Origin of the sequence: Glycomyces arizonensis DSM 44726 (genome assembly GCF_000482705.1) — a bacterium.
Taxonomy (GTDB): Bacteria; Actinomycetota; Actinomycetes; order Mycobacteriales; family Micromonosporaceae; genus Glycomyces; species Glycomyces arizonensis.
In genome coordinates this window covers 1-57,478 of sequence record NZ_AXWO01000027.1, presented here as the reverse complement: position 1 = coordinate 57,478, position 57,478 = coordinate 1, and the positions used below count along the sequence as shown (strand labels likewise).

The 57,478-nt window shown below is 70.4% G+C and carries 50 protein-coding genes, 1 rRNA gene and 2 pseudogenes (1 of these 53 cut by a window edge); 21 read left to right on the top strand and 32 right to left on the bottom strand.

What is annotated here, in order from left to right; genetic code table 11:
- A protein-coding gene (locus H613_RS0116785) for a hypothetical protein (RefSeq protein WP_156926085.1) crosses the window boundary here: on the bottom strand, positions 1-1,989 show its 5' portion. 288 nt of this gene lie to the left of the window's left edge; only the first 1,989 of its 2,277 coding nucleotides appear in the window; the start codon lies at positions 1,987-1,989; its stop codon lies off the left edge, out of view.
- 112 nt (positions 1,990-2,101) lie between these two features.
- Here H613_RS0116785 and H613_RS0116780 point away from each other — a divergent pair, with 112 nt between their 5' ends.
- The 5 genes and pseudogenes from H613_RS0116780 to arfB all read left to right on the top strand — a co-directional run.
- Positions 2,102-2,908 carry an exodeoxyribonuclease III gene (locus H613_RS0116780; protein ID WP_026924713.1) on the top strand — a complete coding sequence of 269 codons (807 nt, stop codon included), beginning with the start codon at positions 2,102-2,104 and terminating at the stop codon, positions 2,906-2,908.
- A 44-nt stretch (positions 2,909-2,952) separates the two neighbouring features.
- Positions 2,953-5,439, top strand: a complete 2,487-nt coding sequence (locus H613_RS0116775; RefSeq protein ID WP_026924712.1) for a DEAD/DEAH box helicase — start codon at positions 2,953-2,955, stop codon at positions 5,437-5,439.
- A gap of 44 nt (positions 5,440-5,483) precedes the next feature.
- Positions 5,484-6,668, top strand: coding sequence for a hypothetical protein (locus H613_RS0116770; protein ID WP_156926084.1), 1,185 nt, complete (start codon positions 5,484-5,486; stop codon positions 6,666-6,668).
- Positions 6,669-6,680: 12 nt separating this feature from the next.
- A complete protein-coding gene (locus H613_RS27220; protein ID WP_051393465.1) occupies positions 6,681-7,727 on the top strand; it encodes a protein kinase family protein in 1,047 nt (348 codons plus the stop codon).
- Positions 7,728-7,751: 24 nt separating this feature from the next.
- Positions 7,752-8,168 (top strand): annotated as a pseudogene (gene arfB / locus H613_RS31765) (alternative ribosome rescue aminoacyl-tRNA hydrolase ArfB); the annotation flags it as partial.
- Here the strand turns inward: arfB and H613_RS31760 are convergent.
- Genes H613_RS31760 through H613_RS0116745 form a run of 4 tightly spaced genes read right to left on the bottom strand, consistent with a single transcriptional unit; the run spans position 8,169 to position 10,828 of the window.
- Positions 8,169-9,131: a glycoside hydrolase family 43 protein gene (locus H613_RS31760; protein ID WP_211234859.1), complete on the bottom strand. Its 963-nt coding sequence runs from the start codon at positions 9,129-9,131 to the stop codon at positions 8,169-8,171.
- Positions 9,132-9,179: 48 nt separating this feature from the next.
- Positions 9,180-9,791 carry an IMPACT family protein gene (locus H613_RS32430; RefSeq protein ID WP_035738392.1) on the bottom strand — a complete coding sequence of 204 codons (612 nt, stop codon included), beginning with the start codon at positions 9,789-9,791 and terminating at the stop codon, positions 9,180-9,182.
- Positions 9,791-10,432 (bottom strand): response regulator, encoded by a 642-nt coding sequence (locus tag H613_RS0116750; RefSeq protein WP_026924709.1) that lies wholly within the window; start codon positions 10,430-10,432, stop codon positions 9,791-9,793. Before H613_RS0116750 ends, H613_RS32430 begins: the two co-directional genes overlap by 1 nt.
- Before the next feature lie 9 nt (positions 10,433-10,441).
- Positions 10,442-10,828, bottom strand: coding sequence for a CBU_0592 family membrane protein (locus tag H613_RS0116745; RefSeq protein ID WP_026924708.1), 387 nt, complete (start codon positions 10,826-10,828; stop codon positions 10,442-10,444).
- A 474-nt stretch (positions 10,829-11,302) separates the two neighbouring features.
- On the opposite strand from H613_RS0116745, the gene H613_RS0116740 reads away from it, so the two are divergent.
- The 4 genes and pseudogenes from H613_RS0116740 to H613_RS0116725 all read left to right on the top strand — a co-directional run bounded on the left by H613_RS0116740 (position 11,303) and on the right by H613_RS0116725 (position 15,039).
- Complete coding sequence (locus H613_RS0116740) at positions 11,303-12,244, top strand: LysR family transcriptional regulator (RefSeq protein ID WP_026924707.1); 942 nt, start codon at positions 11,303-11,305, stop codon at positions 12,242-12,244.
- 87 nt (positions 12,245-12,331) lie between these two features.
- A pseudogene (locus H613_RS27210) lies at positions 12,332-13,648 on the top strand (UDP-N-acetylglucosamine 1-carboxyvinyltransferase); the annotation flags it as partial.
- 29 nt (positions 13,649-13,677) lie between these two features.
- Positions 13,678-14,241 carry a hypothetical protein gene (locus H613_RS0116730; RefSeq protein WP_026924706.1) on the top strand — a complete coding sequence of 188 codons (564 nt, stop codon included), beginning with the start codon at positions 13,678-13,680 and terminating at the stop codon, positions 14,239-14,241.
- A gap of 234 nt (positions 14,242-14,475) precedes the next feature.
- Entirely contained in the window at positions 14,476-15,039 is a 564-nt protein-coding gene (locus H613_RS0116725; protein ID WP_026924705.1) for a PadR family transcriptional regulator, read from the top strand.
- 10 nt (positions 15,040-15,049) lie between these two features.
- Here the strand turns inward: H613_RS0116725 and H613_RS27205 are convergent, their stop codons facing one another.
- Positions 15,050-16,408, bottom strand: a complete 1,359-nt coding sequence (locus H613_RS27205; protein WP_051393463.1) for an Hsp70 family protein — start codon at positions 16,406-16,408, stop codon at positions 15,050-15,052.
- Between the two features lie 457 nt (positions 16,409-16,865).
- Here H613_RS27205 and H613_RS0116715 point away from each other — a divergent pair, with 457 nt between their 5' ends.
- Entirely contained in the window at positions 16,866-17,207 is a 342-nt protein-coding gene (locus H613_RS0116715; RefSeq protein ID WP_026924704.1) for an RNA polymerase-binding protein RbpA, read from the top strand.
- Between the two features lie 120 nt (positions 17,208-17,327).
- On the opposite strand, the gene H613_RS29410 is transcribed toward H613_RS0116715, so the two are convergent.
- From H613_RS29410 to H613_RS0116680, 7 genes are all read right to left on the bottom strand, one after another.
- Positions 17,328-17,834, bottom strand: a complete 507-nt coding sequence (locus H613_RS29410) for an FxsA family protein (protein WP_051393462.1) — start codon at positions 17,832-17,834, stop codon at positions 17,328-17,330.
- Positions 17,831-18,616 (bottom strand): polyprenol monophosphomannose synthase, encoded by a 786-nt coding sequence (locus H613_RS0116705; protein WP_026924703.1) that lies wholly within the window; start codon positions 18,614-18,616, stop codon positions 17,831-17,833. The genes H613_RS29410 and H613_RS0116705 overlap by 4 nt, the downstream gene beginning before the upstream one ends.
- Before the next feature lie 22 nt (positions 18,617-18,638).
- Positions 18,639-20,315, bottom strand: a complete 1,677-nt coding sequence (gene lnt / locus H613_RS0116700; protein ID WP_211234858.1) for an apolipoprotein N-acyltransferase — start codon at positions 20,313-20,315, stop codon at positions 18,639-18,641.
- Between the two features lie 556 nt (positions 20,316-20,871).
- Positions 20,872-22,437: an amidohydrolase gene (locus H613_RS0116695; RefSeq protein WP_051393461.1), complete on the bottom strand. Its 1,566-nt coding sequence runs from the start codon at positions 22,435-22,437 to the stop codon at positions 20,872-20,874.
- 19 nt (positions 22,438-22,456) lie between these two features.
- Positions 22,457-23,203 carry an amino acid ABC transporter ATP-binding protein gene (locus H613_RS0116690; protein WP_026924700.1) on the bottom strand — a complete coding sequence of 249 codons (747 nt, stop codon included), beginning with the start codon at positions 23,201-23,203 and terminating at the stop codon, positions 22,457-22,459.
- The gene (locus H613_RS0116685) at positions 23,200-23,982 is read right to left on the bottom strand and encodes an ABC transporter permease subunit (RefSeq protein WP_051393473.1); all 783 of its coding nucleotides are present in this window, start codon (positions 23,980-23,982) and stop codon (positions 23,200-23,202) included. The genes H613_RS0116690 and H613_RS0116685 overlap by 4 nt, the downstream gene beginning before the upstream one ends.
- A 23-nt stretch (positions 23,983-24,005) precedes the next feature.
- Positions 24,006-24,809 carry a transporter substrate-binding domain-containing protein gene (locus tag H613_RS0116680; protein ID WP_035738384.1) on the bottom strand — a complete coding sequence of 268 codons (804 nt, stop codon included), beginning with the start codon at positions 24,807-24,809 and terminating at the stop codon, positions 24,006-24,008.
- Positions 24,810-24,969: 160 nt separating this feature from the next.
- On the opposite strand from H613_RS0116680, the gene H613_RS0116675 reads away from it, so the two are divergent.
- Positions 24,970-25,878, top strand: a complete 909-nt coding sequence (locus tag H613_RS0116675) for a 5'-3' exonuclease (protein WP_051393472.1) — start codon at positions 24,970-24,972, stop codon at positions 25,876-25,878.
- Between the two features lie 37 nt (positions 25,879-25,915).
- Here the strand turns inward: H613_RS0116675 and H613_RS0116670 are convergent, their stop codons facing one another.
- Positions 25,916-28,645, bottom strand: a complete 2,730-nt coding sequence (locus H613_RS0116670; RefSeq protein ID WP_051393460.1) for a DEAD/DEAH box helicase — start codon at positions 28,643-28,645, stop codon at positions 25,916-25,918.
- Between the two features lie 122 nt (positions 28,646-28,767).
- On the opposite strand from H613_RS0116670, the gene H613_RS0116665 reads away from it, so the two are divergent.
- Positions 28,768-29,505 (top strand): HAD family hydrolase, encoded by a 738-nt coding sequence (locus tag H613_RS0116665; protein ID WP_211234857.1) that lies wholly within the window; start codon positions 28,768-28,770, stop codon positions 29,503-29,505.
- Positions 29,506-29,852: 347 nt separating this feature from the next.
- On the opposite strand, the gene tatC is transcribed toward H613_RS0116665, so the two are convergent.
- The 5 genes from tatC to H613_RS0116640 form a co-directional block, all read right to left on the bottom strand.
- On the bottom strand, positions 29,853-30,809 hold the full coding sequence (tatC, locus tag H613_RS0116660) for a twin-arginine translocase subunit TatC (RefSeq protein ID WP_026924694.1): 957 nt from the start codon (positions 30,807-30,809) through the stop codon (positions 29,853-29,855).
- Positions 30,810-30,831: 22 nt separating this feature from the next.
- Entirely contained in the window at positions 30,832-31,116 is a 285-nt protein-coding gene (gene tatA, locus H613_RS0116655) for a Sec-independent protein translocase subunit TatA (RefSeq protein WP_026924693.1), read from the bottom strand.
- A 239-nt stretch (positions 31,117-31,355) separates the two neighbouring features.
- Positions 31,356-31,565 (bottom strand): hypothetical protein, encoded by a 210-nt coding sequence (locus tag H613_RS0116650; RefSeq protein WP_026924692.1) that lies wholly within the window; start codon positions 31,563-31,565, stop codon positions 31,356-31,358.
- A gap of 9 nt (positions 31,566-31,574) precedes the next feature.
- Entirely contained in the window at positions 31,575-32,615 is a 1,041-nt protein-coding gene (locus H613_RS0116645; protein WP_439330250.1) for a helix-turn-helix transcriptional regulator, read from the bottom strand.
- Entirely contained in the window at positions 32,582-33,556 is a 975-nt protein-coding gene (locus tag H613_RS0116640; protein ID WP_026924690.1) for a helix-turn-helix transcriptional regulator, read from the bottom strand. The genes H613_RS0116645 and H613_RS0116640 overlap by 34 nt, the downstream gene beginning before the upstream one ends.
- Before the next feature lie 106 nt (positions 33,557-33,662).
- On the opposite strand from H613_RS0116640, the gene H613_RS0116635 reads away from it, so the two are divergent.
- Positions 33,663-34,766 carry a DUF3866 family protein gene (locus H613_RS0116635; RefSeq protein WP_026924689.1) on the top strand — a complete coding sequence of 368 codons (1,104 nt, stop codon included), beginning with the start codon at positions 33,663-33,665 and terminating at the stop codon, positions 34,764-34,766.
- Positions 34,767-34,769: 3 nt separating this feature from the next.
- On the opposite strand, the gene H613_RS27195 is transcribed toward H613_RS0116635, so the two are convergent.
- The 6 genes from H613_RS27195 to dop all read right to left on the bottom strand — a co-directional run bounded on the left by H613_RS27195 (position 34,770) and on the right by dop (position 40,561).
- Positions 34,770-34,988: a hypothetical protein gene (locus tag H613_RS27195; protein WP_035738382.1), complete on the bottom strand. Its 219-nt coding sequence runs from the start codon at positions 34,986-34,988 to the stop codon at positions 34,770-34,772.
- 7 nt (positions 34,989-34,995) lie between these two features.
- Entirely contained in the window at positions 34,996-36,354 is a 1,359-nt protein-coding gene (gene pafA, locus H613_RS0116625; RefSeq protein WP_026924688.1) for a Pup--protein ligase, read from the bottom strand.
- Between the two features lie 405 nt (positions 36,355-36,759).
- Positions 36,760-37,527: a proteasome subunit alpha gene (prcA, locus tag H613_RS0116620; protein ID WP_026924687.1), complete on the bottom strand. Its 768-nt coding sequence runs from the start codon at positions 37,525-37,527 to the stop codon at positions 36,760-36,762.
- 13 nt (positions 37,528-37,540) lie between these two features.
- Positions 37,541-38,335 (bottom strand): proteasome subunit beta, encoded by a 795-nt coding sequence (prcB, locus tag H613_RS0116615; protein WP_051393459.1) that lies wholly within the window; start codon positions 38,333-38,335, stop codon positions 37,541-37,543.
- Between the two features lie 213 nt (positions 38,336-38,548).
- Complete coding sequence (locus H613_RS0116610; RefSeq protein ID WP_026924685.1) at positions 38,549-38,764, bottom strand: ubiquitin-like protein Pup; 216 nt, start codon at positions 38,762-38,764, stop codon at positions 38,549-38,551.
- Positions 38,765-39,055: 291 nt separating this feature from the next.
- Positions 39,056-40,561, bottom strand: coding sequence for a depupylase/deamidase Dop (gene dop / locus H613_RS0116605; RefSeq protein ID WP_035738380.1), 1,506 nt, complete (start codon positions 40,559-40,561; stop codon positions 39,056-39,058).
- A 152-nt stretch (positions 40,562-40,713) separates the two neighbouring features.
- Between dop and H613_RS0116600 the strand changes: the two genes are divergently transcribed.
- Positions 40,714-41,880, top strand: coding sequence for a PP2C family protein-serine/threonine phosphatase (locus H613_RS0116600; protein ID WP_051393458.1), 1,167 nt, complete (start codon positions 40,714-40,716; stop codon positions 41,878-41,880).
- A gap of 496 nt (positions 41,881-42,376) precedes the next feature.
- Here H613_RS0116600 and arc read toward each other — a convergent pair whose 3' ends face one another.
- Entirely contained in the window at positions 42,377-44,158 is a 1,782-nt protein-coding gene (gene arc / locus H613_RS0116595) for a proteasome ATPase (RefSeq protein ID WP_026924682.1), read from the bottom strand.
- Between the two features lie 115 nt (positions 44,159-44,273).
- On the opposite strand from arc, the gene H613_RS0116590 reads away from it, so the two are divergent.
- Positions 44,274-44,558: a ferredoxin gene (locus tag H613_RS0116590; RefSeq protein ID WP_026924681.1), complete on the top strand. Its 285-nt coding sequence runs from the start codon at positions 44,274-44,276 to the stop codon at positions 44,556-44,558.
- 2 nt (positions 44,559-44,560) lie between these two features.
- Here H613_RS0116590 and H613_RS27190 read toward each other — a convergent pair whose 3' ends face one another.
- From H613_RS27190 to H613_RS0116575, 3 genes are all read right to left on the bottom strand, one after another.
- Complete coding sequence (locus H613_RS27190) at positions 44,561-45,445, bottom strand: tRNA (adenine-N1)-methyltransferase (RefSeq protein ID WP_035738378.1); 885 nt, start codon at positions 45,443-45,445, stop codon at positions 44,561-44,563.
- Between the two features lie 30 nt (positions 45,446-45,475).
- On the bottom strand, positions 45,476-46,585 hold the full coding sequence (locus H613_RS0116580) for a M50 family metallopeptidase (protein WP_026924680.1): 1,110 nt from the start codon (positions 46,583-46,585) through the stop codon (positions 45,476-45,478).
- Positions 46,586-46,706: 121 nt separating this feature from the next.
- Entirely contained in the window at positions 46,707-47,459 is a 753-nt protein-coding gene (locus H613_RS0116575; RefSeq protein ID WP_026924679.1) for a class I SAM-dependent methyltransferase, read from the bottom strand.
- Positions 47,460-47,537: 78 nt separating this feature from the next.
- Between H613_RS0116575 and H613_RS27185 the strand changes: the two genes are divergently transcribed.
- From H613_RS27185 to H613_RS0116550, 5 genes are all read left to right on the top strand, one after another.
- Positions 47,538-48,368 carry a RecB family exonuclease gene (locus H613_RS27185; protein ID WP_035738376.1) on the top strand — a complete coding sequence of 277 codons (831 nt, stop codon included), beginning with the start codon at positions 47,538-47,540 and terminating at the stop codon, positions 48,366-48,368.
- Positions 48,369-48,432: 64 nt separating this feature from the next.
- Positions 48,433-49,674 (top strand): sensor histidine kinase, encoded by a 1,242-nt coding sequence (locus tag H613_RS0116565; protein WP_026924678.1) that lies wholly within the window; start codon positions 48,433-48,435, stop codon positions 49,672-49,674.
- The gene (locus H613_RS0116560) at positions 49,671-50,342 is read left to right on the top strand and encodes a response regulator (protein WP_026924677.1); all 672 of its coding nucleotides are present in this window, start codon (positions 49,671-49,673) and stop codon (positions 50,340-50,342) included. The genes H613_RS0116565 and H613_RS0116560 overlap by 4 nt, the downstream gene beginning before the upstream one ends.
- Before the next feature lie 411 nt (positions 50,343-50,753).
- Positions 50,754-51,527: an ABC transporter ATP-binding protein gene (locus H613_RS0116555; protein ID WP_026924676.1), complete on the top strand. Its 774-nt coding sequence runs from the start codon at positions 50,754-50,756 to the stop codon at positions 51,525-51,527.
- 2 nt (positions 51,528-51,529) lie between these two features.
- Positions 51,530-54,070 carry an ABC transporter permease gene (locus H613_RS0116550; protein WP_026924675.1) on the top strand — a complete coding sequence of 847 codons (2,541 nt, stop codon included), beginning with the start codon at positions 51,530-51,532 and terminating at the stop codon, positions 54,068-54,070.
- Positions 54,071-54,126: 56 nt separating this feature from the next.
- On the opposite strand, the gene H613_RS0116545 is transcribed toward H613_RS0116550, so the two are convergent.
- Positions 54,127-55,581 carry a sugar porter family MFS transporter gene (locus H613_RS0116545; protein ID WP_026924674.1) on the bottom strand — a complete coding sequence of 485 codons (1,455 nt, stop codon included), beginning with the start codon at positions 55,579-55,581 and terminating at the stop codon, positions 54,127-54,129.
- 150 nt (positions 55,582-55,731) lie between these two features.
- Positions 55,732-56,253, bottom strand: a complete 522-nt coding sequence (locus H613_RS0116540; RefSeq protein WP_084546701.1) for a carboxymuconolactone decarboxylase family protein — start codon at positions 56,251-56,253, stop codon at positions 55,732-55,734.
- 108 nt (positions 56,254-56,361) lie between these two features.
- Between H613_RS0116540 and H613_RS31000 the strand changes: the two genes are divergently transcribed.
- Entirely contained in the window at positions 56,362-56,511 is a 150-nt protein-coding gene (locus H613_RS31000; protein WP_156926083.1) for a hypothetical protein, read from the top strand.
- Between the two features lie 667 nt (positions 56,512-57,178).
- Here H613_RS31000 and rrf read toward each other — a convergent pair.
- Positions 57,179-57,295: ribosomal RNA gene (gene rrf, locus H613_RS0116535) — 5S ribosomal RNA — on the bottom strand.
- Positions 57,296-57,478: the final 183 nt, after the last annotated feature.

Sequence of the window (57,478 nt, the reverse complement as noted above, 5' to 3'; positions counted from 1 at the left end):
GCTGATCGCCGCGTCGGCCTTGCGCAGCAGGACACTCCCGGCGCTGCCTTCGAGGACGGCGCCGACGAACCGGCCCAGGTGCGTCTGGTCGGCCTCGGGCCGCAGGTAGTCCAAGATCCCCGCGAGCGCGAACACGCCCGCCGCGCACCCGGCGGCCAAAGCGAGCGCCCCGATCGACAGCCGCCGCCCCCACAGGCTCAGACACGTCAAGACGAGCGCGGCGACGATGGTGAGCGTGCCGCCGACGTCGCTGCCGAACGTCGGGGCGCCGATCACGACCGTGGCCGCGACGCCGATGGCCACCGGCCCGATGTAGCGGGCCCGCCCCCGCCAGGGGGTGAAGGCGATGATGAGGATGACCGCGGCGGCGAACACGGCGAAGGCGTAGTTCCCGAGCCCGGCGAAGCGGGCCCCGACCTGCGCGGTGTACCCCAGCGGCGTGTGCAGCGGCCAGGTGGCGCCGATGAACTGGTCGATGGCGATCAACAGCGCGGTCACTACCGCGATCATGAGCGCGCCGCGCCGCCCTGCGCGCAGCCCCGGCAGCCACGCCGCGGCCGTCAACACCGCGACACCGGCGGCGATGATGAGCCAGAAGGCGACCTCCGGGTGCCCGGCGCGCCACCACGGCGGGATACCGGCCGCGACACCGGCCACCGGTATCGCCGAGACGGCCAGGCACACGGTGCGGGCCGCCCTGCGCCACCGGTCGGTCCCGGTCAGGAGCCACACGGCGGCCGCGACCGCACCGATCCCGGCCACGGCGAGCGTGCCGTAGAACTTCCAGCCGACCTCGTCCACCGCGGCCGACGCCCGCGTCTCGTCGACACCGTCCGCCACGGCGGCGGCAGAAGTGTGGTCCGGGTCGGGATCGACCGTGGCCGGGCGCCCGGACATGGCCGCCGGGACGTCGGCGCCGACGACGTCGAGCGCGGTCGGGGCGAGGTCGACCAGTTGGACGTACCCCTCGCGGCCGGTCGTCGCCGACGACAGCGAACCGGGCTCGATGCCGTACCCGGTGTAGATGAGGGGGTGGAGCGAGGAGGGCGCGGCCGAGTCGGCGATCCCGGCGACCATGAGCCGCCACCGCTCGGGCAGGGCGGCGGCGACGTCGGTGACCGCGGCGTCGGCCTCGGCGGCGGCGGCGACACGGACCGGGTCCGGCTCGGCCTCTTCCCCGGGTTCGCCGGCCTCGTCGGTGGGGACGTCGGCGTCGTCTTGACCGAGCGCGTCGTAGTCGGTGGTGGTGTCGGCGTCGATCGCGGCGTCGTCGCCGACGATGACGCCGGGGTCGACGATGACGATGTCGCAGGCGGCCATCGCATCGGGCAGGTCGTCCAACCCCGAGCCCCAGAACGCGAGCTGCCCGTCGGGGTCGGCGGCCGCCAGGGCGGCGCCGGCGCCGATCCCGGCCACGCACAGCCCGTCGCGGACCTCGACCGGCTCCTCACCGGCCGCCGCGGCCGCCTCGGCCGCGGCCTCCTGCTCGGCCGCCAGGCCCGCGACCGCCTCGGCGAGGGCCCCGAGCCGGGCCCCGTAGTTGTAGGCGGCGTTGGCCTCCGCAAGAGCGTCGAAGTGCGGCACGGCCCATTCGCCGCCTCTCGACACGGGACTGGGGATGCGCGACTGGGCCATGCACTGGGCGTCGCGGGGCGCGGCCCCCCCGGCGCGCTCACCGGCGCCCAAGCTCGCCCATCCGGCCTCGGCGCACGTCCACGACCCGATCGTGCGCACGCTCATCGACGCGGACGCTCCGGCCCCGGCCAGGTCCCACAGCGTCGGCGTCTCCGAAGGGGTGATGTCCGACCAGGTCAGGCCGGGCACACCGACGATGACGACACCGCCGGGGCCGTCAGCGGGCGCCGGGTCGTCCTGCGCCAGCGCCGGCGAGGCGACCGTCACGGCGGCCAGCAGCGCCGCGAAGAGGGCCGCGGCCCCCCGCGTCCACCATGTGCGGCCCCGCACCGGGCCCTGCGCCGCCGAAATCATCCTCACAGTCTATTGGGTGCCCGCCCGGCCCAGGGCCCGTCCCCGACCGCGGCGGGCGTATCTCACCCCGCGCCTCCCCCGCGCTGTCACCGCCGCCGGTTAGGCTGGCCGCATGCGCACCATCGCCACCGCCAACGTCAACGGCATCCGCGCCGCAGCGAAGAAAGGCCTGGTCACGTGGCTGTCTGATACTGACGCCGACGTCGTGCTCCTCCAGGAGGTCCGCGCCACCGCCGGCCAGGTGCCGGCCGCGGTCACCGACCTGCCCGGCTGGCACCACCTGTGGGCCCCGGCCGAGAACGACGGCGCCAAAGGCCGCGCGGGCGTGGCGATCCTCACCCGCACCGAGCCCGGCGCGCGGCGCATCGGGTTCGGCTCGGCCGAGTTCGACACCTGCGGGCGCTACGCCGAGGTCGACCTGCCCGGCCTGACCGTCGGCAGCCTCTACCTGCCCTCCGGCGAGACCGGCACCCCGAAGCAGGACGAGAAGGAGCGGTTCATGGCCGCCTTCGCCGACTACCTCACCCACGCCGCCAAACGATCCGCCGAAGAGGGCCGCGAACTCCTCGTCGGCGGCGACTTCAACATCGCCCACACGCAGAATGACTTGAAGAACTGGCGCGGCAACAAGCACAGCGCCGGATTCCTGCCCAACGAGCGGGCCTGGCTGAGCGACCTGTACGACCAGCGCGGCTTCGTCGACATCGTCCGATCCCTCCATCCGGGCGTCGAGGGCCCCTATTCGTGGTGGTCCTACCGGGGCCGCGCGTTCGACAACGACACCGGCTGGCGCATCGACCTCCAGATCGCCACGCCCGGCCTCGCCGCGGCCGCCCGAGGAGCCAGGGTCGACCGCGCGCCCTCTCACGACCAGCGCTGGTCCGACCACGCCCCGGTGGTCTGCGCCTACGACCACTGACCCGCCCTGGCAGGCCGGCGACCATACGGGCACCATTGACCGTTGTGAGCCTCATCGACTACCTGCCCGGCACCGACCGGCCCGAACCCGACGACGTCTACACCGCCTTCGCCACGTGGGCCGCAGACGAGGGCATCGACCTGTACGACCACCAGGAGGAGGCCCTGCTGGCGATCTGCTCGGGCGCCAACGTCATCGTGAACACCCCCACCGGGTCGGGCAAGTCGCTCATCGCCGCCGCCGCGCACTTCAACGCCCTCGCCAACCAGCGCACCTCGTTCTACACCGCGCCGATCAAAGCGCTCGTGTCCGAGAAGTTCTTCGAACTGTGCGCCCAGTTCGGCACCGACAACGTCGGCATGCTCACCGGCGACGCCTCGGTCAACCCCGACGCGCCCCTGATCTGCTGCACCGCCGAAATCCTCGCCAACCTCGCACTGCGCGAAGGTCCCGGCCTGGACTGCGACTCGGTCGTGGCCGACGAGTTCCACTTCTACTCAGAGCCCGACCGCGGCTGGGCCTGGCAGGTGCCCCTGCTCGAACTCACCCGCGCCCAGTTCACCCTCATGTCCGCGACCTTGGGCGACACCACGTTCTTCGAGGCGGATCTGACCCGCCGCACCGGCCGCGAGACGGCCCTGGTCGCCGGCGCCACCCGCCCGGTCCCCCTCGACTACGAATACCGCAAGACCCCCCTGCACGAGACGGTCGAGAACCTGGTCAACCACGACCGCGCCCCGGCCTACATCGTCCACTTCACCCAGGCCGCCGCCTTGGAGACCGCCCAGGCGCTCGCGAGCCTCAAACTGGCCGACAAGGACGCCAAGGCCGCCATCGGCGCCGCGCTGGGCGGGTTCCGCTTCACCACGAAGTTCGGCCAGACTCTCGCCCGGCTCGTCCGCTCCGGCATCGGCGTCCACCACGCCGGGATGCTCCCCAAATACCGGCGCCTGGTCGAACGCCTCGCCCAGCAGGGCCTGCTCACCGTCATCTGCGGCACCGACACGCTCGGCGTCGGCATCAACGTCCCCATCCGCACCGTCGTCTTCACCGGCCTGGCCAAATACGACGGCCGCCGCACCCGCCGCCTGCGGGCCCGCGAGTTCCACCAGATCGCCGGCCGGGCCGGCCGGGCCGGGTTCGACACCGAGGGCTTCGTCGTCTGCCAGGCCCCCGAGCACGTCATCGAGAACACCAAAGCCGAGGCCAAGTTCGGCCTCGACCCGAAAAAACGCAAGAAGATGGCGAAGAAGAAACCCCCCGAAGGGTTCGTCGGCTGGACCGAGGAGACCTTCACGAATCTCGCCGAGGCCGAACCGGAGCCGCTGACCAGCCGCATGCGCATGAGCCACGCCATGCTCGTCAACATGCTCGCCAGGCCGGGGGGCGCCTTCGACCACGTCCGCCACCTCATCGAGGACTCCCACGCCGACCGGCCCGCGCAACTGCGCATGGCCCGCACCGCGCTCACGATCGCCCGGACCCTGCGCGATGCGGGCATCATCGTCATCGACGGCAAGGACGTGCAGCTCACCGTCGACCTGCCCGACCATTTCGCGCTCAACCAGCCGCTCGCCCCCTTCGCTCTGGCCGCGCTCGACCTGCTCGATCCCGAGAGCGAGGACTACCCCATGGAGGTCGTCTCCGTCGTCGAGGCCACCTTGGAAGGCCCCGGGCAGATCCTGGCCGCCCAGCGCAACAAGGCCAAAGGCGAGGCGATCGAGGCGATGAAGGCCGACGGCGTCGACTACTTCGACCGGATGAACCGCCTCGACGACGACGAGATCGACTACCCCAAGCCGCTCGCCGAACTGCTCGAAGAGGCCTTCGACGTCTACAAGACCAGCCACCCGTGGGCCGCGGACTACCAGCTGGAACCCAAGTCGATCCTGCGGGAGATCTGGGAGCAGCACATGAGCTTCGGGGAGTACATCGGCGTCTACAGCCTCCCCAGGGCCGAGGGCCTGCTGCTGCGCTACCTCTCCAGCGCCTACAAGGCCCTCATCCAGACCCTCCCCGAGGGCGCGGGCGGGCCCGAACTGGACGATTTGACCACGTGGCTGGGCGAGACGATCCGCCAGACCGACTCCTCGCTGATCAACGAATGGGAGCAGCTGACGGCCCCGGCCGACGACGAGGGCCCGATCGACGTCGGCCGCCCGGCCAGGGCGTTCACCGACAACGAGCGGGCGTTCACGATCGCCGTGCGCAACCAGGTGTTCCGGCACGTCGAACTGGCCGCCACCGACCGGCCCGCCGCCCTGGCGGCCTTGGAGACCGGCTGGCCCGAATCGCAATGGGACGCCGCCTTGGAGCGGTACTTCGCCTCCCACGACGACATCGGCACCACCACCAAGGCCCGCTCGGACGAATTCCTCGACATCGAACGCGAGGGCCGCACCTGGCGGGTGCGCCAGACCATCGACGACCCGGCCGGGGACCGCGACTGGGCCATGGTCTTCACCGTCGACCTGGACGCGAGCGACGAGGCCGGGACGGTCGTGGCCACGGTGGAGGACTTCACCGATTAGATCGGTGGCCACAAGGGAGAAGTGAGGATTGGTAGCATCGCCCGATGCCCCGCCTGATCCCCCACGATGCCCTCCAGACGCCTTCGATGCGACCCCGGTGGGTGGCGGCCGTCGCCCTCGCCTGCGCGCTCACCGCCTGGCATCCCATTTGGGGCGACGCCTACGACCTACTCCGCGGGACTGTCGTGCCGCCCACCGGCGAGGTCTTCGCATGGGACGGCAGTGACCTTGCGGCCGCACCGGCGGCCGACGCGACGGGACTGCTCGACGGTATCGACGACCCGGCCACCGTCCAGGCCCGCACGCTCGCCGTCCCCGCCAAGGAGATCACGCTCGAACTGGTGTGGGAGGCGGCGCTGACGATCAGCGAGGTCCGCCTGGAGACCTACACCGACGCCTTCGGCGCCGGCCAGCGCCTCGGCATCGCCGCCGAGGCCACCACCGCCGCGGGGATCAACTGCCTCAACGCCCGCCTGACCAGCCCGGCAGGCACCACGCTCCTGCAATCCTGCACCCGGGCCGACCAGCACGCACCGGTCGACATGGACGAATTCCTCGGCAAGGAATCCGACGACGACTGGAGCCCCGACAAGCTGTTCGTCACCCAGACCGCCAACCTCGACCCGGTCGACTATGCCGCCGCCACCCAGGTCGACTACTACGGTTTCGGCGTCAACCTCGGCGACTCGTACGATTCAGGCGTGTGGGGACCGAACTGGTCCTGGCCGATGATGGGCGAGAACTACCAGCACTGCGAGGATCTCGACCTGAAACTCAGGATCGACGACCTCCACCTGACCGACCGGTACGACGACCCTGCCGCACACCGACGCGAACAGGCGACCGTCTACAGCGCGGTCTCCGCCTTCCCCAGCGAAGACCGCCTGCTCACACCGGCCTGCGTCCCGGTCCTCGACCGAGGCAGCATGAACCCGCAGACCTTCCACCGCTTCGCCGCCGAACCGTTCCAGAAGGACACCACCACGCCACTGGCCGGCTGGATCCGCTACAACGCCGTAACCCCCGACCCGCGAGCCATGCGCACCGCCGTGGTCGTCGACGTCCGCTCCTGCGACACGGCCGCCGAGCACTGCACCGCCGACCACGAGATCAGCGAACACTCCAGCAACGACGGGCCGGGCAGCGATTGGATGCAGGACTTGCTCGGCGTCGACTGCATCAGCGCCATCGGCGGCGACCCGTGCCCCGGCCTCGGCCCAGGCGACTGACACAATCGTCCCGTGCTCACCGAACCCGCCTGCTCCCCCGTCGGCACCCCCATCGAGTGGGAAGCGCTGCAACACAACACCGTCAACGAGGCCACCGGCGGCATCTGGCGCGTCACCGGCCCCGGCGGCACCGCCATCCTCAAACACGCCACCCCCGGCAGCGGCGGGCCCGGCCGGTGGGCCGCCAGCGACGACCCGCACCACTGGAACTACTGGAAACGCGAATACCTCGCCTACACCACCGGCGCCGCGGCCCGCTACGGCGAGGGCACGGCCTTGAGCGCGCCCCAGCTCCTGGCCGCCGCCGAGCGCCCCGACGGGTCGGCCGAGCTGTGGCTCGAAGACGTCCAGGGCACCGCCGCCGACCGCTGGGACACCGGGCAGTTCACGCACTTCGCCCGCCAGCTCGGCGCCGCCCAGGCCCGGCACGTCACCGGCTCCGAGCAGGCCTGGCATTCGCGGACCTGGCTGCGCCAGTATTCGGGCCGCAATGCCTTCGCGGACATCGACTGGGACCACCCGACCGCCGCCCGCCACTGGCCCGGCGACCTCCGGGCGGGCTTGCGCGCCATCTGGGAGCGCCGCGGCGAACTGTTCGACCGGGCCGAGGCGCTGCCGCAGACGCTGTGCCATCTGGACGTGTGGCCGATGAACCTGACGTGCCGCGGCACCGACCCGGTCCTGCTCGACTGGGCGTTCCTGGGGCGCGGCGCGGTCGGCGAGGACATCGCCAATCTCATCGCCGACACCTTCCTCGACGGCCTCCAACCGGTCGCGCTGTTGGCCGAGACCGAGCAGGCGGTCACCGACGCCTACCGCGCCGGGCTCACCGACGCCGGATACAGCGGTGAGCGTCTCGCCGAGGCGATCGCGGTCACCGGCGCGGCCAAGTACGCTTGGCTCGCCCCGACGGTGCTCGGCCGGCTCACCGCGGGCAAGCCGCTGGACGAGAGCACCTACGAGGCCGAGGTCGGCTCCGGCGACGACGCGGTCCTGGAGCGCGGCCGCCCGATCTTCGCGATGTTCGTCCGCTGGGCGCATCGCGCCTTCGGTGCTTGATTCGACGCTTGAGAGGAGCCGGTCGTGCCCGTGCGGGTCACCGACGACATCGCCATCCCCGACAGCGAACTGACCTGGCGGTTCTCGCGTTCGTCGGGGCCGGGCGGCCAGGGGGTCAACACCACCGATTCGCGCGTCGAGCTCGTCTTCGACGTGGCCGCGAGCAAGGCGATCCCCGAGCCGCTGGTGCAGCGGGCACTGAGCCGCCTGTCGGGCCGCCTGGTCGATGGGACGGTCACGATCACCGCCTCGCAGTTCCGCTCGCAGCTGCGCAACCGCCAGGCCGCGGCCGAGCGGCTCGGTGAGCTGCTGCGCCGTTCGATCGCCGCGCCGCCCCCGGCCCGCAAGGCCACCAAGCCGTCGAAGGGCGCCAAGCGTCGGCGTCTGGAGGCGAAGCGGCGCCGCGGCGAGGTCAAGCGGCTGCGCCGCGACACCGGCGACTTACGGTTCGGGCAGGGGCTCGCCGAAGTCGGGGGTGCCGTCGCTCTTCCAGCCGAACGGCTGGAGGCGGCAGTGCCGGTCGGGGTTGTCCAGGGGGTCGCCTTCGATCTCGGGGTAGGCGCGGGCGTGGTAGACCAGCACGTCGCGGCCGTGTTCGTCGACGGTGAACGCGTTGTGGCCGGGCCCGAAGATGCTGTTCGCCTCGCTGGTGGTGAAGACCGGCTCGTCGTGTTTGGTCCACGAGCCGGGATCGAGGAGGTCGGCTGCGGCGCCCGCGGTGAGCAGGCCGACGCAGTATTCGGCGCCGGTGCCCGAGGCGGAGTAGGTGATGAAGACCCGGCCGCCCCGGATCAGGGCGTAGGGGCCTTCGTTGACGGCGAAGCGGATCCGCTCCCAGTCCCGGTCCGGGCGGGAGATCTCGACGGGGGTGCCGGTGATGGTCCACGGGTTCGCCAGTTCGGCGAGGTAGAGGCTGGTGTTGGTTTCGGGTAGCTCGGGGTTGTGCTGGGCCCAGCACAGGTAGCGCCGGCCCGCGCAGGCGAACGTGGTGGCGTCCAGGGAGAACGAGTCGATCGGGGTGGCGATCTGGCCCTGCTCGGTCCAGGTGCCTTCGAGCGGGTTCGGGCTGGGGTTGGCCAGGACGTACATGCGGATGCGCCAGACGTCGGCGGTCGCGTCCCCGGCGTCGCCGGCGGCGAAGTAGACGTACCAGGCGCCGTCGATCCAGTGCAGTTCGGGCGCCCAGATGTGCGAGCCCATCGGGCCGCTCTCGTGGGCGGTCCAGATCGTCACCTCGTCGGCGTCGGGCAGGCCTGCGAGGGTGTCGGCGCCGCGCAGCACGATCCGGTCGAAGGCCGGGACGGTGCCGGTGAAGTAGTAGCGCCCGCCCGGGCCTCGGGTGATCTGGGGATCGGCGCGCTCGGTGATGAACGGGTTCGGAAACACCGGTACGTTATCGTTCACATCTCTGGTGGTCATCACACTGCCCCAATCTGCTCCAAAAGGAACACCCTACAGCTCGACCCGCATCGCCCCAGCAGGCTCGACCTCCGCCGCACCCGCCGTCTGCGACGCCAACCACCCCGCCAGCACCTCGACATCGGCGCACGCCACATCGAAGACCACCACCGGACCGAACTCCACCGCGAGCAACCGCACATCCTCCCGCAGCCGCAACAGCCCCTCCAGACTCCCCGCCCGGTCATAGTCCAGACGCACCCGCAGCCGCGGCCACACCGCCACCACGACCGTCCCCGCCGCCTCGACCGCCCGCGACACCGCCGAACCATACGCGCGCACCAAACCGCCGGTCCCCAGCTTCACCCCGCCGAAATACCGCGTCACCACCGCCAGCACCTCACTCAGGCCACGCCCCCGCAGCACCTCCAGCATCGGCGCCCCCGCCGTCCCCGCCGGCTCACCGTCATCGGACGACCGCTCCACCGCGCCGCCATCGAGCACATACGCCGTGCAGTTGTGCGACGCGTCCCAACACCGCCGCCGATGCGCCTCGATCCGCTCCCGCGCCTCGCCCTCACCGGCCACCCGATACACCGTGCACACGAACCGGGACCGGTTCACCACCGTCTCGACCGTGCACTCGGCCACCGCGATCCCACGCATCAGCCGACGACGCCGTGCTCCCACGCCCAGATCGCGATCTCCGTGCGATTGCGCGCCCCCAACTTCATCCGCACCGCCTCCAGATGCGTCTTCACCGTCGAGACCGACACGAACAGCGCCCCCGCGATCTCGGCATTGGTGCGACCCCGCGCCACATGCTCCACCACATCCAGCTCCCGCTCGGTCAACACCTCATCGGCCCGAGGCCCCCGCACCACCGGCTCGGTCAACCGCTCCAACAGCCGCACCGTCACCGACGGCGACACCAGCGACTCCCCGCCCGCGGCCGCCCGCACCGCCTCCACCAGCAGCGTCGGACCCGAATCCTTCAACAAGAACCCCGTCGCCCCCGACCGCAGCGCCCCGTACACGTACTCGTCGGTATCGAACGTGGTCACCACCACGATCCTGGGGCCGGGCCCGTTCGCCAGCAGCGTCCGCGTCGCCTCCAGGCCGTCCAGGCGCGGCATCCGGATGTCGAACAGACACACATCGGGCCGATGCCGCCGCGCCTGGGCCACCGCCTCGACGCCGTCGGCGGCATCGGCCACCACCTCCATGTCGCTCTGCGCGTCGATGATCGCCCGGAAACCGGCCCGGACCATCTCCTGATCGTCGGCGATGAGCACTCGGATTGTCACACCAGCAGACTAGCGGCCCGCGCCCACGAGCTCCAGCTCGCCGGTGTTCCCCATGTCGAACGCCGCCACGGTCTCCACCGCGGCCGTGCCCACGGCGATCGCACCGGTGTCCACCTCGGCACCCGCATTCGCAGCGGCCGCCGAAGCCACCGACTCACGGTGCCGCACGATCAAGGTCACCGAGACCATGACCAGCCACGACACCTCGAGCATGATCAGGCCCCAGTCAGCACCCAGGATGGCCGAAGCGAGCAGAATCACACCGCCCGAAGCGACGATGAGCAGCGACACCGGCTGCGTGGCCGTGATGCGCCGCGTCTGGATGAGCAGGTAGTTGGCAATGCACAGCAGCGCCCCGAAAATCTGGAGCGCCATGCGCAGGTCGAAGTCCGGCATCGACAGATTCCTTCTGTATCGCAGGTAGATGGCATGAACGCACGCCGAAACAGCCGCATCGCCGCGGCGCGCGAAAAAGAGAGAGCAGTGAAAGAGGGGGTGGCGGGGAGACCGACTACACAGCCGCGGTCTTCACACTCGGACGACTCCGAGCCGTCACCACGGCCCTCGCCCCGCGAAGCACCCTGGTCTGGAGCGACCCACAAGCACACCGCGTCCACATCGTGACACCCGACGGTGTCGGATGCACCGAGACGGTCGTCACCGGATCGTCATCGGGCCAACCACAAAACGGGCAGCACAGCATGAGCCATTCCTCCTCACAGGATGTCTGGAAACATGAGATCGGTACGGGTCGACGCCCGCCCTCATCGAATGTAAGACCTCATTCCCCCGCCTCACAACACACCGGCAGCCTGAGTTTGCGAAACTCACTGTGAAGCGAAAGCTTAACCATCAAAGGAGGCCCACCCAGTGATCGATCTGCGCCGACTGCACGTACTGCGCGCCATCGCCCACCACGGCACCGTCTCCGCCGCCGCCAAATCCCTCCACATGTCCACCTCAGCCGCCTCCCAGCAGATCCGCCTCCTCTCCAAAGAACTCGGCGTCCCCCTCCTCGAACCCCACGGCCGCAGAGTCCGCCTCTCCTCCGCCGCCCACATCCTCCTCGCCCACATCGACGCCATCGAAGCCATGTGGCGCCTCGCCGAAGCCGAACTCCAAGCCACCGAAGGCGAACCCTCCGGCCTCATGCGCCTGTGCGGCTTCCCCACCGCCATCGCCACCCTCCTCGCCCCCCTCGTCGACCGCGCCCGCACCCACTACCCCGCCCTCGAACTGCGCCTCAGAGAAGCCGAAGCCTCCGAAAGCTTCGACCTCCTCTTCGCCGGCGAAGCCGACCTCGCCCTCGTCGAAGCCACCCCCGACAACCCCCCGCCCGAAGACATCCGCTTCGACTCCCAAACCGTCTTCAACGACCCCTTCGACCTCGTCATCCCCACCGGCCACCACCTCACCGACACCCCCGCCATCGACCTGCGCTCACTCGAACGCGAACCCTGGGTCCTCGGCGTCCCCGGCTCCATCCACCGCCGCCACGTCCTCACCGCCTGCTCCAACGCCGGATTCCGCCCCACCGTCATCGGCGAAGCCCGCGAATGGAACGTCATCGCCATCATGGTCGCCCACCACCTCGGCGTCGCCCTCGTCCCCCGCCTCGTCGACCTCCCACCCCACCTCGACCTCACCCGCATCCCCGTCTCCGGACCCTTCACCCCCTTCCGCCACTTCCGCGCCGTCACCCTCCGCGGCGCCGCCCGCCGCCCCGCCGTCGCCGCCGTCATGCAACTGCTCGACGAACTCGTCCGCGAAGCCGAAGGCATCGCCCCCGCCGACGAACCCCACACCACCTGAGCTCGCGAACCGCACAGCAACACCCCCGAACTCCGCTAGTCTGACGCCATGCTCGAGACCGACACCGGCGCGCGCCCCACCACCGCCCCCCTCCACCTCCGCGTCCGCGGCGGCGTCACCCTCTCCGGCTCCATCGACGTCAAAACCTCCAAGAACGCCGGCGTCGCCCTCCTATGCGCCAGCCTCCTCAACAAAGGCACCACCACCCTGCGCCGCGTCGCCCGCATCGAAGAAGTCACCCGCATCCTCCGCGTCCTCTCCAGCATGGGCGTCCGCTACCGCTGGCTCGGCCCCGACGGCGACCTCGAAATCACCCCACCCGACCACCTCGACCTCTCCCGCATCGACGCCGACGCCGCCAGGCGCACCCGATCCATCATCATGTTCCTCGGACCACTCCTGCACGACCACTCCGACTTCGAACTGCCCTTCGCCGGCGGCTGCGAACTCGGCGACCGCACCGTCGAACCCCACATGGTCGCCCTCCGACGCTTCGGCCTCACCGTCGAAACCTCACACGGCTGCTACCACGCCTCAGTCAAAGAACACATCGAACCACCCCGCTCCATCGTCCTGACCGAACGCGGCGACACCGTCACCGAAAACGCCATCATGGCCGCCGCCCGACACCCCGTCCCCACCACCATCCGCAACGCCTCATGCAACTACATGGTCCAAGACCTCTGCTTCTACCTCGAACGACTCGGCGTCCGCATCGACGGCCTCGGCACCACCACCATCACCGTCCACGGCCGCGAGACCATCGACGTCGACATCGACTACGCCCCCTCCGAAGACCCCATCGAAGCCTGGAGCCTCATCGCCGCCGGCATCGTCACCGAATCCGAGATCACCGTCCGCCGCGTCCCCATCGAATTCGTCGAAATCGAACTCGCCCTCGCCGAAGAGATGGGCCTGCGCCACACCTGCGGCACCGAATACCTCGCCGCCAACGGCCGCACCCGCCTGCTCGACCTCACCGTCCACCCCTCCGAACTCCACGCCCCCATCGACAAGATCCACCCCATGCCCTTCCCCGGCCTCAACATCGACAACCTCCCCTTCTTCGCCCTCATCGCCTCCTGCGCCGAAGGCTCCACCCTCATCCACGACTGGGTCTACGAGAACCGCGCCATCTACCTCACCGAACTCAACCGACTCGGCGGCCGCGTCCGCCTCCTCGACCCCCACAGGATCTATGTGGACGGACCCATCCGCTGGTCCGGCACCGAAGTCGTCTGCCCGCCCGCCCTGCGCCCCGCCGTCGTCCTCCTGCTCGCCATGCTCGCCGCCAAAGGCACCTCCGTCCTGCGCCACGTCAACGTCATCCACCGCGGCTACGAACGACTCACCGAACGACTCAAGAAGCTCGGCGCCGAGATCGACGTCTTCTGGAGCGACTGACCGAGCACCCGTATGTGACACTGCTGCATATGGAAATCGCGCCCAACGTCCCCCCGCACGCCTACGCGCTGTTGAGCCTCATGCGCAGCCACCTGGGCCACCTCGAAAAGGACGACGCCCAGCCGCTGGCCACCCCGCAATGGACCGCCGCGGTGCAGACGGCCCGGACGGTCGCGGGCATCAAATACCCCGGCGAAGCCGTCGAGACCGACGACATCACCATGATCATCGGCACCGGCGCACCCGAACGCCGCCGCCACCTGTACTCCTCGATGCCCTGCACCCCGACCGTCGCCGCCCTCGCCGACGAATCCGAGGTCGCCCTCTTCACCTACAACCGGCGCGGCCGCATCCAAGCGGCGAACCGGACCGCCACCGCCCTCCAGACCCGCGCCTGGTACCCGCCGGCCAAGGCCATCGCCCCCATGCGCCTGATCGGCGACGAGGTGTGGGAACCGGTCGTCCAGGCCACCGGCGAGACCGGCCGCCCCGGCGTCTTCGAGGCCGCCGCGGGCTGGCTCGTCCTCCTCGTCTTCCTGCTCTTCCTGGCCGGAGCCACCTACCTGGCCCTGTGGTACTTCGACATCATCTGAGCCGTTGTCTTCCGGTGAGCGCGCGGGCGCAGCCCGCGCTCCTTTCTTCTGGATCAGGGTCGGCCGGGACTGGCGAAGCGGTGTTCTACCTCGGAGTCGATATATATCTTAAGTGCCAGTGGTGCTGTTCGGTTCCGGCGCAAGGTGTCGCGTTACGATCGGTCGGCGGACGTCGGTAAAGACACCGTGTGTCTTGGGGTCGATATATATCGTTGAATCTGCGATGATGTGGGCATGCTGAAGATGGCCATACTCGGATTCCTGCGGGACTTCCCGCTCCACGGCTACGACCTCAAGAACCGGGTCGCCGCGCTGGCCGGGCACGTCCGGCCCATCGCCGACGGCACGCTCTACCCCACCATCAAGAAGCTCGAAGAGGCCGGCTGCCTCACCAGGCGCACCGCGCCCGGCTCGGTGGCCGCGCCCCGCCACATGCTCGAGATCACCCAGGAGGGCACCGACCAGCTGCGCCGGTGGCTGCGGAGCCCCGAACCGGTCTTCATCACCGACGACAACAAGTGGTACGTGCTCCTGGCGTTCCTCCACCACCTCGACAACCCGCGCGAGCAGTCGATCGTGCTCGCCCGCAGGCGCGAATTCCTCGACCAGCCCGCGCAGCTGTTCTTCGACGAGCAGGGGCGGCCCGTGCCGCCCGACCGGCTCGAATCACCGTTCCGCAAGGGCCTCATGCAGATCCACCGCTCGGTCAACCTGACCGAGATCGACTGGCTCGACGGCCAGATCGCCGAGCTCGACCGCCGCGCCGGGTACACGGCGGCCACCGCCCGCGAGGCGTGACCGGCGCCGGTCAGCCGAGGATGGTGGCCAGCAGCACGAAGAAGACCACGAACAGGACCACCACGGCCGCGCCGGTCACCAGCACCGCCGGCTCCTGATGCAGCGGGCGCTTGCCGGCCATCTGCTGCTGCGGCTGGGGCTGTCCCATCGGCTGCTGCGAGACCGGGTGGTGCATGACGGGGTTCTGCGGCGGCAGCATCTGCGGCGCCTGCACCGGCGGGCGCGGCGGCGCCGAGACCATGCCGCCCGAAGGCGAGACCGGGCCGCCCGAGGTCGGGCCGGTCGGCGGCAGCTCGGACGGGGCCGGGCCGGTCGAGGCGCGCACGGCGCCCTCGACGACGACGGTCTCGGGCTGCTCGAACGTCTGCGGCGGCACCCCCAGCTTGGTGTGGATGAGCTGGGAGATCATCGGGATGCGCGAGGAGCCGCCCACGAGGAAGATGCCCACCAGGTCGGCCGGGTTCAGCCGCGCGGCGCTGACGGCCTTCTGCAGGCAGTCGACGGTGCGCTCCAGCGGCGGGCGCGCGATGTCCTCGAACTCGGCCCGCGTCAGGTGCGCGTCGACTTCCAGCGCGGGCAGGTGGATGTCGGCGCTCGCGGTGCGCGAGAGCGTCTCCTTGGCGCCGCGGACGTCCTCATAGAGCATTCTGCGGTAGCGGCGGTCGCGGTCGTCCGCGGGGCTCAGCAGCCGCCGCCAGTCCTCGGGGTGGGAGGTGCCGTAGGTCTTGCCGAGGTGCTCGACGATCCCGTGGTCGAAGTCGAGGCCGCCGACGTCGCCGACGCCCTCCTCGGCGAGCACTTCGAAGCCGGTCTGGGTGCGGCGCACCACGGTCGCGTCGAAGGTGCCGCCGCCGAGGTCGTAGATCGCCAGGCTGCGCCCGGGCGGGACGGCGGTGCCGAGCACGGAGGTGAAGTAGGACGCCGCCGCGACCGGCTCGGGGATGAGCTGCGGCGCGGGCAGTCCGGCCAGGCGGGCCGCGTCGACCAGGATCGAGCGGCGCCGCTCGCCCCACCGGGCGGGGTGGGTCAGGCGGACCTGGCCGGGCATCTGGCCGGCCTGCCGCTGGGCTTCCAGGGCGACCTGCTGGAGGACGTAGGCGAAGACCTGGGGCACCGGGATCTCGGAGGTGCCCAGGAACACCGAGCCGTCGTCGATGCGGCGCTTCGGGTTCGGCTCGAAGCGGGACGGGTCCATGCGGGCGTTGCGCTCGGCGTCGCGTCCGACGAGCATGCGGCCGTCGGAGTTGTAGTAGACCGCCGAGGGCAGGATCGGCGCGCCGTCGAACAGCAGCGGGCGGACTCGGCCGTCGGCCGAGCGCAGCACGGCGACGGTGTTCGAGGTTCCGAAATCGATTCCAAGCACGTGCATGTGAGAACTCCTTGTCTGCCCACACCATACTGGGCGTGCCCACCCCGGCTGTGACCCTGGTGGCGTTCGGCCGGGCCTCGGCGAGCGTTTGCGCCGCATTGGCACCATGGGTGCCGGTACGCCGCCGATCGCGGCCGCTCACAGCGATGCGGCTCCGTCGCGTCCACTGCCGCCGGTCCGATGCCGCGGCATGGCGGGCGGGGGCGGTGCTGCGGTGGACGGTGCGACGCCGCACATCGCCGTGGCGGAATTGTGACGGTGTTGTGTCACACTTCAAGGGGATGGCCGTGGCATCCGAAGTCCCGCCGCGTCACACTTGGGGGTCGACGTCGGGAAACATTCGGCCAGGCCGCGGCGTTGAGAACAGTGGGAACTCCGCAATTCGGCGTGATCGGCGGAGGCGCCGGCCTCGGCCAGGCGTTGTTCAGGGCAAGTGCTCGAGAAAGTGCAGGGGAACATGGGCGACAGAATGCTGAGGGGCTCTCGTCTCGGCGCCGTCAGCTACGAATCCGACCGGAACACGGAGCTGGCCCCGCGCCAGACCCGCGATTACGTGTGCCCGCAGGGCCACCGCTTCGAGGTGCCCTTCGCCGTCGAGGCCGAGATCCCGCTGACGTGGGAGTGCCGTCTCGACGGGTCCACGGCCAAGCTCGTCGACGGCGAGGAGCCGGAGACGAAGAAGACGAAGCCGCCGCGCACGCACTGGGACATGCTGCTGGAGCGCCGCTCGATGGAAGAGCTCGAGGACATCCTCGACGAGCGACTCCAGGAGATGCGGGCCCGGCGCGGCGAGCGCTAGCGCGAATCGCTTCGACACGGGAGACAGGCTCGCACGCCTCCTTGAACCAGGGGCCTGCGAGCCTTATTCATGCCATCAGTTGCGGCGTTTCAGCCGTTTTGCTCTGTCTGCGGGCTCCGGTCATTCGATGGGCCGGGGCCCGCCGCCGCGCCCGGGGTCCGGTTTCGGGTCGGCGTCGCGCTCGTCGAGGACCTCCCCCTCGATGACGTCGCCGCCGCCCCCGAACCGCATGGTCGGCGTCCTGGCGGCGAGGTAGCGGCCCAGGCCGCGGAACAGCAGCCGCGTGGGCGGGAAGAGCAGCAGCAGGCCGAGCAGGTCGGTCACGAAGCCGGGAATGCACAGGCACACCGCTCCGGCCACCGCGTAGCCGTTCGGCGTCTCGCGCGTGGGGTCGCCGCCGGAGTTGAGGTAGTCGCGCGCGGCCCGGAAGGACTTGGCGCCGACCCGCCAGATGAGCGCCGCGCCGAGGAGGCTGGTGCCGAAGAAGATCAGCAGCGTGTAGACGACGCCGACGAGGTAGGCCAGGCCGATGAACGCCGCGGCCTCGGCGACGATCCAGACCGCCAGAGCGACCCGGAGGGGATAGGGGGCCCTGGCGGGCGCGTTCGGCTCTCGGCGTTGCGTCACGCCTCAATCCTGCCACGCCTGAACGCGTTCCGCAGTTGCCGCGACCGGTGTGCCATGCCCCAGCGGGTCACATTGCGCAGCGCCTCAACGGTGATCGACCGGTTCATTTTGGAGGCCCCGGCGCGCCGCTCGGTGAAGGTGATGGGGACCTCGGTGATCGTGAAACCGGCCTTGACCGCCCGCCAGGTCAGGTCGATCTGGAAGCAGTAGCCCACCGAGGTGACCGTGCCCAGGTCGAGCTTGCCGAGCGCGTCCAGGCGGTAGGCGCGGTAGCCGGCGGTGACGTCCTGGACGGCGAGGCCGAGCATGAAGCGGGTGTACATGCCCGCGCCGCGCGAGAGCGCCAGGCGGTGGAAGGGCCAGTTGCGGACCTTCCCGCCCGGGACGTAGCGCGAGCCGATGGCCACCTCGGCGCCTTCGAGGGCGCCGAGGAGGCGCGGCAGGTCGACCGGGTCGTGGGAGCCGTCGGCGTCCATCTCGACGACGGCCCGGTAGCCGCGCTCGGCGGCCCAGGCGAACGCGGCGAGGTAGGCCGCGCCCAGGCCGCGCTTGTCGGGCCGGTGGAGGACGCGGACGCGGTCGTCGCCTTCGGCGAGGGCGTCGGCGATCGCGCCGGTGCCGTCGGGCGAGTTGTCGTCGACGATGAGGAGGTCGGCGTCCGGGCACGAGCGGCGGGCGGCCGCGACGGTGTGCTCGAGGTTGTCGCGCTCGTTGAAGGTGGGGATGGCGACGAGCGCCGGGCCGGTCGCGAAGGAACCTGGCCGGTCCGGTGGAGTGCTCATGATCGTGCTTTCTCTGCTGGGTCTACGGCTCGCGGGCGTCGTGGGACGCCCCGACCCGGCGGTGCCGGATGTTGAGCGCGACCGCGGCGGCCAGGGCGGCCAGCGCGGCAGTGGTGAGGACCACTTCGGGCAGGATACCGGCCCGCGTGGCCGGAGTGGACTCCGCCGACCGCGTGAGTTCTTTCTGGATCACGGCGGCGGTGTTGAACTCGGTGGCCTCGGAGACCGCTCCAGTGTGGTCGGTGAAGGCGGAGATGCCGACGGTGGAGGCCATCAGGCCGTCGCGGCCGTGCTCGATCGAGCGCAGCCGGACCATGGCCAGCTGCTGGCCGGCCTCCTTGTAGTCGAAGGTCGCGTTGTTGGTCTGGACGGCGAGGAGCTCGGCGCCGTCGCGGACGGAGTCGGCGGTCTCGGCGTCGAAGGCGATCTCGAAGCAGATCAGGCCCGAGAGCGTGAGGTCCCCGGCGGGGACGACGCCCGGCTCGGTGCCGGCCTGGAAGCCGGCCACGGAGTCGATGCCCTCGGCCATGCGCGGGTCGATCCACCCGGCGACGGTGCGGAAGAAGTCCTTGTAAGGCACGTATTCGGCGAACGGCACGGGGTGGCGCTTGGCGTACATGAAGACCGGGCCGTCGTCGGGCTCCCACACGATCACCATGTTGTAGCGGGTGCCGTCCTCCTCGTGGACGATGCCGCCCAGGACGATGGGCGCGCCGACCGCGGCGGCGGCCTCGCTGATGAGGCTGTAGGCGTCGGCGTTGTGGAGCGGGTCGATGTCGGAGGCGTTCTCGGGCCACACGACGATGTCGGGGCGCTCGGCCCGGCCTTCGTTGACGGCGTCGGCGAGTTCGATGGTGGCCTGGACGTGGTTGTCGAGGACGGCGCGGCGCTGCGCGTTGAAGTCCAGGCCGAGGCGCGGCACGTTGCCTTGGACGACGGCGACGTTGACCGTCGGCCCGTCCGGGGCGGTCGAATCGATCGGGAGGGCGGCCGGGGCGATGGTGGCCACGGCCGCGGCGGCGACGAACGCGGCGCTCTTGCGCCAGTCGGGACGGCGCCACAGGGCTGTAAGGAGGAAGCCGCCGGTGAGGGCGACGACGAAGGAGACCAGGGGCGCGCCGCCGAGCCAGGCGGCGGCCGCGGCGGGCGAGTCGGCCTGGCTGAAGGCCAGGCGTCCCCACGGGAAGCCGTCGAAGGGCTGGCGGGAGCGCAGGGCCTCCTGGGCGACCCAGGCGACGCCGGTCAGCGGCGCCCAGGCCCAGCGGTGGCGGTCGATCAGGCGCGAGCAGACGGCGAGTCCGGCGCCGAGGACGCCGGTGCCGAGCGCTTCGAGCGCGGACAGGAACAGCCAGGGCCACTGGCCGACCTGCGTCGAGGACCAGGCCAGCAGCGGCAGGAAGAACGCCATGCCGTAGACGAAACCGATGCCCAGGCCGCCGCGCGGGCGGCGGCGGTGGACGGCCGCGCCGAGCCCGGCGACGGAGACGGCGGCCGCCGGCCACCATCCGTAGGGCGGGAACGCGAGCACGGCGAGGCCCCCGGCGGCGAGGGCGAGGATCAGCGCGACCGGGAGGGTGAGGCGGCGCCCCAGCGGAGAGTCGGCGAAAAGGGCGAATCTGCGATTTTTGCCCTGTTTTTCGTCGCGTTCGTCGTCCGAGGGCGTCCGCTCCTCCGCTTCGCGGTCGATGACGGTGCTCAAGAGGCGCTCCTTGTCGTGCGGTGCCGTGTCGCGGGCTCGTCGGCCCCCGTGGCGGCACCGGCGGGAGTGTGAGGGCACTGCCGTGAGGGGGTCGCTCAAGCGTACCTGTGGGCACGGCAAAGGGGCGTAGCTGTGTCCGGCTACGCCCCTCGCACGGGTTTCTCCCAGTCCCTGTACGGCCGGTGTCCCCTGCCGCGTCGGCTGGTGATCTTCGGACCAACTGGCAGCCCCCTGGCTGAGCGGCTGCGAGCTGTTGTCTAGGGATCACCTACGTCTGCTGCGGGTCCACCACCGGCGACCGGCTCGCCTTCCTCCGCCGACCCCCGCGATCTGGACCTGGCCGCCGACGGCAATGCGGCCGCGTCGCCGTCTTGTCCAGTCTGCGTGGGAGCAAAGCAAGTCGAGTCGCCCCCGACGTTCGGCGAGCTTCCCGTTTCCGGTCGTTCGCCGAGGACCAGACCACCGTAAGCCAATCAGTGCCACCGACGTCAACCGGGTCGCGATATTGATCCGACATTTTTTCTCGTGTGGCGAGGCGCCGAAAAGAAGGCGCTGGTCAGGGGCGATGGTAGACGAGGTGCCCCTCGGCGAGGGTCATGGCGCACCGCGGGGAGGGGCCCTGGGGATCACTCAGATCGGGCAGTCCGGGGCCGGTGAGATCCCACACGGCGGCGTTCGCGCGCATGCCCGGGGCCAGCGCCCCGGCGTCGTCGATGCCCAGGGCCCTCCAGCCGCCCCTGGTGGCGGCGGTGAACGCCGTGGTGGGCGCGAGCCGCAGGCTCGGGTTGTGGTGGTGCACGGCGGCCCTGACCGCGCCCCACGGATCGAGCGGCGTGACCGGCGAGTCGGAGCCGAACGCGAGCGGGACGCCGACCCCGGCCAGCGAGGCGAGGGGGTTCGCCGCCAATGCGGCATCGCGTCCGAGGCGGGCGGCGTACATGCCGTCGGCGCCGCCCCAGGCGGCGTCGAAGGCGGGCTGGACGGAGGCGTGGAGGCCGTGGTGGACCATGCGGGCCGTCAGCGCGTTATCGAGCAGTTCGGCGTGCTCGATGCGGTGGCGGGCGTGGCGGATCGCGTCGAGGCCGATGGCCCGCTCGGCGAGGTCGAGGCCGTCGAGGACGATGGCGATGGCGCCGTCGCCGATGGCGTGGAACGCGGCGGACAGGCCGATGCGGTGGCAGTCGGCGAGGTGGTCGCGGACCTGCTCGGCGGTGAAGTACCGCGCCCCGCGCGTGGACGCATCGTCGCGGTAGGGGCCGCGGAGGTAGGCGGTGCGGGCGCCGAGAGAGCCGTCGATGGACAGGTCGCCGCCGCAGCCGTGGGCGCCGAGGTCGCGGGCCTTCTCCGCGGCGCACAGCTCGCCCCACCAGCCGTAGACGGCGGGGTTGCCCGGCTCGGCGCCGAGGCCGACCAGGCCGGTGAACTCGGTCTCGGTGTGGGGGTCGGCCTCGACGGGCACGCTGTGCTCGACCACGGCGGCGATGCCGAGGCTCGCGGCCCGGTCGAGGGCGGCCTGCGCGACGGCCAGGCGCTGGGGCACCGGGACGGCGGCGTTCAGGTGGCCGCGGGCGGCGCGGTGGGCCATGCGCTTGAGCACGCCGTCCTCGGCGCCATCGAGGGCACGCAGCTCGGGGTGGGCGTCGAGCACGCGGGGCCCGGCGATGCCGACGTGCCCGCAGGCGCGCGAGAGGTACGCCAGGCGCCCGCCCGCGGCGTTCTCGACTTCGAGCGGGGTCGGCAGGGCCGGGTCGTCCCAGGTCGTCTCGTCCCAGCCGTGGGCGAGGACGACCGCCTCGGCCGGGAGCGAGGCCGCGAAGCTCGCGACCCGCTCCAGCACCGCCTGGGCCGAGCCGAGCCCGGCCAGGTGCAGGCCGATCAGGGACGCTCCGGTGCCGGTGAGGTGGACGTGGGAGTCGACGAACGCGGGGGTCACCAGGGCGCCGTCGAGGTCGACGGTCTCGTCGGCCGCGGGGGCCTCGGCGTCGGGGCCGACCCAGGCGATCGTGGCGCCCTCGACGAGCATGGCGGTCGCGTCCGGGCTGGTGGGGCTCAGGACGCGGCCGCCGCGCCACAGTGTCCTGCGCAGCCGCGTTCCGTGCAACGGTGTGTTGGGGAGACTCATGCCTCCCAGTGTCCCAGTCTCAGTCGACCGGATGCAGCACGCGGTGGAGGAAGCTCTGGGCGCGTTCGGTCTTCGGCTCGGTGAGCATCCGGGAGGGCGGTCCCTGCTCGACGATGACGCCGCCGTCGAGGAAGACGACGCGGTCGGCGACCTCGCGGGCGAAGGCCATCTCGTGGGTGACCACGAGCATCGTCATGCCGTCGGCGGCCAGGCCCTTCATGACCGCCAGGACCTCGCCGACCAGTTCGGGGTCGAGCGCCGAGGTCGGCTCGTCGAACAGCATCAGGGCCGGGCCCATGGCCAGGGCGCGGGCGATGGCCACGCGCTGCTGCTGCCCGCCCGAGAGCTGCGCCGGCTTGGCCCGCTCCTTGCCCTCGATGCCCACCTGGTCGAGCAGGCGGCGGGCCTCGGCTTCGGCCTCGGCTTTGGGACGGCCGAGGACGCGTCGCTGCGCGATGGCGATGTTGTCGAGGATCGACAGGTGGCTGAACAGGTTGAAGTGCTGGAAGACCATGCCGATGTCGCGCCTGGCGGCGTCGAGGTCGACGTCGGGATGGGTCATGTCGTGCCCGGCGGCGTGGACGGTGCCGGCCGTGGGCGGCTCGAGCAGGTTGACGCAGCGCAGGAGCGTGGACTTGCCCGAGCCGGAGGGCCCGATGAGGCACACCACTTCGCCTTCGCCGATCTCGAGGTCGATGCCGCGCAGGACCTCGTTGTCGCCGAAGCGCTTGCGCAGGCCGCTGATGGCCACAAGGCGGTTGCTCAACGGTGGTCCCCCTTGTTCTCGAGTCGGCGGGCCAGCGCCGAGAGCGGCACGGTCACCAGCAGGTAGAGCAGGCCGCCGACCAGCAGCGGGGTGGCGTTGGCCGAGGAGGTCAGCTCCGAGCGGGCGAACTTGGTCAGCTCCACGGTGGAGGCGGTGACGCCCAGGACGTACACCAGGGAGGAGTCCTTGGTGAGCATGACCAGTTCATTGGTGAGCGGCGGGATGACGATGCGCAGCGCCTGCGGGAGCACGACGCTGAGCATGGTGCGGGTGTGGCTCATGCCGAGGGAGCGGGCGGCCTCGACTTGGCCGCGCGGGACGGCCTGGATGCCGGCGCGGACGCTCTCGGCGACGTAGGCCGAGGAGGTCAGGCCGAGGCCGATGGCGACCTGCCCGTAGACGCCGCCGGGCCAGGTGATGCCGGGGAAGGCCTGCGGGACGGCGAAGCCGACCAGGAACAGCACGAGCAGGGCGGGCAGGCCGCGGAAGATCTCGACGTAGACGGCGGCGAACCACCGGTAGGGGCCGAAGCCCGAGACCCGCATGAGCGCGATGACGACGCCGACGATCATGCCGAATATAAACGCGAGGATCGTGTAGGCGATGGTGTTGCCGAAGGCGACCCACACGTCGGGGAACATGTCGGCGGCGGTGTCGAGCCGCAGGAAGGAGTCGGCGATGCGTCCCCAGTCGGCCAGCAGGGCGACGGCGAGGACGACGGCTATGGCGACGGCGTACTGGACGGCGCGGGAGAGGCGGCGCCTCTGGCGCACCGTCATCCCGCCGCGTTGGGCGGCGGCCACTACTCGGCGTCGCCTTCGGTGTAGGGCTCGTGGAACCACTGCTCGTAGAGCTCGGCGTAGGTGCCGTCCTCGAAGGCCTGGTCGAGCATGGCGTTGACCTCGTCGAGCAGTTCGGTGTCGTCCTTCTGGACGGCGAAGGCGTAGTGCTCGTCGGTCTCGATGGAGTCGGTGAGCTGGAGATCGTCGGCGACCTCGACCATCTGGGTCCAGGTGGCGAGGTCGGCGATGGAGGCCTGGCTGGCGCCGGAGTTCATGGAGGCGACGATGTCGCCCATGGTCTCGAAGGAGCGGACCTCGAAGCCGTACTGGTCCTTGATGGAGTTGGCGTAGGACTCGCCGGTGGTGGCCGACTGGACGGCGACGGTGGCGCCTTCCAGGTCGTCGAGGCTCGCGATGTCCGAGCCCTTGACGGTGACGAAGGCCTGGTCGGCGCGGAAGTAGGGCTGGGACAGGCCCAGGGCCTGCTCGCGCTCGTCGGTGATGGAGATGCCCGCGGCGGCGATGTCGCAGGTCCCTGCGTTGAGCGCGGCGCCGGACTGGATGGAGTCGAAGTCGATCTCGACGATCTCGACGGTCTGGTCGAGGCGCTCGGCGAGCAGGTTCATCAGGTCGATGTCGAAGCCGACGATGTCGCCGCCGTCGCCTTTGAACTCGAACGGCTCGAACGGGACGTTCGTGCAGACGGTGAGGGTGTCGTCGTTCTCGCCGCCACCGCCACCGGTGCCGGACGAGCATGCGGCCGCGGCGAGCCCGGTCCCGATCAGGGCCAGGGCCGCGGCGGCGCGGCGGGCAGTGGTGTTCACCGGAACGCTCCTTTATTCGTTGCTTGTGGCTGCTGCATCTTCCAGGGCCTGTGCCTCCATAGTTGTGGCACCCGCCTGAGAATGTGTCAGGTTTCGCATTATGGGATATCGCGAAACGGCGTTCGCGGGCGGCGTCGGTCCCGCGTGAGACAGTGTGTGGATGCTGATGCTCATCGACGCCGCGTCCCTTTGGTACCGGGCGTACTACGGCCTGCCCTCCTCGATCACGTCGCCCTCGGGGGCGCGGTCGGGCGCGGTGCGGGGCTTCTTCGACGGCCTGTCAACGCTGGTCAGGCGCTTCTCCCCCACCGAGCTGGTGTGCTGCCTGGAGGGCAACTGGCGCCCGGAGTGGCGCACGGACCTCATCGGCGGGTACAAGGCGGCGCGGGCCCGCGAGGACGGCTCGGAGGACACCCCTGAGGGGATGGACGCGCAGGTGGCGGCGATCGAGGCGCTGCTGCCCGCGCTCGGGGTCGCGACGGCGGCGCACCCCGAGTTCGAGGCCGACGACGTGATCGCGACGCTGGCCGCGCGCACCGCCGAGCCGGTGTGCGTGGTCACCGGTGACAGGGACCTGTTCCAGTTGGTCGACGACGCGGCGGAGCGCAGCGTCGTATACCTCGCTCGCGGGATATCTAAGGCTGAATTGTTCAACGGCGCTGCCGTGGCGACGAAGTTCGGCGTCGCGCCCGAGCACTACGTCGACTTCGCGGTGCTGCGCGGCGACCCCTCGGACGGGCTGCCCGGCGTCAAGGGCATCGGCGCGAAGACGGCGATCAGCCTCGTGAACACCTACGGCGGCATCAGCGGCATCCGCGCCGCCGCCCTGGAGGACGGCTCGGACGTGCCCGAGCGCCAGCGCCGGGCGATCCTGGAGGCCGAGGACTACCTGGAGCGGGCGCTCAAGGTCTCCACGGTCGCCGACGACGTCGAACTGCCCTTGATCGACTCGGCGCTGCCCGCCGAGGCGGCCGACCCGGCCGCCGTCGAGGCGCTGACGGCCGAATGGGGCATCGCCTCGGCGCTGCGCCGCTTCGGCGAGGCGATCACCCCGCAAGATCGGGTGTGAGCCGCTCGGCTGCTTGGGCAGACGTCGGCGGCCCTGCTCATACGTCGGCGACGACGCCGCGCCTGATGGCGTCGACCGCGTCGAACGCGGCGTCGGCCAGCTCGTTCGAGGACGCGGTGCCGATGACGCGCGCGGCCGTGCCCACCTGGTGGAGCAGGTCGGCGGTGCGCCGCGCCCAGCGCACGAAGTCGCCCCCGGGCATCGGCCACGGCCCGTCGGAGGCGGCCAGGGCCTTGGACAGCTCCTCGCCCCTGGTCCACCGGTAGATCGGCCAGGCCAGGCCCAGCTGCGGCTTCGCCGTCAGCGACAGGCCCCGCTGGTTCTCCGATCGCCTGACGGCCTCCCAGCGGCGGCCGGTCTTGGCCACCGCCTCGGTGATCGGCCCCGGCACGGCCACGAAGAACTCGTCCTCCTCGAAGCGGGAGTCGTAGATGACCGTCGAGGCGATCGCCGCCAGCGAGGGCGCGTCCAGGCCCTCCCAGATCCCGTCCCGCAGGCACTGGGCCACGAGCAGGTCGGTCTCCACGAACAGGTTCCGCAGCAGCCGCCCCGACTCGGTGACGGTCTCGCCGTCGAGGTAGCCGAACTCGGTGAGGACCTCGCGGACGGCCGTGAACTGGCGGGCCAGGGAGTGCTCGCGCCGCCCGGCACGGCGGCGCAGCTGCTCCTCCTCGCGGTGCAGGCGCATCCAGCGGGAGGCGTGCACGGTGTGCTGGTGGGCGTCGGGGCACGAGCGGCACGGGTGCGCCTTGACCTCCTCGCGCAGCTTCGCGATCTCCGGTGTCTCGGGGGCTCCGCCGCGCCGCGTGGGCTTACGCATGTCGCGGGTGGCCTCGCGCAGCGCCGAGGCGAGGTCGGCGCGGTCCTTCGGGTTCTTGCGATTGAACTGCTTGGCGATGCGGATGCGGGTGGCGACCTCGACGCCGCCGTCGAACGCGGAGGTGTCCAGGCTTCCGGTCCAGCCGTCGGCGGTCACCACGGCCCAGCGCGGGTCGTGCCCGGCCTTGCGGTGGCTGGTGGGACGCAGGAACACCGCCCAGCCCGAGTGCTTGCCGCGAGGAATCCACACGACGTCGCCGCCGCGCAGCTCCCCCAGCGAGGTGCGGGCGGCGTCCCTGCGGGCGCCCTTGCGGCGCTTCTGGGCGCCGCGCTCGGCCTGCGAGAGCCGCTGGGTCAGCTCGTAGTACTCCAGGAAGTCGCCCAAGTCGCACGCGGCGGCCTCGGCCGACTCGGCGGCCTTGCGGCCGAGGGCCCGGGCCTGCTCGGCGATGTGGACGGCCTCGGTGTCGAACTGGAACTGCGCGAACGAGGAGGCCAGGACCTCTTGGGCGCGGTCGACGCCGGCGGCGCCGATGAGGTTGACGGCCATGTTGTAGGAGGGCGCGAACGACGAGTTCAGCGGGTAGGTGCGCTTGGAGGCGAGCCCGGCGACCTCCTTGGGCCTGATGTCCTCGGCCCAGACGGTGACCGCGTGGCCCTCGACGTCGATGCCGCGCCGCCCGGCGCGGCCGGTCAGCTGCGTGTACTGGCCGGGGGTGAGCATGACGTGGTCGGAGCCGTTGTACTTGATCAGCCGCTCCAGCACGACCGAGCGGGCGGGCATGTTGATGCCCAGCGCGAGCGTCTCGGTGGCGAACACGGCCTTGAGCAGGCCGCGCTCGAACAGCTTCTCCACGACCTCCTTGAACACCGGCAGCAGCCCGGCATGGTGGGCCGCGATCCCGGCGGCGAGCCCGTCGAGCCACCGCTCGAAGCCGACCGCCTCCAGGTCGCGGGCGTCGATGTGGGCGGTGGCCTCGGTGGCGTAGTCGATGATCTCCTCGCGCTCGGCGCGGCCGGTGAGCCGCAGGCCCGCGCGGACGCACTCGTCGACGGCGGCGTCGCATCCGGCTCGCGAGAAGATGAAGTAGATCGCCGGGAGCAGCCCGGCGCCGTCGAGGCGCTCGACGACGCGGCCGCGGTCGACGAACGGCCTGCCGCGCCGCCTGCCGCCGCGCTCGGAGCGCTCGCGGGCGCGGGCGTCCTTCTTGAGCAGCTCCTTGGAGACGTGGTCGCCATCGGGCTCGAACAGGTCGAGCAGAGCGCCGCCGACCATCATGTGCTGCCACAGCGGCACCGGGCGGGTCTCGGAGACCACGACCTCGGTGGAGCCGCGCACGCTCTTGAGCCAGTCGCCGAACTCCTCGGCGTTGGAGACCGTCGCCGACAGGCTCACCACCCGCACCTCCGCGGGCAGCTCGATGATGATCTCCTCCCACACCGCGCCGCGGAACCGGTCGGCGAGGTAGTGGACCTCGTCCATGACCACGTAGCGCAGGCCTGCCAGGGTGGGCGACCCGGCGTAGATCATGTTGCGCAGGACCTCGGTGGTCATGACCACGATGGGGGCCTCGCCGTTGATGACCGTGTCGCCGGTGAGCAGGCCGACGTTGTCGGCGCCGTGCGCCTCGACCAGGTCGTTGAACTTCTGGTTCGAGAGCGCCTTGATCGGGGTGGTGTAGAAGCACTTGGCGCCCTCGGCGAGCGCGAGGTGGACGGCGAACTCCCCCACCACGGTCTTGCCGGCGCCGGTGGGCGCGCACACGAGCACCCCGTGGCCCTCTTCGAGGACCCGGCAGGCCAGGATCTGGAAGTCGTCGAGCGCGAACGGGTACTCCTCGGCGAAGGAGGCCAGTTCGGGCCAGGTACGCCGTGCCTTGGCGGCGGCGTGGCGCTGGGCCGGGGATCGGTCGTCGGCGTAGTGCACATCGCCGGTGGAAGACACCATGTCCCCAAGGGTAGTGCCCTCTTATGACAGCGGCGGCGGCACGGCGAGCGCGGGGCCGCTTTGCCATGCGGCGGTGCTCACCCGGTTGTGACGATGCCTACACGGCCAGGTATCGTCCGTTTGTGCACCAGGATTCCTCACCAGGAGACGATGAGGGGGGCCGTGGCAGTATCGAAGCGGTCCTGTTCGATTTCCACGGCACGTTGGCGCAGCTCGAACCCCTGACCCGGTCGGTGTCCCTGGCGGCGGAGGCGTGCGGGCGGAGCCTGTCGCCGCTGAGCGTCACCGCGCTCGCCGACGCCATCGGCGCACAGGGCTGGCTGGGGTCGGGCCTGGAGGCGCGGGTGCGGCCGGACTTCGCCGACGCCTGGGCCGACCGCGATCTCGACGAGGATGCCCACCGGGAGGCGTTCACCGCGCTCGCCGCGCAGGCGCACGGCGTGTTCGAGGGCCTGGCAGAGGCCCTGTACGACCGGATGGCCTCCCCCGAGGGGTGGGTGGCCTTCGCGGACACGATGTCGACCCTGGTGGCGCTCAAGGCGCAGGGCTACCCGATCGCGCTGGTCAGCAACATCGGCTTCGACGCCCGCCCGGTGCTGCGGCACCTGGGCATCGACCGGTTCATCGACGCGTGGGTGCTGTCCTACGAGGTCGGGTTCTGCAAACCGGACGAGAAGATCTTCTACGCCGCCTGCCACGCGCTCGACGTCGAGCCGTCCCGGGCGCTCATGGTGGGCGACTCGGTCGCCGACGCCGGGGCCGGCCGGATCGGGGCGCGCTGCTACCTGCTGCCGCACGCCGAGGCCGGACGCGCCGTCGGCCTGGAAGCGGTCCTGAGACTGGTCCGGGCCGGAGTCTGACCGCTACCCGCCGCACCGTCCCGCAGCGGGCCTCCTGAGACGGCGCGGGCCGGTCTCTGAACGGGCCGCGGTCTGGAGGTGCTCCTCCTCGTCGCCTGAGGCCGGTCTCGGCCGGGGCCTGCGACTTCGGGGCCGCCCGCCGCCGCCCGAACCGCGCCCTGCGCGGCGGCGAAGCGCATCGCGTCTCGTCCGTCACCCGCCACCATCTGAACTGGTAGCCGCCGCGCGGCGGCGGGCCGCGCTTCCCGCGCTAGTCCCGCCGCTCTCAAAGCGGTCCTGAGACCGAGGCGGGCCGGGGTCTTGCGACCCCGGCCCGCCTTCATTCGGTTCTCGTCCCGTTTCGGGGATCAGGTGATGTCGTCGAATCCGTCGACTCGGCGGCCGAGGCGGTTGCGCCGCTCGGGCCCGGAATCGTCGTCGATGTCGTCGGTGCCGACCGCCGACGCGGCGCCCACGTCGGTCGCCTCGCCGATGTCACCGGCCTCGTCGTCGTCCCACTCGTCCTCGTCGGTGTAACCGCGCCGCTTGTCGTTGAGCGTCGCGACGATGAGCGCCACACCGTACAGGAACAGCATGCACGCCGCCAGCGCGGTCATGCCGAACGGGTCGGGCGTGGGCGTGAAGACCGCGGTGAACACGAAGCTCACGAGCACCACGATCCGCCACCAGCCGCGCATCCGCTTCGCCCTGACCAGACCCATGACGTTCAGCATGAGCAGGATCAGCGGGAACTCGAAGCCGATGCCGAACACCATCATGACGGCGATGTAGAAGTTTATGTAGCTCTCGAGGTTGAGGGCGATGGAGATGCCCTCTTCCTGGAGCACCATGATGAACTGGATGCCGTGGCTGACCACGAAGTACGCGAGGGTCGCGCCGGCCAGGAACAGGGGCGCGGCGACGCCGATGAAGAGGTAGGCGTAGCGCCGCTCGTTGCGGTGCAGGCCGGGCGCGATGAACGCCCACAGCTGGTAGAGCCAGATCGGCGAGGTGCCGATCAGGGCCATGTACAGCGATACCTTGAGGTACAGGCCGATGTGGGAGATCGGCGACTCCAGCGTGAAACCGCACGTGGCGCCGTCGCCGGTTTCCTTGACGACGGCATCGCAGTACGGCTCTTGCAGGATGTGGATGACGTCTTTGGAGAAGAACAGCGCGACAGCGGTGCCGACCAGGATGACCAGGACCGCGATGAGCAGACGGGTCCGCAGGTCCTGGAGGTGCTCCATGAGCGTCATGGAGCCGTCGGCGGCGCGTTGGAACTTGGTGCTGCGTCTGCCTTCGCGCCGGGGTTTGACAGCCATATTCGTTTCTGCGGCGTCCGGCCTAGCGAGTCTTCTTGCGGTCCGAGTTCACCGACTCGCCGTCGATGACCGTGTCGTCGACCGACTGCGGCGGCTCGAGCGGCTCACGCGAGTGCCTGGGCTCGGCGTGGTCGTCGCCGTCGATGTCGGCGTTCGAGCCGTCCTTCTTCATCTGCTCGGTCTCCGACTTGAGGATGCGCATCGAGCGGCCCAGACCCCTGGCCATGTCCGGAAGCTTCCTGGAGCCGAACAGCAGCAGGATCACAATGACGAGAATGATGATGTGCCAGGGTTTCAATGCGCCCATTGTTCGATCCCTCCGGATACATGTCAGTGACGTTAACCATCGTATGCCCCTCGCTCGCCGTCGGCTACGGAGCCTGGTGAGCGGCGATCGGCCGGCTGGCCTGGGGCAGGCGTGCGAGCCGTCCGTTTCCGATGTCGGCGAGCCGGACAAGCATGACCGACGCTCGACACTTCCGTCAACACAGGAGCCTTGGAGTTCACCGATCTTTATCAGAATGTGGCTCTGGTGACCGGGAAGCGTCACTTCCCGGGCATGGACTGGGCCACGCGCTGGGCGTCGCCCATGGTCGCGTTCAATCGCTCCTGCAACTCGCCCGCCTGTGCGGCCCGTTCCTTGATGCGGCCTGTGTCGACGTCGAGGTCGCGGACCGCGCTGAGCAGTCGCACGGCGGCCACGGCGAGCAGGATGAGGCCGGCGAGCGCCAGCGCGCCCGATATCGCCCAGATCATGGCGACAGTCTAGCGATCGGCTCCGCTCGGCGCGGCGGGGTGTCGGTGTCCGGTCTCGGGCGGCGGGTCGGCGTACCGGTCGAGGGCGGCCTGAGCGGCGGATCTGACCTCGTCGCGCAGTTCGGCGGGGGCGATGACCTGGGCTTCGCCGCCGAGGCCGAGGACGAAGCGGCGGGCCCACTCCAGGTCGCGGGCGCGCATCTTGATCCGGCGGTAGCCGTCGGCCTCGCCGATGATCTCCTCGCAGGGGTAGGAGTCGGTGATGCCCTTCCCGGCCGGGCCGAGGCGCAGTTCGATGAGCGGCAGCTCGGAGGCCAGGAACGCGGTCGGGGCCGGCTCCCCCGGCCCGGCGGCGCGGCCCGCGGGCCTGGCGGCGGACGCGGGGGGCGCTGCGGGCTCGTCGATGACGGTGCAGGCGTCGATGCGGTCGAGCCGGAACTGGCGGACCTCGTTCGCGGTGCGGCACCAGGCGCGCAGGTAGGCGTGGCCGTCGGCGGCGACGACCTCGATGGGGTCGACGATGCGCTCGGAGGTGGTGTCGCGGCTGGCCGAGTAGTAGGTGATCCGGGCGGCGTTGCCCGATTCGACCAGGGCCGCGTAGCGTTCGACGTCGCTCTCGGCGACGGTGTCGCGGACGGGCACCTCGGCGGCCTCGGCGCCCGCGGCGGCGCCGAGCTTGTCGAGCGCCGAGGCGATCGCGCCGCGGTCGCCGACGCCGGGGGTGTCGCCCAGGACGCGGAGGGCCACTGACAGGGCCAGGGCCTCGTGGCCGGCCAGGCGCACCGGCCGGTCCATGCCCGCGGCGAAGTTGACGCGGACGGTGTCGGCGTCGAAGGCGATGTCGATGAGGTCGCCGGGCCCGTAGCCGGGCAGGCCGCACATCCACAGCAGCGTCAGGTCGGCGCGGATCTGCGCGACCGTGACGCCGAAGTCGTCGGCGAGTTCGCGGATCGGCACGCCTTCGGGGCGGGCGACCAGGTACGGCACCAGGTTCAGCAGCCTGGCCAGGCGGACGCTCATCGGCGGTCCTCCGCGAGGTTCTGCAGGCACGCGATGGTCTCCTTGACCAGTTCGGGCGGTTCGAGGACGAGGACGTCGGCGCCGAAGGAGGCGAGCCAGGACGCGGTGAAGGGGGTGTCGGTGTAGGTGAAGCAGACCTCGTCGCCGTCGGAGCGGCGGGGGCCGATCTGGTCGGCGCGGCGGCGCACGCCCCAGGCGGCGCGGGGGCGGACCAGGACCTTGGCGCGCGAGGGCGTCTGGTGGGCCTCGGCTTCGGAGGCGAAGGCGAGCACGTCGACGCCCTCGGGGATGGTGTAGGCGTCTTCGGGGCCCACCAGGCGTACCTTGCCGGGGATGCGGGTGAGGCGGAAGACGCGCTGGGCGGCGCGGTCGAGGTCGTAGCCGGCGACGTACCAGCGGCCGCGCCAGGCGGCGCAGCCCCACGGCTGGAGGCGGCGGCGCTGCGCGGTCTCGTCGCGGGCGCCGAGGTAGTCGAAGGCGACCGCGCGGCGGGAGGCGATGGCCTCCAGCAGCGGCGAGAGGGCCGCCTCGGTGCCGGGCAGGGCCTTGACGGGGAAGGCGGCGGCGTGGGACTCGACGTCGATGCCGGCGGCGCGGAGCTTGCGCAGGGCCTGGGCGGTGCCGGACTGGAGTTCGGGCTGGTGCCAGAGGCGGGCGGCGGCGGCCACGGCGGCGGCCTCGGCGTCGGTGAACTCGATCTGGGGCAGCTCGAAGTCGGACCTGGCGATGCGGTAGCCGGGCTCGGTGTCGAAGTAGGGGTCGACGCCGGATTGGAGCGGGACGCCGATGCGGCGCAGTTCGGCCTTGTCGCGCTCGAACTTGCGTTGGAACGCCTCGTGGGCGCGCTTGTCCTCTGGGTCGTGCTCGTAGCCGGGGACGGTCCTGGCGATCTTGCTCGCCGTCTGGAAGCGCCGCGACGACAGCAGACACAACACCAGGTTCACCAACCGTTCAGTGCGATCGTTCGACACCCGCCAAGATTATGCCCTCGGGCATCGGCGCGCGAGGCAGGCCGCCCTTGGCGGGCGGGGGCGCGACCGTTCGCGGGCGGTGGATTCGCTCTGTTACCGTCCAGTCGTGATCAGATGGCGATACGGCACCGTTCGCGCAGTTCGCGGCGGCTGGAGGGGCTGCACCGAGCTCGAGGTCGACGTGGAGGCCCGCGAGGGCGAGGCGGCGTTCTCGTGCCGGGGTCTGGCCTATGACGAGCTCGTCGGCGTCCCGGTCGAGGGCGACAGGGTGCTGCTCAACTGCAACGCGATCGCCAAGGGGCTGGGGACGGGCGGGTACGCGCTGGTCGTGGCCGTGCCGGAGCGTTTGCCGGGCGATGTCGAGGGGCCGGGGCACATCGTCAAGGCCCGGTACACGCCGATGCAGGCGATGCGTCTGGCCGTGGACGAGGACGACTCGCCGCACCGGGCCGCGGTCGAGGCGTGCGAGAGCCTCGACGGGATGCCGGTGGTGGTGGCGGATCTGCATTCGGCGCTCGCGCCGATCCTGGCGGGGGTTCACGCCACCGCCCCGGGTGTGCGGGTCGCGTACGTCATGACCGACGGCGGCTCGCTCCCGGCGTGGTTCTCGCGGCAGTTGGACCAGCTCTCGGACCGACTGTGCACGGTCGTCACCGCCGGGCAGTGCTTCGGCGGGGACTTGGAGGCCACGAACGTGCACAACGCGCTCATCGCCGCGAAGGTCGTCGGCGGCGCCGATGTCGCGATCGTCGCCCAGGGGCCGGGGAACCTCGGCACGGGCACGGTGTGGGGCTTCTCGGGCACCGCCGCCGGGGAGGCGGTCAACGCCGCCGCGGTGCTGGGCGGGCGGCCCGTGGCTTCCTTGCGGATCTCCGAGGGGGACGCGCGGGAGCGGCATCGCGGGATCTCGCACCATTCGATGACGGCTTACAAGAAGGTCGCTCTGGCTTCGGCCGACATTCCGGTGCCCGACGAGCTGCCCGCCGATCTGGAGGGCAAGATCGTCGCGCAGCTGGCCGAGCTGCCCGAGCGGCACCGGCAGGTGACGGTGGAGGCCTCGGGGCTGGTCGAGGCGATGGAGGCGCTGCCGGTGCGGCTGTCGACGATGGGGCGGGGCCTGGACGCCGACCGGGTGTACTTCGTGGCCGAGGCCGTCGCCGGGCGCCACGCCGCGTTCTTGGCGAAGCGCCCGAGCGAGACGTCGGGTTGATCTTTAGAGAACGAACAGGACGAGGATCCACACGGCGATGACGGCCGCCAGGGCGAGCGCCAGCACCCAGGTGGGGACGGTGTACTCGCCGCGCCGGTTGCGGGCGATCTCCTCGCGGATGCGCTCGGTCCTGCGGCGGTAGGCCTCGACGGGGTCGAACGAGCCGCGGCGGCGTTGGGGATCGGCGGCCGGTCGCTGCTGCTGGGAGTCCTCGTGGCGCAAGGGGGCCTCACATGCTGGCGATGAGCTTGTCGACGCGCTCGTCGCGGGAGCGGAACGGGTCCTTGCACAGCACGGTGCGCTGCGCCTGGTCGTTGAGCTTGAGGTGGACCCAGTCGACGGTGAAATCGCGGCGGCGCTCCTGGGCCTTGCGGATGAACTCGCCGCGCAGGCGGGCCCTGGTGGTCTGCGGCGGGACCTCCTTGGCCTCGAAGACCTCGACGTCGTGGGTGAGGCGCTCGGCCTCGCCGCGCTGCTCCATCAGGTGGTGCAGGCCGCGGCCGCGGCGGATGTCGTGGTAGGCGAGGTCGAGCTGGGCGACGCGGGGACTGGACAGGGCCAGGCCGCGCTTCTCGCGGTAGCGCTCGATGAGCTTGAGCTTGGCGACCCAGTCGATCTCGCGGGCCACCGAGTCGAGGTCGCCGGTCTCGACGGCCTGGAGGACCCGGCCCCACAGCTCGATGACGCGCTTGGTGACCGCGTCGGCGCCGCGCTGGTCGATGAAGTCCATCGCCTTCTCGAGGTATTCGCGCTGGATGTCCAGGGCCGAGGCCTCGCGGCCGGAGGCCAGGCGCACCAGGCGCTTGCCGGTGGTGTCGTGGCTGATCTCGCGGATGGCCCGGATCGGGTTCTCCAGGGTCAGGTCCCGCATCGTCACGCCGGTCTCGATCATGCGCAGCACGAGGTCGGCCGAGCCGAGCTTGAGCATCGTGGTGATCTCGTTGATGTTGGAGTCGCCGACGATGACGTGGAGGCGCCGGTAGCGCTCGGCGTCGGCGTGCGGCTCGTCGCGGGTGTTGATGATGGGCCGCGAGCGGGTGGTGGCCGAGGAGACGCCCTCCCAGATGTGCTCGGCGCGCTGGGACAGGCAGTAGCGCGCGCCTCTGGGGGTCTGGAGGACCTTCCCGGCCCCGCAGATGAGCTGGCGGGTCACCAGGAACGGGATGAGGACCTCGGCGAGGCGTCCGAATTCGCCGTGGCGGCTGACCAGGTAGTTCTCGTGGCAGCCGTAGGAGTTGCCGGCGGAGTCGGTGTTGTTCTTGAACAGGTAGATGTCGCCGGCGATGCCTTCGTCGTGGAGGCGCTTCTCGGCGTCGATCATGAGGCCTTCGAGGATCCGCTCCCCCGCGCGGTCGTGTTTGACCAGGTCTTCGACCGAGTCGCATTCGGGGGTGGCGTACTCGGGGTGGGACCCGACGTCGAGGTAGAGGCGGGCGCCGTTGCGCAGGAAGACGTTCGAGGAGCGTCCCCAGCTGACCACGCGCCTGAAGAGGTAGCGGGCCACCTCGTCCGGGGAGAGACGGCGCTGTCCCCTAAAAGTACAAGTGACCCCGTATTCGGTCTCTAGTCCGAAAATGCGCCTGTCCATGTCGAAACCCTACCCCGATTCGGTTGAGGAGAACACCCCTCGCGATCAAACGATGCCAGAACGCGACGGGCACTATGGAAATGTGCGGCGGCACTGGTGCCGCCGTGCGGTTCGCCGCTGGCGCTGGCGGAGCCGCTTCCCGGTTCGGCGTCGCCTGCTGGGCCGTGCGCCGCGGTGGGCGCAGCCGAGCGGCGGCGACCGTCCATTTGAGTGGGAGCGATCCGCGTCGCGTCGGGTTCGGCCGGGCCGTTCGAAAACGACGGCCGTGCCTTTCCCGATCCCCCAGTGGCGGCCGTCGCCGGTCTTTCAGTGGTTCCCCGCCGCCGGGCCGGGAAACCCGGTCCGGCGGCGGAGTCCCGCTGCGGCGTCCGGCGCGGCCGCGATCGGTGCCGCGGGCGGCCTTGGTCAGGACTCGGTGTCGTCGTCGGGGGCCGCTTCGGCGGCTCCCGTCTCGTCGGAGGCGTCGGTCGGTTCGGCGGTGCTCGCCATGAGCGCCTCGAGCGCGGCGCCCTTGATGCGGCGGAACGCCCGGCCGGGGCGGGCCCGCTCGAGCATCGCCACTTCGAGGACGTCGGTGGTCAGCTCCCGCCGCGCGCCGTTCTCGCCGCCGGCGCCGAGCGCCCGCAGCGCCAGCGCGAAGGAGTCGGACAGGGGCGCTTCGAAGTCGTGCCCTTCGCGGAGGACCTCGATCAGCTGCTCGGCCTGGCCGCCCATGGCCAGGTAGCCCGGCTCGTCGTTGATCGAGCCGTCGAAGGTGAGCCGGTAGAGCTCGTCGGCCTGGGCGTCGGCGCCGACGCCGGCGACGCAGATCTCGACTTCGAACGGCTTGGTCTGCTCGGAGAAGATCGCCCCGAGCGTCTGGGCGTAGGCCTTGGCGAGGCTGGCGGCGTTGACGTCGCGCCGGTCGTAGGAGTAGCCGCGCAGGTCGGCCATCCGGACCCCGGCCGTCCGCAGGTTCTCGAACTCGTTGTAGCGGCCGACGGCGGCGAAGCCGATGCGGTCGTAGAGCTCGTAGAGCTTGTGGAGGGCCGAGGAGACGTTCTCGGCGACGAAGAGGACTCCGTCGGCGCACGAGAGCGCGACGACGTTGCGGCCTCGGGAGATGTTCTTGCGGGCGTATTCGGCCCGGTCCCGCATGATCTGCTCGGGACTGGTGTAGAACTGCATGCCCATGTCCGTGCTCCTTTCAGCCGTAGGGGTTCTCAGTGCGGGACGCGATGACGTCGCGGGCCACTTCGGCCACTGCGGCCTCGTCGACGCGCTTGGAGCCCTCGGCCGTGGCGGTCATGACCACCGGGTAGAGGTCGCGGGTGGGGTCGGGGCCGCCGGTGGCGGAGTCGTCGTCCGCGGCGTCGTAGAGCGATTCGACCGCGAGCCTGACGGCATCGTCGGTGGAGATGCCGCGCTGGAAGCGCTTTTTCAAGGCGCTCTTGGCGAAGATCGAGCCCGAGCCGATCGAGTCGAAGTCGCGTTCCTCGTAGATGCCGCCGACGACGTCGAAGCTGTAGATCTTGCCGGCCTGGGAGGCGTCGGGCGCGTCCTCGTCGAATCCGGCGAACAGCGGGACGACGGCGAGGCCCTGGAGCGCGATGCCGAGGTTGCCCCTGAGCATCGTGGCGAGGCGGTTGGCCTTGCCGTTGAGCGTCAGCGACTCGCCTTCGATCTTCTCGTAGTGTTCGAGTTCGAGCTGGTAGAGCTTGACCAGTTCGATGCCGAGTCCGGCCGTTCCGGCGATGCCGATGAGCGAGTAGCCGTCGGCGGGGAAGACCTTCTCGATGTCGCGGCTGGAGATGTAGTTGCCCATGGTGGCCCGGCGGTCGCCGGCCATCACGACGCCTTCGGCGGTCTTCATCGTCACGATCGTGGTGGCGTGGGCGCTGATCTGGGCGAAATCGCCGGGGGGCAGGGGGCGACGGCCCGGAAGCATCTCCGGGGCCACCTGTGTCAGAAACTCCGAGAACGAGGAGGTTCCAGCCGTCATATACGCGTTCGGTAGCTTGCCTGGGAATCCTTCACCTGTCACGACTTGACCTCCCTATTTCTATTTCAATAGCGCGGCCCGCGCTGCAAGGCCTCTCGGGCCCCAGGGCCGTCGATGGTATAGAGCACCTGGTGTGCCGCACCGGTTTCGCGGCTCGAAAGCCCGTTGCCGGTGCGGCGCACCAGGTAACCCTATGTCCATTGGCAGGGCGCCTTACTGGCCGCCCTTTTGCACGAACGAGCGGACGAATTCCTCGGAGTTGGTCTCCAGGACGTCGTCGATCTCGTCGAGCAGGTCGTCTACTTCCTCGGTGATCTCTTCGTGACGCTCGGCAATCTCGGGGTCGACAGCGGCCTCGGTGGCCTCGGCATCGGCGTCCTGCCGTGACCGCTGCGACTGCGACTGCCCGCCGGAGTCTTTCGCTGCCATCGCTTTTCCCTTCTACCTTCGACCGATGGTGCCTAAACCGTACCGCGAAGGTACGACACCGTGCCAGATACGACGCCGTACCGCCCCGTAATATTCCGTTTCCGGCGCGGCCGCCGGAGCCGCATCCGGATACGCAGCGCGACCGGTAGATTACCGTTGACCAGGTGCGAGGGTGCGAGCGATCGTCTCATGCGCCCCACGGGCCACATCGATGGCGGCCTCAGGGAGCGCGGCGCTACGCCGTAGGCGAACAGCGACATGCGCGGCGGGAGGCGGCTCAGCGTCCGCGGCTCACTCGGCGGTGATGACGTCGAGCAGGTCCTTGGCGGCCTCGCAGCGGTCGAACAGGTCCCCCACGTGCGCCTTGGTGCCCCGCTCCGGTTCCATCATGGGCACCCGCACCAGCGAGTCCGCCCCGACGTCGAAGATGACCGAGTCCCATGACGCCGCAACGACCTCGGAGGGGTACCGGGCCAGGCACCGGCCGCGGAAGAACGCCCGCGTGTCCGCCGGGGGCTCCGTCATCGCGTCGATCACCTCGGTGTCGGTCAGCATCCGACGCATCTTGCCGCGGGCCACCAGCCGGTGGTACAGGCCCTTCTCGGGCCGCACGTCGTGGTACTGCAGATCGATCGCCTGGAGTTTCGACGAACCCCAGTCAAGGTCCTCGCGGTCCCGGTACCGTTCCAGCAGCGCCAGTTTCGCCGGCCAGTCGAGCATGTCGTCCAGCTCGGAGGGGTCGCGCGCGAGGGCGTCGAGCACGAACGCCCACTGGTCGAGGACCTCGCGCGTCTCGGGGTCGCAGTCGGCGCCGCAGTAGTCCTCGGCCTGCTCCAGGATCGACTGTTGCAACTCGACGGCGGTCATCCGCTTGCCGCTGCGCAGCTCGATCTTGTGCTTCAGCGTCGGGTCGTGGCTGACCGCGCGCAGCTCCGCCACCGGCTCGCTGATGGCCAGCGAGCCGTCGAAGGCGCCGGATTCGACCATCGACAGCACGATCGAGGCGGTGCCGACCTTGAGGAACGTGGCGTACTCGGCCAGGTTCGCGTCGCCGATGATGACGTGGAGGCGCCGGTAGCGCTCGGCGTCGGAGTGCGGCTCGTCGCGAGTGTTGATGATCGGGCGCTTCAAGGTCGTCTCCAGGCCCACCTCGACCTCGAAGAAGTCGGCGCGCTGGGAGATCTGGAAGCCCGGCTCCGAGGCGTCCTGGCCGATGCCGATGCGCCCGGCCCCGCAGAAGACCTGGCGGGTGACCAGGAACGGGGTGAAGTGGGCGACGATGTCGGCGAACGGCGTCCGGCGCGACATCAGGAAGTTCTCGTGAGCGCCGTACGAGGCGCCCTTGTTGTCGGTGTTGTTCTTGTAGAGGTTGATCGCCCCGATGCCCGGCGTGTGGGCGGCCCGGTGGGCGGCCTCGGCCATGGTCAGCTCGCCGGCCTTGTCGAACAGGACGATCTCGCGCGGGTTGGTGACCTCGGGCGTGGAGTACTCGGGGTGGGCGTGGTCGACGTACAGCCGCGCGCCGTTGGTGAGGATGACGTTGGCCAGGCCGCTGTCCTCGTCGGCCAGGTTCTCGGCGGGGTCGTACAGCGCCCCGGTGTAGGTGAAGCCGCGCGCGTCGCGCAGGGGCGTCTCCTCCTCGTAGTCCCACCGCGCCCGTCCGCCTTTCGACAGCTCCGGGCGGGCGGCGTAGGCGTTGACGATCTGGGAGGAGGTCACCATGGGGTTGGCCCCCGGCTGGCCGGGCACGCTGATCCCGTATTCGATCTCAGTGCCCATGATGCGGCGTACGGTCATGTCTTCGAGCGTAGTCGGTTCTCCCCCGCATCCGCCCCTTCCGGGCGGGTTCGGATCGAATTTCTGCGGCTCAGCGGGCACGACGCGGCCGCCGCGCCGCGGTATCGCCGATCTCACCGTCTGGTCACTCTACGCCGCATACGATCAGCCCGATGGGCAGAAGCGGGCAGTTGCAGCCGGATCAGGGCACGACCCGGTCCTATCTGACGAGCGGCAGCCTGGCGAACCGCATGACCGGCGGTGACCCGGGCGCGCTGCTCTGGCTGCGGCTGCTCCCGCTGGTCGCGCTCCTGCCGCTGCCGCTCGTCCTGCTCAGCCCGGTGCTGCTGCGCTACAGCTACGTGGTCTTCGCGTTCCCGGCATTGACAGCGCTGGTCAATGGCCCCGTACCGACGGCGGTGGCCGCGTTCGGGGTGTCGTTCTTCGTCGCTTCGGGCTCGCACGCGCTCGGTCTCCTGCCGGTCCCGGCCAGCGGCTGGCCCGACGTCGGCGCCGCGGTGGCGATCGGCGGCCTGTCGGTGGTGCTGGCGTGGATCAGGGACCGGGTGGTGACGCGGCTGCTGGACATGACCACCGTCGCCGAGACCACGCAGCGCGCGATCATGCCCGAGCTGCCCGATCACATCGGCTCGTTCGACGTGGCGTCGGTGTACCGCACGCCCGAGGGCAGCCCCGGCCTGGTGGGCGGGGACTTCTTCGACGTCCAGTGCACCGAGTTCGGCCTGCGGGCCATCGTCGGCGACGTCCAGGGCCACGACCTGTCCACGGTGCGGATCACCGAGGCGCTGCTGGGCAGCTTCAGGGAGGGCATCCTCGACGACGCCGACCTGAAATCGCTGGCGGCCCGCATGGAGCGGCGGGTCGCGCTGGACAACCGGGGCCGCAGCGAGTGGGACCAGACGTTCGCCACGGCCGCGCTCATCGAGATCCCGCCGGGCGAGGCGGTGGTGCGGGTGGTGCTGTGCGGGCATCCGGCGCCCCTGCTGGTCCAGCACGCCGTGAAGCCGCTTGAGGCCAAGCCGCGGCCGCCGCTGGGGCTGGCGGAGTTCGGATCGGTGCCGGCCGAGGTGCTGGAAGTGCCGCTGTGCCCCGGCGACCTCGTCATCGCCTTCACCGACGGCCTGGTCGAGGCGCGAGACAAGGCGGGCCGAATGTTCCCGCTGACGTCGTGCGTCAACGCGCACGTCGCGGCCGGGCAGCGCGATCCGCACCGGCTTCGGTCGCTCTTGCGCGCCGATTTCAACCGGGGCCGCTTCCAGCGTGCGGACGACCTGTCGCTGGTGATCCTGCAGGTCCCCGGAGACGCCGCCGGAGCGTGAGAGCCGGCTCGGTCCCCCCGCCGCCTCGCAGGCGCGGATGGACGGCGCGGCCAGCGTCCGTGTGTCCCACTGCCCGCCCCCGCCTCATGGGCGCGGACCGACATGAACAGAGAAGGGCCATCGTGCCCAAGCGAGGCTGTCGGATCGCATGCACGGACGGATCGGCCTGGCCGGAGCCGGGGGACCCGCGCATCCCGCGCGACCGGCGCCGTGGGCCGATGCGGGCTCGGAGGCTCCTTCGCGGGCGGCACGGGTCCGCTCCCTGCCGACGAGCGCGGACCGGGGACGCGGACGGGGCGGCGGGCTCGGCCCGCCGCCCCGTCCGGCCGCTCACTCGGTACTCAGGTGCACCCGGTGGGCGAACCCGGTACTGGCCGCCGCGCGGGCGGCCTTGCCGCTTACAGGCTGCGCTTCCGGTACCTTCCGCTTCGCCACAGGCTGCGCTTTGGTACCTTCCGCTTCGCTACAGGCTGCGCTTTCGGTACCTTCCGCTTCGCTACAGGTACTGACCCGTGTTGGACACGGTGTCGATGCTGCGTCCGGAGTCGGAGCCCTTGCCGGAGACGAGCGTGCGGATGTAGACGATCCGCTCGCCCTTCTTGCCGGAGATCCGCGCCCAGTCGTCCGGGTTGGTGGTGTTCGGCAGGTCCTCGTTCTCGCGGAACTCGTCGACGGTGGCGTCGATCAGGTGGTTGAGCCGCAGGCCCTTCGACTGCGCGGTCAGGAAGTCCTTGATCGCCATCTTCTTGGCCCTGGCCACGATGTTCTCGATCATGGCGCCGGAGTTGAAGTCCTTGAAGTACAGGACCTCCTTGTCCCCGTCGGCGTAGGTGACCTCCAGGAACCGGTTCTCGTCGACCTCGGAGTACATCCGCTCGACGACCGCCTGGATCATCGAGCCCACCGTCGCGTCGCGGTCCTTGTCGTGTTCGACCAGGTCGTCGGCGTGCAGCGGCAGGTTCGGCGTGATGTACTTCGAGAAGATGTCCTTGGCCGCCTCAGCGTCGGGCCGCTCGATCTTGATCTTGACGTCGAGCCGTCCGGGCCGCAGGATCGCCGGGTCGATCATGTCCTCGCGGTTCGATGCCCCGATGACGATGACGTTCTCCAGGCCCTCCACGCCGTCGATCTCCGAGAGCAGCTGCGGGACGATGGTGTTCTCCACGTCCGAGGAGACCCCGGATCCGCGGGTGCGGAAGATGGAGTCCATCTCGTCGAAGAACACGATGACCGGCATGCCCTCGGAGGCCTTCTCGCGGGCGCGCTGGAAGACCAGGCGGATGTGCCGCTCGGTCTCGCCGACGTACTTGTTCAGCAGCTCCGGGCCCTTGATGTTGAGGAAGTAGCTCTTCGAGGAGGCCTCCTCGCCGCGCATCTCGGCGACCTTCTTGGCCAGCGAGTTGGCGACGGCCTTGGCGATGAGCGTCTTGCCGCAGCCGGGCGGGCCGTAGAGCAGGATGCCCTTGGGCGCGCGCAGCTCGTGCTCGCGGAACAGGTCCGCGTGCAGGAACGGCAGCTCGACGGCGTCCCGGATGAGTTCGATCTGGCCGTCGAGCCCGCCGATGTCGTAGTAGTCGACGTCGGGGACCTCTTCGAGGACGAGCTCTTCGACCTCGCTCTTCTGGATGCGCTCGTAGGCGTAGCCCGCGCGCGGCTCGATCATGATCGAGTCCCCGGCGCGCAGCGGCTGGTTCATCAGCGCATCCGACAGGAGCACGACGCGCTCCTCGTCGGCGTGGCTGGTCACCAGCGCCCGGTCGGGCGGGCTGCCGTCTTCGGTCTCGATGAGCTCTTTGAGCGTCACGACCTCGCCGATGCGCTCGTACTCGAGCACCTCGACGACGTTCATGGCGTCGTTGAGCAGCACTTCCTGGCCGCGTTCGAGCTCGTCGGCGTCGATCGACGGGGCGAGCGCCACACGGAACTTCCTCCCGGACGTGAAGACGTCGACGGTGCCGTCCTCACGGGCTCCCAAGAACACGCCGTAACCGGACGGCGGCTGCGCGAGCCGGTCGATTTCCTCTTTCAGCGAGACGATCTGCTCGCGGGCTTCCTTGAGGGTCGCCACGAGCCGTTCGTTCTGCTCCGACAGCCGATCGATCTGGGATCCGGCGGCGGCGAGCCGCTCTTCCAGAATGTGGACGTGTCGGGGCGTTTCGGTGAGTCGACGGCGAGCCGCGGCCAGTTCCTCTTGGAGCTCTTCGACCTGTCCTGACAGTTCGTCGTGCTCTGAGTCCCGGCCCAGTCCCTGTCGACGGTCATCATTGCTTCGTGCCACGGATCACACCTCCCGAGTGAGGTTCCTACTCCAACCGTAGCTGGCTGGGGACGCCAATAGTAAGACTCGACACCGACATTGCGCCAGGTTCTTCGCGGCAATTAATGTGGGGGACATGGCTGAGGAACGTGAACTCGAGGTGTCGATCGATCAGGATGCCTGCACAGGCGACGGTTTGTGCGTCCAGTACGCGCCCGACATCTTCGAGTTCGACATCGACGGCCTGGCCTACGTGAAGAACACTCAAGGTGATCTGCTGACCGCGGAGGGTTCACAAAGGGCCGTGCCGGAGGATCGCCGTCTGGACATTGTGAACGCGGCTCACGACTGCCCCGGCGAGTGCATCTACGTCCGCGACCGGGCCGACCGGACGCCTGTGGCCGGGCCGGGGGCCGAATAGGGTCAGGACTCCGAGGCGTCGCCTTCGGCGGCGGCCCGGCGGGCGTTGCGCTCGCGCAGCGCCTGCTGGCCCTTGGAGGGCTTGAACTTCCGCGTCGGCGCGACGGTGCCGGGCGCGAGCCTCCTGGCGCAGACCAGGAACGCGGTGTGGGCGACCATGCGGTGGTCCGGGCGCACGGCCAGGCCTTCGAGGTGCCAGCCGCGCAGGAGCGTCTCCCAGGCCTCGGGCTCGGTGAAGGTCTTGCGCTCGCGCAGGGCCTCGACGAGCTCCGACATCTGCGTGGTGGTGGCGATGTAGCCGACGAACACCCCGCCGGGACGCAGGATCCTCTCCACAGTGTCCAATGCGTCCCACGGGCTGAGCATGTCCAGCACGACGCGGTCGACCGGTTCGAGCTCGGCCTCGGCGACGTCGCCGACGGTCAGCGTCCAGTTGCCGGGCACCTCGCCGTACCAGCCGGCGACGTTCTGGCGGGCGATCTCGGCGAAGTCCTCGCGCAGCTCCCAGGAGTGGACGTGGCCCTCGGGGCCCACCGCTCGCAGCAGCCAGTTCGTCAGCGCGCCCGAGCCGGCCCCGGCCTCGACGACGCGCGCGCCGGGGTAGACGTCGCCGAAGGTGATGATCTGGGCGATGTCCTTGGGGTAGATGACCTGGGCCCCGCGCCGCATCGACAGCCCGTAGTCGGGCAGGAGCGGGCGCAGCGCCAGGTAGGCGGTGCCGCCCTCGGTGGTGACGGTGACGCCGTCGGGGCGCCCGATGAGGTCGTCGTGGAAGAGCCTGCCCCGGTGCGTGTGGAACGCGCCGCCCTCGGCGAGGGTGATGGTGGCCTTGCGGCCCTTCGCGTCGGTCAGTTGGACGCGGTCGCCCGCCTTGAGCACGTCTTGCACAGTCTCTCCTTCGAATAGGCCCGAAGCATCTTAACGGAGGGCCCGGACCACGTCGGCGGTGTAGAGCAGCCCTGTCAGACGGCCCTCGTCGACGACGAAGTGCTCCTCGGCCCTGGTGCGGCCGATGGCGTCGACCAGCGCCTGGCCGCGCAGGCCCGCCTCGATGGCGGGGACACCCCGGGCCGAGCGCAGCAGCCCGGCCAGCGGCATCGAGGCGACCTTGTCCTCGGGGACGGCCTCGGCGGCGGCGCGGTCGAGGACGCCGACGGGGCGCTCGGCGACGGCCACGACCTCGCGGCCTCCGGCGGCGGCCAGGGCCTCGCCGAGGGTGGCCGCGGCGGGCACGACGGCGACCGGGCGGGCCAGGGCGGCGGCGTCGAGGCCGCTGATCTTCGGGCCCATGGCACCGGCCTTGATCGCCGCGGTGGCGCCCCGCCACAGTTCGAAGGCGACCAGGGCGAGCAGGAGGAGGCCGAGCCAGCTGAACCATCCGGCCGCGAAGAGCCAGGCGCCGACGGCGGCGGTGGCGACGGCGACGACGCGCCCGGACCATCCGGCGAGGCGGTAGCCGGTCCAGCGGTCGCCGGTGGCCGCCCAGACGCCCGCCTGGAGGGCCTTGCCGCCGTCGAGCGGCAGGCCGGGCAGGAGGTTGTAGACGGCGACCAGGAGGTTGGCGACGCACACCTGGAAGGAGAGCTGCCAGGCCAGCGAGCCCGGCTCGGTCACGGCGAGGGCGCCCAGCCCGGCGACGCCGAGGACGGCGGAGACGGCCGGTCCGGCCAGGGCGATGGCGGCGGCGGTGCCCGGGCGGGGGGACTCGCGGTCCATCTCGGTGAAGCCGCCGAGGGCGTCGAGATTGATCTGGCGCACCCCGATGCCCGAGCGCAGGCTCACCAGGGCGTGGCCGAGCTCGTGGAGGAAGACCGAGACGAGCAGCGTGATCGCGAAGAGCGCGGCGACGAGGTAGGCGGCGCCCTCGCCGACGCCGGGTATCGAGCGGCGCACGATGGGCGCGTAGACGACGATGACCATGGCGGCCAGGAGCAGCCAGGTGTAGCCGAGGACGATTGGGATGCCCCGCAGGCGGCACAGGGTGAACCCGGAGCGGCGGAAGGGCGGCACGGCTTGGCTGGAACGCATGGATCCTCTGGTCACACCAATAGTCGGTTGCGGGACGAGCGCTATGAAGGCTACCGGTGGCGTTCGCGGGCCGGAGTCTGGCTGGGCAGAGTCCGGCTGGGCAGAGCCGGGCTGGGCGGAGTCAGGCGGGGCGGACGCGGAAGGCCTGGGTCTGGTACGGCATCGCGAAAGTGTCCCGGCCCGCGAGCTGGGGGTGGTTCGCGATGAGGTCTTCGACCTCGGCGATCAGCTCGCGGCGGCGGCGGTCGTCGGCGGTGAGGTAGTAGGAGCGGGACTGGACGAGGCGGATGAGGCCGGGGCCGTCGAAGGGCTTCTCGTGGCGGAAGGTCCGGATCTCCGGCTCGGCGAAGCGCGAGCCGAAGAAGTCCGGATCGGTGGGTCCGGTGGCGGCGAGCTCGCCCTTGGAGGAGCCGATGATCGCCGAGAGCGCCGCTACCCACGGGACCGACTCGTCGCGGACGTTCCAGACGGGGGCGAGCACGCCGCCGGGTCGCAGGACGCGGTGGAGTTCGGGCAGGGCCCTTTCGCGGTCGAACCAGTGGAAGGACTGTCCGGCCGTGATCGCGTCGGCCGAGGCGTCGGGCAGGGGGAGGTCTTCGGCGGTGCCCCGGTGGTGGGCGGCGAGGCCGGGGCTGGCGTCGACGAGCGTGGCGAGCATGCCGGGGTCGGGTTCGACGGCGGTCACGCGGTGGCCGAGGGCGATGAGGCCGCGGGTGAGCAGGCCGGTTCCGGCGCCGACGTCGGCGACGTCGACCGGTTCGGGGCCGAGCATCCAGGCGAGGGCCTCGGGCGGGTAGGAGGGGCGGATGGCGTTGTAGAGGTCGGCGGCCTGCCCGAACGACAGGGCGCTCGAGGGTGTCGCGTCGTTGCTCATGCCCTAAACAGTACACGCGTTATATTAAACTGGTGATGCGGCCCATGCGGTGGAGCGCGCACGACATAGGCTAGGGAGATGCCGCAGGCCACCCGTCCCACCCAGTTGTCGCCCTCGCGCGCCCTCGACTTCCAGCAGTGCCCGCTGCTGTACCGCTTCCGCGCGGTCGACCGGCTGCCCGAGCCGTCTTCGAAGGCGCAGGTGCAGGGGACGCTGGTTCACGCGGTCCTGGAGCGCCTCTACGAGGTCGAGGCGGGCCGGCGCACCCCCGAGGAGGCGCTGGCGCTGATCGAGCCCGAATGGGCGAGGCTCCAGGCCGGCGAGGACGTCTCCGGCCTCTTCAGCGGCCTCGATGACGAGTCGTCGTGGCTGCGGGGCGTGCGGCGCCTGGTCGAGACCTACTTCAGCATGGAGGACCCGACCCGGCTCGAGCCGTACCGCACCGAGTGCCTGGTGACGACCACGCTCGACGACGGCACCCAGCTCAAGGGCTTCATCGACCGCGCCGACGTCAACGGGGACGGCCTGGTGCGCCTGGTCGACTACAAGACGGGGCGGCGCCCGCCCGAGCGGTACTCCGAGAAGCCGATCTTCCAGATGAAGTTCTACGCGCTGGTGTGGTGGCGCACGCGGGGGACGATCCCGAAGCTGCTGCGGCTCATCTACCTCGGCGACGGCCGGTTCCTCGACTACTCCCCCACGCGGGAGGAGCTGGAGGGCTTCGAGAAGGGCCTCAAGGCGCTGTGGGCGACGATGCGCGAGGCGATCGCCACCGGGCAGTTCCGGCCGCGGCAGTCGAAGCTGTGCGGCTGGTGCGCCCACCAGGAGCGGTGCCCCGAGTTCGGGGGCGAGCCGCCGAGCTATCCGCTGCCGACGGTCCTGCCCGGCCTGGAGATGCCTCCTACCTGAGGTGGAGACGGTAGTCGTTCTCGCGTTCGATGAGGACGGCGGTTCCAGCCGATACCGTTGGAACGTGCAAGTCGCCACCCGATTCAAACGCCTGCGCCGCTGGCTCCACGAGCACCCGGTCATCGCCGACGCCCTGTTCGCGGCCTCGCTCTTCACGGTCTATATCGGCTCGACCGTCGTGCTCAGCGCGGCCGCGGCACCCGAGGCCGACTTCGGCTGGTCCGAGATCGGGTCGATCGCCGTGGCGATGGCGCCGATCGCGCTGCGCCGGAAATGGCTGTGGGCCGCGGTCGTGCTCACGATAGGGATCATGGCGGCCGCCATAGTGCTCGACCATCCGTGGCTGATCGGCGACAACGGCTTCACCTGGCTGGTCCTGACGTACACCGCCGCGGCCCACCGGCCGCTGCCGCGGGCGCTCGTGATCAGCGCGATCATGTGGATCCCGGTCACCGGCTCGGTGTTCTTCTACTACTGGCCCGTCCAGGAAGGCCAGGTCACGAACGCGAGCCTGATCTCGCTGCTCAACTGGGTCATGGCCGCCACGGCGTTCTGGGTCGGCTGGGTGATGCGCAACCGGCGCATGAAGCTCGAGGAGCTCGCCGACCGGGCCCGCGTCGCCGAGGAGAGCCAGGAGGCGCTCGCGGCGCAGGCCGTGGCCGACGAGCAGCGCCGCATCGCCCGCGAGCTGCACGACGTGGTGGCCCACCACATCTCGGTCATCGGCGTCATGTCCGAGGGCGCCAAGCGGGTCCTGCGCACCGACCCCGACGCGGCCGAGGAGGCGCTGACGACGGTCAACCAGACCGCCCGCACCGCGCTGCGGGAGATGCGCGACATCCTCACCGTGCTGCGCCGCGGCCAGGAGGAGGGCGGCAACGCCGAGCTCGAGCCGCAGCCGACGGTCGACTCGCTGCGGGCGCTGGTCTCGCAGACCAAGGAGGCGGGGCTGCCGGTGCGCTACCACGTCCGCGGCGAGGAGTACCCGCTGCCGACCGGCGTGAGCCTGGCGGTCTACCGGATCGCCCAGGAGGCGCTGACCAACACGATCAAGCACGCCGGGCCGAAGGCGAAGGCGGGCGTCGTGGTCGACTACGGCGAGGACGAGTTCCGCATCGCGATCGGCGACTCCGGCCGGGGCGCGCCGGTGATCACGCATTTCAGCGGCGGCCACGGGCTGATCGGGATGCGCGAGCGGGCCACGCTGTACGGCGGCTCGCTCCAGGCGGGCCCGCAGCCGGGCGGCGGCTACCTTGTGGAGGCCAGGTTCCCCAAGAACGCCCATCTGCAGGGAGTGAATCGATGAGCGAACGTCCGATCCGGGTGCTGCTGGCCGACGACCAGCAGCTGCTGCGCGCCGGGTTCAAGATGGTGCTCGGCGCCGAGCCCGACATCGACATCGTCGCCGAGGCCTCCGACGGCGTCGAGGCGTTCGACCTCGCGCGGCGGCTGGTGCCGGACGTGGTGCTCATGGACATCCGCATGCCGCGGCGCGACGGCGTGGCCGCCACCGCCGACATCGTCGAGGCGTCACTCAAGACCAGAGTGCTGGTATTGACCACATTCGACCTCGACGAGTACGTGGTCGGGGCGCTCCGCGCCGGCGCGGCCGGATTCCTCACCAAGGACGCCCCGGCGGCCGATCTGGTCGAGGCCATCCGCACCGTCCACGCCGGTGGCGCGGTGGTGGCACCGCACATCCTCTCGACACTGCTGGGCCGCTTCGCCGAGCACCACCGGCCCGAGGGGGACGGGTCCCCGGCGGTGCTCGACGCGCTGACCGCCCGGGAGCGGGAGGTGCTGATGCTGCTGGCCAAGGGCCTGACGAACGCCGAGATCGCCGACGCGCTCACCGTCGGCGAGACCACCGTCAAGACCCACGTCGGACACCTGCTGACCAAACTGGACGTGCGCGACCGCGTCCAGGCGGTCGTGCTGGCCTACGAGAGCGGCCTGGTCCGGCCGGGACAGTAGGGGACTCCGAAACGGGCGCCGCGTCGCCCTCCACTGTCCGGACCGGACACCGATGCGCGGCGGCGGGCGGCTCGCCGCGCCGTCGGGCTCCCGACCCGTGAACGCTGCTTGCGGCCCTTGCCGACGCGCCCGCCGAGCGGCGCGTCGGCCCTGTCTGTGCAGTGGCCCGAAGGCCGCCCGGCGGCGCGCCCGCGTGTCGTACCCAGGTACCGGTGTCTACGACCCAGGGCGGAGCCCAAGACCGTTCTCAAAGCGGATGCACGGGCCGCCGCGGTCCCATAGTGTCGAGCCATGATCAAGTGAGTACCGCGATGCAAAATGACATCATGTATGATGTCAGAATCTGATGCATCGATGTCATTTAACTTCATCCTTCGGAACACCGCCACCAGCATCGAAAGAGAGAGCGTCGTGTCCACCGCATCCCCTGTCAAGACCACCGCCGTCGCCGCCAAAGGCGTCTGGAAGGCCTACGGTTCCGGCGAGGCGCAAGTCGTCGCGCTGCGCGACGTCTCGGTCGAGTTCGACTCCGGCGCGTTCACGGCCATCATGGGCCCCTCGGGCTCGGGCAAATCCACCCTGATGCACTGCCTGGCCGGGCTCGACACCACCGACCGCGGCACCGTCGCCATCGGCGACACCACCATCACCGGCCTGGGCGACAAGGCCCTCACCAAGCTCCGCCGCGACAAGATCGGCTTCATCTTCCAGCAGTTCAACCTGCTGCCCACCCTCACCGCCGAGGAGAACATCACCCTGCCCGCCGCGATCGCCGGCGCCAAAGCCGACCCCGACTGGGTCAAGCGCATCATCCACACCCTCGACCTGGCCGACCGGCTCGGCCACAAGCCGACCGAGCTGTCCGGCGGCCAGCAGCAGCGCGTCGCCTGCGCCCGCGCCCTCGCCTCCCGCCCCGAGGTCGTCTTCGCCGACGAGCCCACCGGCAACCTCGACACCCGTTCGAGCGCCGAGGTGCTGCGGTTCCTGCGCACCAGCGTCGACGAGTTCGGCCAGACGATCGTCATGGTCACCCACGACCCGAACGCCGCCGCCTACGCCGACCGGGTCGTCTTCCTGGCCGACGGCCAGATCGTCGACGACCTGGCCGCGCCCACCGCGGACGCCGTCATCGACAAGATGCGCGGCTTCGAGAAGCTCGCCCACGACCTGCGTGGAGCCGCATAGCCATGCTGCGCGCCACCCTCAAGGGCATGGCCGGCCGCAAGGCCCGCCTCGCCCTCACCAGCCTCGCCGTCGTGCTCGGATCGGCGTTCGTCGCCGCCGCGCTGGTGCTCACCGCCTCGATCGAGGCCACCGTCAACGACCTCAACGGCGATTCCTACGAGGGCGTCGACGTCCTCGTCCAGCCGGTCGAACCCGAGACGCGCGGCGAGCGGCTGGTGCGCGACGGCGTCTCGGCCGAGACGCTCGCGGCCGTCGAAGACCTCGACGGCGTCGCCTCGGCCAGCACCACCGTCTCGTGGATGGTCAACGCCCTCGACGAGAACGGGAAGATCGTCGGCGGCCTCGCCCCGACCATGGCCGTCAACTGGGGCGACGAGTCGACCGTCCGGGAACTGCGCGAGGGCCGCGCCCCCGAGGCCGCGGGCGAGGTGGCCGTCTCGGCCAAGTTCGCCACCGACTCCGGACTCGGCCTCGGCGACACCGTCACCGCCTACTCCCTGACCACCGACCCGACCGGCTACGAGATCGTCGGCGTCTACGGTTACTCCGGCGGCCGCGACTCGCAGAGCGGCAACACCGAGCTGGCCTTCACCACCACCGAGGCCCAGCGGCTCGTCTTCGACGGCCGTGACGTCTACACCGCCGTCGCCGTCCACGCCGCCGAGGGCGTCGGCACCGACGAGCTCCTCGCCGACGTGTCGGGCGTCGCGGGCGACGAGGCCCAGGTGATCACCAAGGCCGAGTACGACGCGGCGGCCAGCGCCGAGACCGCCGAGGCGACCGAGCTCATCGGGAACTTCCTGCTCGGCTTCGGCGCCGTGGCAGTGTTCGTCTCGGTCTTCCTCATCGCCAACACCTTCTCGATCGTGATCGCCGGGCGCCTCAAAGAGATCGCGATGATGCGGGCCATCGGCGCGGGCCGCGACCAGATCGTCCGCTCCGTGCTGACCGAGGCGCTCATCCTCGGATCGGTCGCCGCCGTCGTCGGCGCCGTGCTCGGCATCGGCGGTGGGGCCGCGCTGACCAGCGCCGCCTCGAACTTCATGCTCGACACCGCCAAGGTCGCCGTGGCGGTGCCGGTCAACGCCGTCCTCGCCGCGCTGGCGGTCGGCATCGGCGTGACGGTCCTGTCGGCGCTCGCCCCGGCCGTGCGGGCCTCGCGGGTCCCGCCCGTGGAGGCGATGCGCGAGGCGGCCAAGGCGGACAAGCCGATCACCGGGATGACCGTCACCGGCGCGGTCATCGCGCTCGCCGGCGCGGCCCTGGTCGCCCTCGGGCTCACCGAGAGCCTCGGCGACCGGAACCTGCTCGGCGCGGGCGTCGGGGCCGGGCTGGTCTTCATCGGGGTGACGCTCCTGACCGCATGGCTCGCGCGGCCGCTCGTGGCGGTCCTGGGCATGCTGTGGTCGTGGTCGTTCGCGGGCAAGCTGGGGCGGCGCAACGCGGCCCGCAACCCGCGGCGCACGGCCGTCACCGCCGCGGCGCTCATGATCGGCGTGACGCTGGTGACCGCGACGGCCACGCTGCTGACCAGCGTCAAGGCGAGCCTGGACGCCTATTACGAGGACAATGTCAAGGCCGAGCTGTTCGTGACCGGGCCGGTGACCGCGTCGGTGCCCGGGTCGTTCGACCCGGCGGCGATGGACGACATCCGCGGCGTCGACGGCGTCGAGGCGGCCGTCGAGCTGTACTACGACCTGGCCGACATCGACGGCACCGAGCAGTACGTCAATGCCACGACCGACTTCGACGGCATCGTCGGCCTGTTCGGCGGCGAGGTCGCCGAGGGCTCCATCAGCGGCCTCGGCGAGGGGGAGACCGCGATGAACGCGTCGGCCGCCGAACAGCTCGGCGTCGGCATCGGCGACACGGTGAGCGCCACGTTCAGCCGCGGCACCGAGGCGCACGAGTTCACCGTCGTCGCGATCCTGGCCGACAACGAGAACACCGACGGCTGGTACGTCTCCACGGCCTACACCGGGGAGTTCTACACGCCGAAACCGACGATGGCGCTGATCGACGTGGCCGACGGCGGCGACGTCGAGGCGGTCTCGTCCGAGGTCGAGACGATCCTCGCCGACGAGCCGACGGTGAGCGTCCAGAACCACGAGGAGTTCACCGCCCAGGTGACGGTGTTCTTCGACTTCGCGATCATCGCGATCCAACTGCTGCTCGGCCTCGCCATGGTCGTCGCGGTCATCGGCGTGATCAACACGCTGATCCTGTCGGTCCTCGAACGCACCAGGGAGCTGGGCATGCTGCGGGCGATCGGCATGACCAGGGGCCAGGCGACCCGGATGGTCACCGTCGAGAGCGTCACGATCGCCCTGTTCGGCGCTCTGCTGGGCATCGGCGTCGGGCTGGGCCTGGGCTGGGCGCTCCAGCGGGCGCTCGCCGGCACCGGGGTCGACGTCTTCGCCGTCCCGACCGGCCTGATCGCCGGCTACCTCGCCGCGGCCGTGCTCGTGGGCCTGCTGGCGGCCATAGCCCCGGCGGTGCGCGCCTCCAAGGTCGACATCCTGGGCGCGATCGCCTACGAATAAGGAAACCGGGAAAGGGAAGGGGCGGCCCGCTCGGGCCGCCCCTTTTCGCCGTCGCGTCAGCGAGATGGTTTCGGCGACCCGAGCGATTCGAGCCGCTCCATGTCCTCGAGCTCGATGTTCTTGGTCTCGGGGACCGCTTTGGACACGAAGATGAGCGACAGCAGCGCGAACAGCGCGTAGAGCCCGTATGCCAGCCACAGGCTGACCGAGGAGAGCTCGGGGAAGGTGGTCGTGATGAGCCAGTTCGAGATCCACTGCGCGGCCGCCGCCACGCCCAGGGCCGTGGCCCGGATCCGGTTGGGGAACATCTCCCCGAGCAGCACCCACACCACCGGCCCCCAGGTGAAGGCGAAGCCGAACACGTACACGTTCGCCGCGATGAGCGCCAGGACGCCCCCGGCGTCGCCCAGGAGCGGCCCGCCTTCGGCGTCGCGGGGGGCGCTGGCGAAGGTGATCGCCAGCGTGCTGAGCGTGATGAGCATGATCGTCGAACCGGAGAGCAGGAGCTTCTTGCGGCCGACCTTGTCGACCAGCATGATGGCGAGGATCGTGCCGGCGATGTTGACGACCGAGTTGAGGACGCTGGTGGCGAAGGCGTCGCTCTCGCTGAAGCCGACCGATTTCCACAGCGACGTCGAGTAGTAGAAGATGACGTTGATGCCGACGAACTGCTGGAACATCGACAGCAGGATGCCGATCCACACGATCGGCAGGAGCCCGAGCCTGGGGCCGCGCACGTCGGAGAACCGGATGGGCTTGTCGGAGTGCAGCGACTCCTGGATCTCGTGGACGCGGTGGTCGACGTCCCCGCCGACGTACTTGGTCAGGACCTCTCTGGCCTTCTTGACCTGGCGCTTGGCGACGAGGTAGCGCGGGGACTCGGGGATCTGGAGCGCGACGACGAAGTAGATGAACGCGGGGATCGCGGCCGCGGCGAACATCCACCGCCACGCGGTGCCGCCCCACGGGGCCTCCTCGCTGGCGCCGCCGGACACGGCCTGGATGATGTAGTTGATCAGCAGGGAGGCGAAGATGCCGAGCACGATCGCGAACTGCTGGAGCGAGCCGAGCCGACCACGCAGGTGCGCGGGCGCCATCTCGGCGATGTAGGCGGGCGCGATGACGCTCGCCGCGCCGATGGCCAGGCCGCCGAGCACCCGCCACGCGGTGAGGTCCCACGGGTTGAAGGCCAGGGCGCTGCCGAGCGAGGAGACGAAGAAGATCACCGCGGCCAGCAGCATGACCCTGATCCGCCCGAAGCGGTCCGCGAGGGCACCGGCGAACCAGGCGCCGACCGCGCAGCCGAGCAGCGCCGAGGAGACGACGAAGCCGATCGCGATCGACGAGATCTCGAACTGGGCCTGGAGGGCGTCCACGGTCCCGTTGATGACGGCGGTGTCGTAGCCGAACAGGTACCCGCCGAGGGCCGCCGCGATGGAGACGAGAATGACGGCACCGGAGCCCTTCCTGGCGTCGCCGTCGATCAGCATACGTTCTTTGTCCGTTGCCATACCCTCTCCCGTACGCGACTGAGCGAAACCGCAGGTGCGGAAATCGTAAGCCTGAATTGCATTGGTACGTCATGAAATGACGCAAACGAACGTCGTATGGAGAAGGTTGTCCGTAATGCCGATCGTCAAACGCGAAACGGCCGCGGGTTCTCAAGCGTGGGGCTCGTCGATCTCGACGTCAAGGGCGCGCAGGATTCTCGCTATGGCCACGTATGCGGCGCCCGCGGCGGTGAGCTCGGTCTGCTCGGCGGGGCCGAAGTGCGCGGCGAGCGCTGCGTCGTCGCGCTCGGCTCCGGCGCCGAGGTGCTCGGCGTACCCGAGCACGGCCCGCTCGGCGGGGTCGAAGCAGTCGGCCTCGCGCCACCGTTCGAGCCGGTCCAGCTGCTCCTGGCGCACGCCCGCGGCCAGGGCCATCGGCAGGTGGTGGGCGAGCTCGTAGTCCGATCGCTCGAGCTGGGCGATCCTGCAGATGAGCAGTTCCCGCAGCGCACGCGGCACCCGTGACTCGTAGCGGACCGCGTGGATGAGGTCGAGCAGCGGATCGAGCATCGCGGGGGCATGCGCGAGCGAACGATGCAGGTTGATGGGCTCGCGGCCGACTTCCCGCAGGCGTTGGAGGGCGGATTCGGGCAACGGGACGGACGGCAGGCGAGCGATTGGCTCACTGCTCATTAGTGTGACCTGTCTAACTTGTGATGCGCATTACGAGCTATGCATCGATGTGCGACAATGCTTGTAAGGGAATACCCATACCACCGAGCCTGCAACGGAGGAGGCCAAGTGAGCACATTCTTCAGTGTCGCTGGAGCAGTCGGAATCGCGGTCCTACTCGTGAGCGTATCGCTGCTCGCATTCCTGGTGGTGGGCGCCATCTTCGGAGTAGGCGTAGGCGTCTACAAGCTCAGGGACCTCGTATCCTCGTCCTCCTGACACCCTCAAGCGAACAAGTAAGGGCCGCAACCGTTCAGGGTTGCGGCCCTTACTGCGCCCCAGCCTGATACAGCCAGAGGCGTGTTGCGCCTGCGCAGCGAGCGCCGGGACCGGACGACGATGTGCCCCCCGGCGACCTGCCGAGCGGAGATGCCAGTGGACGCCTCGCGAACACGTGCCGATGTCAGGCCGGCATCTCCGGCTACTGGTCAACTACCACCCGCTGAAGCGGGATGGCTTGTCGCTCGTGCCCGCCACCGGCTGCGGCGTATCGGCGACACTGGGGAGTGATGAGTCCCCGTTGGGCCGGTTGACAGCTGCCCTCATTGCGTATTGCAAGCCGTCGTTCTCCAACGCCCGCTCACGCCGAGGGAAACCGTGCCAGCCGACCGAAGTCGGTTTCGTGCCTTGAGCGGCTGGGAATTCGGCGGAGCGCGGCAGTCCTGAGCTGCCTTCGGCTGGCAACCGGTCGGACTCTGGCTCTTCCTCATGGGGAGACGGTTCGGAGTGTGCAGTCATAGTCGCCGAGGCTATGTCCGTACCGCGGGACCGGTCCCGGACATCCCACGCCAGATACGGCGGTAAGGCCAGAGCTATTGCTGCCGTGGTGGAGATATGCGGAAAGGCCCCCACCGAAACCGGTGGGGGCCTTTCCTCAATGTTCAATGTTTGGCGGTGTCCTGCTCTCCCACACCCTCTCGAGTGCAGTACCATCGGCGCTGGAAGCCGTAACGACCGGGTTCGGAATGGGACCGGGTGTGCCACTTCCGCTCTCACCACCAAACAAACCAGTGAGAACACACGCCCCCGCATACACGGGATGCGTGGCCTGCAAAACCTTGACGAACACCCCTCGGGAGTGTTTCGTGCGCGGTTCTGGACGTGTTGTCTCAGAATCGCATAGTGTGCGTGAATATCGTTTCTACCAGCAGACTGCAAAAGTTAAGTTCTCGGCGGTTAGTACCCG

What these genes read in the sequence shown, in the direction of transcription:
- H613_RS0116780 (WP_026924713.1), top strand. Translation starts at nt 2,102, where the DNA reads ATGCGCACCATCGCCACCGCCAACGTCAACGGCATCCGCGCCGCAGCG.
- H613_RS0116770 (WP_156926084.1), top strand. Translation starts at nt 5,484, where the DNA reads ATGCCCCGCCTGATCCCCCACGATGCCCTCCAGACGCCTTCGATGCGA.
- H613_RS32430 (WP_035738392.1), bottom strand. Translation starts at nt 9,791, where the DNA reads ATGCGTGGGATCGCGGTGGCCGAGTGCACGGTCGAGACGGTGGTGAAC.
- H613_RS0116745 (WP_026924708.1), bottom strand. Translation starts at nt 10,828, where the DNA reads ATGCCGGACTTCGACCTGCGCATGGCGCTCCAGATTTTCGGGGCGCTG.
- H613_RS0116730 (WP_026924706.1), top strand. Translation starts at nt 13,678, where the DNA reads ATGGAAATCGCGCCCAACGTCCCCCCGCACGCCTACGCGCTGTTGAGC.
- H613_RS0116725 (WP_026924705.1), top strand. Translation starts at nt 14,476, where the DNA reads ATGCTGAAGATGGCCATACTCGGATTCCTGCGGGACTTCCCGCTCCAC.
- H613_RS27205 (WP_051393463.1), bottom strand. Translation starts at nt 16,408, where the DNA reads ATGCACGTGCTTGGAATCGATTTCGGAACCTCGAACACCGTCGCCGTG.
- H613_RS0116715 (WP_026924704.1), top strand. Translation starts at nt 16,866, where the DNA reads ATGGGCGACAGAATGCTGAGGGGCTCTCGTCTCGGCGCCGTCAGCTAC.
- H613_RS0116705 (WP_026924703.1), bottom strand. Translation starts at nt 18,616, where the DNA reads ATGAGCACTCCACCGGACCGGCCAGGTTCCTTCGCGACCGGCCCGGCG.
- H613_RS0116695 (WP_051393461.1), bottom strand. Translation starts at nt 22,437, where the DNA reads ATGAGTCTCCCCAACACACCGTTGCACGGAACGCGGCTGCGCAGGACA.
- H613_RS0116685 (WP_051393473.1), bottom strand. Translation starts at nt 23,982, where the DNA reads ATGACGGTGCGCCAGAGGCGCCGCCTCTCCCGCGCCGTCCAGTACGCC.
- H613_RS0116675 (WP_051393472.1), top strand. Translation starts at nt 24,970, where the DNA reads ATGCTGATGCTCATCGACGCCGCGTCCCTTTGGTACCGGGCGTACTAC.
- H613_RS0116670 (WP_051393460.1), bottom strand. Translation starts at nt 28,645, where the DNA reads ATGGTGTCTTCCACCGGCGATGTGCACTACGCCGACGACCGATCCCCG.
- tatC (WP_026924694.1), bottom strand. Translation starts at nt 30,809, where the DNA reads ATGGCTGTCAAACCCCGGCGCGAAGGCAGACGCAGCACCAAGTTCCAA.
- tatA (WP_026924693.1), bottom strand. Translation starts at nt 31,116, where the DNA reads ATGGGCGCATTGAAACCCTGGCACATCATCATTCTCGTCATTGTGATC.
- H613_RS0116650 (WP_026924692.1), bottom strand. Translation starts at nt 31,565, where the DNA reads ATGATCTGGGCGATATCGGGCGCGCTGGCGCTCGCCGGCCTCATCCTG.
- pafA (WP_026924688.1), bottom strand. Translation starts at nt 36,354, where the DNA reads ATGGACAGGCGCATTTTCGGACTAGAGACCGAATACGGGGTCACTTGT.
- prcA (WP_026924687.1), bottom strand. Translation starts at nt 37,527, where the DNA reads ATGGGCATGCAGTTCTACACCAGTCCCGAGCAGATCATGCGGGACCGG.
- prcB (WP_051393459.1), bottom strand. Translation starts at nt 38,335, where the DNA reads ATGACGGCTGGAACCTCCTCGTTCTCGGAGTTTCTGACACAGGTGGCC.
- H613_RS0116610 (WP_026924685.1), bottom strand. Translation starts at nt 38,764, where the DNA reads ATGGCAGCGAAAGACTCCGGCGGGCAGTCGCAGTCGCAGCGGTCACGG.
- dop (WP_035738380.1), bottom strand. Translation starts at nt 40,561, where the DNA reads ATGACCGTACGCCGCATCATGGGCACTGAGATCGAATACGGGATCAGC.
- H613_RS0116600 (WP_051393458.1), top strand. Translation starts at nt 40,714, where the DNA reads ATGGGCAGAAGCGGGCAGTTGCAGCCGGATCAGGGCACGACCCGGTCC.
- H613_RS0116590 (WP_026924681.1), top strand. Translation starts at nt 44,274, where the DNA reads ATGGCTGAGGAACGTGAACTCGAGGTGTCGATCGATCAGGATGCCTGC.
- H613_RS0116580 (WP_026924680.1), bottom strand. Translation starts at nt 46,585, where the DNA reads ATGCGTTCCAGCCAAGCCGTGCCGCCCTTCCGCCGCTCCGGGTTCACC.
- H613_RS0116575 (WP_026924679.1), bottom strand. Translation starts at nt 47,459, where the DNA reads ATGAGCAACGACGCGACACCCTCGAGCGCCCTGTCGTTCGGGCAGGCC.
- H613_RS27185 (WP_035738376.1), top strand. Translation starts at nt 47,538, where the DNA reads ATGCCGCAGGCCACCCGTCCCACCCAGTTGTCGCCCTCGCGCGCCCTC.
- H613_RS0116560 (WP_026924677.1), top strand. Translation starts at nt 49,671, where the DNA reads ATGAGCGAACGTCCGATCCGGGTGCTGCTGGCCGACGACCAGCAGCTG.
- H613_RS0116550 (WP_026924675.1), top strand. Translation starts at nt 51,530, where the DNA reads ATGCTGCGCGCCACCCTCAAGGGCATGGCCGGCCGCAAGGCCCGCCTC.
- H613_RS0116545 (WP_026924674.1), bottom strand. Translation starts at nt 55,581, where the DNA reads ATGGCAACGGACAAAGAACGTATGCTGATCGACGGCGACGCCAGGAAG.
- H613_RS0116540 (WP_084546701.1), bottom strand. Translation starts at nt 56,253, where the DNA reads ATGAGCAGTGAGCCAATCGCTCGCCTGCCGTCCGTCCCGTTGCCCGAA.